At 70.3% G+C, this 57,194-nt stretch carries 50 protein-coding genes and 1 pseudogene (1 of these 51 running past the window's edge); 26 read left to right on the top strand and 25 right to left on the bottom strand.

Annotated features, from left to right (window positions below):
* The 7 genes from ACFXK0_RS20355 to ACFXK0_RS20325 form a co-directional block, all read right to left on the bottom strand.
* A protein-coding gene (locus tag ACFXK0_RS20355) for an amino acid adenylation domain-containing protein (protein WP_379412077.1) crosses the window boundary here: on the bottom strand, positions 1-9,764 show its 5' portion. The gene continues 3,886 nt to the left of window position 1, outside the view; only the first 9,764 of its 13,650 coding nucleotides appear in the window; the start codon lies at positions 9,762-9,764; its stop codon lies off the left edge, out of view.
* A 202-nt stretch (positions 9,765-9,966) separates the two neighbouring features.
* On the bottom strand, positions 9,967-11,535 hold the full coding sequence (lnt, locus tag ACFXK0_RS20350; protein ID WP_379412075.1) for an apolipoprotein N-acyltransferase: 1,569 nt from the start codon (positions 11,533-11,535) through the stop codon (positions 9,967-9,969).
* A gap of 487 nt (positions 11,536-12,022) precedes the next feature.
* Positions 12,023-13,615, bottom strand: a complete 1,593-nt coding sequence (locus ACFXK0_RS20345; RefSeq protein WP_379412073.1) for an amidohydrolase — start codon at positions 13,613-13,615, stop codon at positions 12,023-12,025.
* Positions 13,616-13,645: 30 nt separating this feature from the next.
* A complete protein-coding gene (locus ACFXK0_RS20340) occupies positions 13,646-13,849 on the bottom strand; it encodes a hypothetical protein (RefSeq protein WP_379412072.1) in 204 nt (67 codons plus the stop codon).
* 47 nt (positions 13,850-13,896) lie between these two features.
* Complete coding sequence (locus ACFXK0_RS20335; RefSeq protein ID WP_379412070.1) at positions 13,897-14,391, bottom strand: FxsA family protein; 495 nt, start codon at positions 14,389-14,391, stop codon at positions 13,897-13,899.
* Between the two features lie 63 nt (positions 14,392-14,454).
* Positions 14,455-15,114 (bottom strand): response regulator, encoded by a 660-nt coding sequence (locus tag ACFXK0_RS20330; protein ID WP_379412069.1) that lies wholly within the window; start codon positions 15,112-15,114, stop codon positions 14,455-14,457.
* Between the two features lie 22 nt (positions 15,115-15,136).
* Entirely contained in the window at positions 15,137-16,303 is a 1,167-nt protein-coding gene (locus ACFXK0_RS20325; RefSeq protein ID WP_379412068.1) for a sensor histidine kinase, read from the bottom strand.
* Between the two features lie 56 nt (positions 16,304-16,359).
* On the opposite strand from ACFXK0_RS20325, the gene ACFXK0_RS20320 reads away from it, so the two are divergent.
* Positions 16,360-17,127, top strand: a complete 768-nt coding sequence (locus ACFXK0_RS20320; RefSeq protein ID WP_379412066.1) for a TSUP family transporter — start codon at positions 16,360-16,362, stop codon at positions 17,125-17,127.
* Here the strand turns inward: ACFXK0_RS20320 and ACFXK0_RS20315 are convergent.
* Complete coding sequence (locus tag ACFXK0_RS20315; protein WP_379412065.1) at positions 17,124-17,717, bottom strand: helix-turn-helix domain-containing protein; 594 nt, start codon at positions 17,715-17,717, stop codon at positions 17,124-17,126. The two genes, ACFXK0_RS20320 and ACFXK0_RS20315, sit on opposite strands and share 4 nt — an antisense overlap.
* A 235-nt stretch (positions 17,718-17,952) precedes the next feature.
* On the opposite strand from ACFXK0_RS20315, the gene ACFXK0_RS20310 reads away from it, so the two are divergent.
* The 3 genes from ACFXK0_RS20310 to ACFXK0_RS20300 are packed head-to-tail and all read left to right on the top strand — an operon-like array spanning position 17,953 to position 21,748.
* Complete coding sequence (locus ACFXK0_RS20310; protein WP_379412064.1) at positions 17,953-19,485, top strand: TldD/PmbA family protein; 1,533 nt, start codon at positions 17,953-17,955, stop codon at positions 19,483-19,485.
* A gap of 11 nt (positions 19,486-19,496) precedes the next feature.
* Positions 19,497-20,876 carry a metallopeptidase TldD-related protein gene (locus ACFXK0_RS20305; protein ID WP_379412164.1) on the top strand — a complete coding sequence of 460 codons (1,380 nt, stop codon included), beginning with the start codon at positions 19,497-19,499 and terminating at the stop codon, positions 20,874-20,876.
* Positions 20,877-20,911: 35 nt separating this feature from the next.
* Complete coding sequence (locus tag ACFXK0_RS20300) at positions 20,912-21,748, top strand: HAD family hydrolase (protein WP_379412063.1); 837 nt, start codon at positions 20,912-20,914, stop codon at positions 21,746-21,748.
* A gap of 95 nt (positions 21,749-21,843) precedes the next feature.
* Here the strand turns inward: ACFXK0_RS20300 and ACFXK0_RS20295 are convergent, their stop codons facing one another.
* On the bottom strand, positions 21,844-23,052 hold the full coding sequence (locus tag ACFXK0_RS20295; RefSeq protein WP_379412062.1) for an erythromycin esterase family protein: 1,209 nt from the start codon (positions 23,050-23,052) through the stop codon (positions 21,844-21,846).
* An 81-nt stretch (positions 23,053-23,133) separates the two neighbouring features.
* Between ACFXK0_RS20295 and ACFXK0_RS20290 the strand changes: the two genes are divergently transcribed.
* Positions 23,134-23,859, top strand: a complete 726-nt coding sequence (locus tag ACFXK0_RS20290; protein ID WP_379412061.1) for a TioE family transcriptional regulator — start codon at positions 23,134-23,136, stop codon at positions 23,857-23,859.
* Positions 23,860-23,868: 9 nt separating this feature from the next.
* Here ACFXK0_RS20290 and ACFXK0_RS20285 read toward each other — a convergent pair whose 3' ends face one another.
* Together ACFXK0_RS20285 and ACFXK0_RS20280 are read right to left on the bottom strand one after the other, a co-directional pair.
* Entirely contained in the window at positions 23,869-25,158 is a 1,290-nt protein-coding gene (locus ACFXK0_RS20285; RefSeq protein WP_379412060.1) for an acetyl-CoA C-acyltransferase, read from the bottom strand.
* 78 nt (positions 25,159-25,236) lie between these two features.
* Complete coding sequence (locus ACFXK0_RS20280; protein ID WP_379412059.1) at positions 25,237-25,617, bottom strand: PPOX class F420-dependent oxidoreductase; 381 nt, start codon at positions 25,615-25,617, stop codon at positions 25,237-25,239.
* 133 nt (positions 25,618-25,750) lie between these two features.
* On the opposite strand from ACFXK0_RS20280, the gene ACFXK0_RS20275 reads away from it, so the two are divergent.
* The 3 genes from ACFXK0_RS20275 (at position 25,751) to ACFXK0_RS20265 (ending at position 27,805) form a co-directional block, all read left to right on the top strand.
* Positions 25,751-26,467, top strand: a complete 717-nt coding sequence (locus tag ACFXK0_RS20275) for a glyoxalase (RefSeq protein ID WP_379412058.1) — start codon at positions 25,751-25,753, stop codon at positions 26,465-26,467.
* Complete coding sequence (locus ACFXK0_RS20270; RefSeq protein WP_379412057.1) at positions 26,464-26,970, top strand: GNAT family N-acetyltransferase; 507 nt, start codon at positions 26,464-26,466, stop codon at positions 26,968-26,970. The genes ACFXK0_RS20275 and ACFXK0_RS20270 overlap by 4 nt, the downstream gene beginning before the upstream one ends.
* Positions 26,971-27,046: 76 nt before the next feature.
* The gene (locus ACFXK0_RS20265) at positions 27,047-27,805 is read left to right on the top strand and encodes a 2-phosphosulfolactate phosphatase (RefSeq protein WP_379412056.1); all 759 of its coding nucleotides are present in this window, start codon (positions 27,047-27,049) and stop codon (positions 27,803-27,805) included.
* Positions 27,806-27,903: 98 nt separating this feature from the next.
* Here the strand turns inward: ACFXK0_RS20265 and ACFXK0_RS20260 are convergent, their stop codons facing one another.
* Positions 27,904-28,431, bottom strand: a complete 528-nt coding sequence (locus ACFXK0_RS20260; RefSeq protein ID WP_379412055.1) for a hypothetical protein — start codon at positions 28,429-28,431, stop codon at positions 27,904-27,906.
* Between the two features lie 351 nt (positions 28,432-28,782).
* Between ACFXK0_RS20260 and ACFXK0_RS20255 the strand changes: the two genes are divergently transcribed.
* Positions 28,783-30,405 carry an MFS transporter gene (locus ACFXK0_RS20255; RefSeq protein WP_379412054.1) on the top strand — a complete coding sequence of 541 codons (1,623 nt, stop codon included), beginning with the start codon at positions 28,783-28,785 and terminating at the stop codon, positions 30,403-30,405.
* Between the two features lie 72 nt (positions 30,406-30,477).
* On the top strand, positions 30,478-30,741 hold the full coding sequence (locus tag ACFXK0_RS20250) for a helix-turn-helix domain-containing protein (RefSeq protein ID WP_379412053.1): 264 nt from the start codon (positions 30,478-30,480) through the stop codon (positions 30,739-30,741).
* 13 nt (positions 30,742-30,754) lie between these two features.
* Here the strand turns inward: ACFXK0_RS20250 and map are convergent, their stop codons facing one another.
* From map to ACFXK0_RS20230, 4 genes are all read right to left on the bottom strand, one after another.
* Positions 30,755-31,522, bottom strand: a complete 768-nt coding sequence (gene map / locus ACFXK0_RS20245; protein ID WP_379412052.1) for a type I methionyl aminopeptidase — start codon at positions 31,520-31,522, stop codon at positions 30,755-30,757.
* Positions 31,523-31,588: 66 nt separating this feature from the next.
* Positions 31,589-32,398, bottom strand: a complete 810-nt coding sequence (locus ACFXK0_RS20240) for a mycofactocin-coupled SDR family oxidoreductase (protein ID WP_379412051.1) — start codon at positions 32,396-32,398, stop codon at positions 31,589-31,591.
* A gap of 71 nt (positions 32,399-32,469) precedes the next feature.
* Complete coding sequence (locus ACFXK0_RS20235; protein WP_379412050.1) at positions 32,470-32,961, bottom strand: nuclear transport factor 2 family protein; 492 nt, start codon at positions 32,959-32,961, stop codon at positions 32,470-32,472.
* A 20-nt stretch (positions 32,962-32,981) separates the two neighbouring features.
* Positions 32,982-33,551: a hypothetical protein gene (locus tag ACFXK0_RS20230; RefSeq protein WP_379412049.1), complete on the bottom strand. Its 570-nt coding sequence runs from the start codon at positions 33,549-33,551 to the stop codon at positions 32,982-32,984.
* Between the two features lie 200 nt (positions 33,552-33,751).
* Here ACFXK0_RS20230 and ACFXK0_RS20225 point away from each other — a divergent pair, with 200 nt between their 5' ends.
* The 4 genes from ACFXK0_RS20225 to ACFXK0_RS20210 all read left to right on the top strand — a co-directional run bounded on the left by ACFXK0_RS20225 (position 33,752) and on the right by ACFXK0_RS20210 (position 38,107).
* Positions 33,752-34,927 carry a Rieske 2Fe-2S domain-containing protein gene (locus tag ACFXK0_RS20225; RefSeq protein WP_379412048.1) on the top strand — a complete coding sequence of 392 codons (1,176 nt, stop codon included), beginning with the start codon at positions 33,752-33,754 and terminating at the stop codon, positions 34,925-34,927.
* Between the two features lie 34 nt (positions 34,928-34,961).
* Complete coding sequence (locus tag ACFXK0_RS20220) at positions 34,962-36,140, top strand: acyl-CoA dehydrogenase family protein (protein WP_379412047.1); 1,179 nt, start codon at positions 34,962-34,964, stop codon at positions 36,138-36,140.
* A gap of 26 nt (positions 36,141-36,166) precedes the next feature.
* The gene (gene bphC, locus ACFXK0_RS20215) at positions 36,167-37,072 is read left to right on the top strand and encodes a biphenyl-2,3-diol 1,2-dioxygenase (RefSeq protein ID WP_379412046.1); all 906 of its coding nucleotides are present in this window, start codon (positions 36,167-36,169) and stop codon (positions 37,070-37,072) included.
* Positions 37,073-37,255: 183 nt separating this feature from the next.
* Entirely contained in the window at positions 37,256-38,107 is an 852-nt protein-coding gene (locus ACFXK0_RS20210; protein ID WP_379412045.1) for an IclR family transcriptional regulator, read from the top strand.
* Between the two features lie 47 nt (positions 38,108-38,154).
* Here the strand turns inward: ACFXK0_RS20210 and ACFXK0_RS20205 are convergent, their stop codons facing one another.
* The 3 genes from ACFXK0_RS20205 to ACFXK0_RS20195 form a co-directional block, all read right to left on the bottom strand.
* Positions 38,155-38,793: a Dabb family protein gene (locus ACFXK0_RS20205; protein WP_379412043.1), complete on the bottom strand. Its 639-nt coding sequence runs from the start codon at positions 38,791-38,793 to the stop codon at positions 38,155-38,157.
* Positions 38,786-39,133, bottom strand: a complete 348-nt coding sequence (locus tag ACFXK0_RS20200; RefSeq protein ID WP_379412042.1) for a hypothetical protein — start codon at positions 39,131-39,133, stop codon at positions 38,786-38,788. The genes ACFXK0_RS20205 and ACFXK0_RS20200 overlap by 8 nt, the downstream gene beginning before the upstream one ends.
* Before the next feature lie 66 nt (positions 39,134-39,199).
* Positions 39,200-39,964: a hypothetical protein gene (locus ACFXK0_RS20195; RefSeq protein ID WP_379412041.1), complete on the bottom strand. Its 765-nt coding sequence runs from the start codon at positions 39,962-39,964 to the stop codon at positions 39,200-39,202.
* 293 nt (positions 39,965-40,257) lie between these two features.
* Here ACFXK0_RS20195 and ACFXK0_RS20190 point away from each other — a divergent pair, with 293 nt between their 5' ends.
* Positions 40,258-40,782 (top strand): hypothetical protein, encoded by a 525-nt coding sequence (locus ACFXK0_RS20190; RefSeq protein WP_379412040.1) that lies wholly within the window; start codon positions 40,258-40,260, stop codon positions 40,780-40,782.
* A gap of 153 nt (positions 40,783-40,935) precedes the next feature.
* Here the strand turns inward: ACFXK0_RS20190 and ACFXK0_RS20185 are convergent, their stop codons facing one another.
* A complete protein-coding gene (locus ACFXK0_RS20185) occupies positions 40,936-42,174 on the bottom strand; it encodes a type II toxin-antitoxin system HipA family toxin (protein ID WP_379412039.1) in 1,239 nt (412 codons plus the stop codon).
* On the bottom strand, positions 42,171-42,473 hold the full coding sequence (locus ACFXK0_RS20180) for a helix-turn-helix domain-containing protein (RefSeq protein WP_379412038.1): 303 nt from the start codon (positions 42,471-42,473) through the stop codon (positions 42,171-42,173). Before ACFXK0_RS20180 ends, ACFXK0_RS20185 begins: the two co-directional genes overlap by 4 nt.
* A 162-nt stretch (positions 42,474-42,635) precedes the next feature.
* Between ACFXK0_RS20180 and ACFXK0_RS20175 the strand changes: the two genes are divergently transcribed.
* Positions 42,636-43,598 carry an alpha/beta hydrolase gene (locus ACFXK0_RS20175; protein WP_379412037.1) on the top strand — a complete coding sequence of 321 codons (963 nt, stop codon included), beginning with the start codon at positions 42,636-42,638 and terminating at the stop codon, positions 43,596-43,598.
* 60 nt (positions 43,599-43,658) lie between these two features.
* Here the strand turns inward: ACFXK0_RS20175 and ACFXK0_RS20170 are convergent, their stop codons facing one another.
* Positions 43,659-44,354: a PadR family transcriptional regulator gene (locus tag ACFXK0_RS20170; protein ID WP_379412036.1), complete on the bottom strand. Its 696-nt coding sequence runs from the start codon at positions 44,352-44,354 to the stop codon at positions 43,659-43,661.
* Positions 44,355-44,455: 101 nt separating this feature from the next.
* Here ACFXK0_RS20170 and ACFXK0_RS20165 point away from each other — a divergent pair, with 101 nt between their 5' ends.
* A complete protein-coding gene (locus ACFXK0_RS20165) occupies positions 44,456-44,962 on the top strand; it encodes a flavin reductase family protein (RefSeq protein ID WP_379412035.1) in 507 nt (168 codons plus the stop codon).
* 50 nt (positions 44,963-45,012) lie between these two features.
* Here the strand turns inward: ACFXK0_RS20165 and ACFXK0_RS20160 are convergent, their stop codons facing one another.
* Positions 45,013-46,644: a flavin-containing monooxygenase gene (locus ACFXK0_RS20160; RefSeq protein WP_379412034.1), complete on the bottom strand. Its 1,632-nt coding sequence runs from the start codon at positions 46,642-46,644 to the stop codon at positions 45,013-45,015.
* Between the two features lie 194 nt (positions 46,645-46,838).
* Between ACFXK0_RS20160 and ACFXK0_RS20155 the strand changes: the two genes are divergently transcribed.
* The 6 genes from ACFXK0_RS20155 (at position 46,839) to ACFXK0_RS20130 (ending at position 52,484) form a co-directional block, all read left to right on the top strand.
* Positions 46,839-48,374 (top strand): FAD-binding protein, encoded by a 1,536-nt coding sequence (locus ACFXK0_RS20155; RefSeq protein WP_379412033.1) that lies wholly within the window; start codon positions 46,839-46,841, stop codon positions 48,372-48,374.
* Positions 48,375-48,482: 108 nt separating this feature from the next.
* Positions 48,483-48,854: a nuclear transport factor 2 family protein gene (locus tag ACFXK0_RS20150; protein WP_379412032.1), complete on the top strand. Its 372-nt coding sequence runs from the start codon at positions 48,483-48,485 to the stop codon at positions 48,852-48,854.
* An 11-nt stretch (positions 48,855-48,865) separates the two neighbouring features.
* Positions 48,866-50,527 (top strand): FAD-binding protein, encoded by a 1,662-nt coding sequence (locus tag ACFXK0_RS20145; protein ID WP_379412031.1) that lies wholly within the window; start codon positions 48,866-48,868, stop codon positions 50,525-50,527.
* Between the two features lie 10 nt (positions 50,528-50,537).
* On the top strand, positions 50,538-50,795 hold the full coding sequence (locus ACFXK0_RS20140) for a hypothetical protein (protein ID WP_189022857.1): 258 nt from the start codon (positions 50,538-50,540) through the stop codon (positions 50,793-50,795).
* A gap of 25 nt (positions 50,796-50,820) precedes the next feature.
* Positions 50,821-51,612 carry an SDR family NAD(P)-dependent oxidoreductase gene (locus ACFXK0_RS20135; protein ID WP_379412030.1) on the top strand — a complete coding sequence of 264 codons (792 nt, stop codon included), beginning with the start codon at positions 50,821-50,823 and terminating at the stop codon, positions 51,610-51,612.
* The gene (locus ACFXK0_RS20130; protein ID WP_379412029.1) at positions 51,609-52,484 is read left to right on the top strand and encodes an alpha/beta fold hydrolase; all 876 of its coding nucleotides are present in this window, start codon (positions 51,609-51,611) and stop codon (positions 52,482-52,484) included. Before ACFXK0_RS20135 ends, ACFXK0_RS20130 begins: the two co-directional genes overlap by 4 nt.
* 56 nt (positions 52,485-52,540) lie before the next feature.
* Here the strand turns inward: ACFXK0_RS20130 and ACFXK0_RS20125 are convergent, their stop codons facing one another.
* Both ACFXK0_RS20125 and ACFXK0_RS20120 read right to left on the bottom strand, forming a co-directional pair.
* Positions 52,541-53,368: a mycofactocin-coupled SDR family oxidoreductase gene (locus ACFXK0_RS20125; RefSeq protein ID WP_379412028.1), complete on the bottom strand. Its 828-nt coding sequence runs from the start codon at positions 53,366-53,368 to the stop codon at positions 52,541-52,543.
* A gap of 1 nt (position 53,369) precedes the next feature.
* Positions 53,370-54,167, bottom strand: a complete 798-nt coding sequence (locus ACFXK0_RS20120) for a mycofactocin-coupled SDR family oxidoreductase (protein WP_379412027.1) — start codon at positions 54,165-54,167, stop codon at positions 53,370-53,372.
* A gap of 194 nt (positions 54,168-54,361) precedes the next feature.
* Between ACFXK0_RS20120 and ACFXK0_RS20115 the strand changes: the two genes are divergently transcribed.
* The 3 genes and pseudogenes from ACFXK0_RS20115 to ACFXK0_RS20105 all read left to right on the top strand — a co-directional run.
* Complete coding sequence (locus tag ACFXK0_RS20115; RefSeq protein ID WP_379412026.1) at positions 54,362-55,417, top strand: 2Fe-2S iron-sulfur cluster-binding protein; 1,056 nt, start codon at positions 54,362-54,364, stop codon at positions 55,415-55,417.
* Positions 55,418-55,432: 15 nt separating this feature from the next.
* Complete coding sequence (locus ACFXK0_RS20110; RefSeq protein WP_379412025.1) at positions 55,433-56,935, top strand: MDR family MFS transporter; 1,503 nt, start codon at positions 55,433-55,435, stop codon at positions 56,933-56,935.
* Positions 56,929-57,194 (top strand): annotated as a pseudogene (locus ACFXK0_RS20105) (2-keto-4-pentenoate hydratase); the annotation flags it as partial. The gene ACFXK0_RS20110 and the pseudogene ACFXK0_RS20105, both read left to right, overlap by 7 nt.

The following is a 57,194-nucleotide window of genomic DNA, read 5'->3' as shown; positions in this document are numbered from 1 at the left end:
TGCCTGCGCTGCACCGTGTGCAAAGCGGCGATGAGTGCGTCCAGGTCGATGGTGCCGTGCAGGCGCAGCACGACCGGGATGTTGTAGGCACCCGCGGACCCGGCCTCCCCCGCGTTGAACCGGTTGAGGAACCACAGCCGGTGCTGGGCGGCCGAGAGCGGGATCCGCGCCGGACGTTCCTGCCGCACCAGCTCGGGCCTGCCGTCGTCACCGGACGGTCCGGATTCGATGAGCGCGGCCAGTTCCGCGACGGTCGGCGCGGCGAACACCGTGCGTACTTCCAGGCGCACATTGCTGGCCGCCGCCAGGCGCGCCACCAGCTGGGTGGCCAGCAGCGAGTTGCCGCCGACGTCGAAGAAGCTGTCGGTGGCCGAGACCTCGGCGACGCCGACGAGCTCTTCGATCACCCGGGCCACCAACCGCTCGGACTCGGTGCGCGGCGCCCGGCCCGCGGTGGTGGTGAACTCCGGTTCGGGCAGCGCGCCGCGGTCGAGTTTGCCGACCGGGGTCAGCGGCACCCGGTCGAGCAGGGTGAGCGAGGCAGGCACCATGTGCCCGGCCAGCCGGGCCACGGCGTGATTGCGCACCTCGGCCATGACCTGGGGGTCGGTGCCCTCGGCGAGCTGCACCCAGGCGACGATCCGGTCGTCACCGGCGATCCGCCGGACCTCGGTGTGCGAGAAGCGGACGTCGGGATGACTGCCGAGGACGGCGCTGATCTCACCGAGCTCGATCCGGAAGCCGCGCACCTTGACCTGGTGGTCACTGCGCCCGAGGTAGTCCAGTTCGCCGGCCGGGGTCCACCGGACCACGTCGCCGGTGCGGTACATCCGGCTGCCCGCCGGACCGTACGGGTCGGCGACGAAACGCCCGGCGGTCAGGCCGAAGCGCTCGTGGTAGCCCTGCGCGATGCCCGCCCCGCCGATGTAGAGCTCACCGGGCACCCCGCGCACGACCGGGCGCAGCCGCTCGTCGAGGACCAGCGCGCGGGAACCACGCACCGGCGTTCCGATGGCCACCGGCGTCCCGACCCGCAGTTCCGACATCGCGGCGATGACCGTGAACTCGGTGGGGCCGTAGGCATTGACGAACCGGCGGCCCGGCGCCCAGTTCTCGACCAGGTCCGGCGGCACCGCCTCACCACCGGCCATCAGGCCGCGCAGCTGCGGCAGCGGCCAGCGGGTGGCGTCGATCGAGGCCAGCACGGCCGGGGTGAGGAAGGTGTGGGTGACCTGCTCACGGTCCAGCAGCGCGCCGAGCTCGTCGCCGCCGTAGATGTCGACCGGGCCGATCACCATCTCGGCGCCGGAGTAGACCGCCAGCAGCATGTCGAGCACCGAGACGTCGAAACTGGGGGTGGAGAAGAAGAACGTCTTGGAGAACCGGTCCAGGCCCATCCGTTCGCGCAGGTCGACCGCCAGGCTCACCAGGCCGCCGTGGGTGACCGTCACGCCCTTGGGCAGACCGGTCGAGCCGGAGGTGTAGATCTGGTAGGCCAGATCGGCGGGACGCACCGGGCGGACCCGGTCGGCGTCGGTGATCCGCGCGCCGTCGTACCCGGCCAGCTCGGCGTGCAGGACCTCGTCGTCGACCAGCAGCCACTGGGTCTCCAGTGGCCCGGCCGCCGCGCGCAGTGCCTCGGCGTCGGCGCCACGGGTCAGGACCGCGCGGGCGCCGGAGTCGGTGAGCATGTGCCGCACCCGGTCGGCCGGGTAGCGCGGATCGACGGGCACGAAGGCCGCGCCGCTCGCGGCCACACCGAAGATCGCGAGCGCGCAGTCCAGCGACCGGGTCAGCCCGACCGCGACCCGGTCGCCGGTGCCGATGCCGCGCGCGATCAGGGCCCGGCCCAGCCGGTGGGCCCGTTCGGCGACCTCGGCGTAGTCGAGTTCGCCGATCTCACCGGCGACGCTGCCGCCGGCGAACCAGCGCAGCGCGGGCCGGTGCGGGAACCGCGCCGCGGCCCGCTCGACGATGTCGGACAGCACGACCGGCGCCACCGCGGCCGGGCCCTGCGCGGGCACCAGGGTGCGGTGTTCGGTGACGGTGAGCGGGTCGATATCGCGCACGAGCTGGTGCGGGGCGGCGGTGATCTGGGTGAGGATCTGCACGAACCGCGCGGCCAGTGTCTCGATGGTGACCGCGTCGAACAGCTCGGTGGAGTACACGAACGCATAGCGCTGCCCGTCGGTACCGGGCGTGACCCGCAGTTCCAGGTCGAACTTGGCGCGCGCGATGTCGAGTTCCTCGGCCCGCAGGCGCAGACCGGGCAGTTCCAGCTCCGGGGTCCGGTCGTCCTGCATGCTCAGCGCCACCTGGAACAGCGGGTGCCGGTTGCTCGCCCTGCTGTCGCGGCCCAGCGCGTCGACGACCCGTTCGAACGGCAGGTCGGCGTGGGCCAGCGCGGCCAGTTCGGTGTCGCGGTCGGTGTGCAGCAGCTCGGTGAAGCTGCGGTCGGGGTCGACATCGGAACGCAGCACCAGGGTGTTGACGAACATGCCGACCAGGTTGTCGAGCTGGACGTCGGTGCGGCCGGCCACCGGGGTGCCGATGGGGATGTCGCGGCCGCCGGTGACGCCACGCAGCAGCACCGCCAGCGCCGAGCGCACCACCATGAACAGGCTGACGCCTGCCGCGGAGGCCAGTTCGTCCATCGCGTGCTGCAGCCGGTCGGAGACCGCGCAGGCCACCGTGCCCGCCTCGCCGACGGGTTCGGCCGGGCGTGGCCGGTCGAACGGCAGCGGCAGCTCGTCGGGCAGTTCGGCCAGCGCGTCGCGCCAGAAGCCGACCTGGACGGCGGCGATGCTCTCCGGATCGTCTTCGCTGCCGAGCACGGCCCGCTGCCAGAGGCTGAAGTCCGCGTACTGCACCGGCAGCGGTTCCCGCAGGGGTGCGGTGCCCGCGCTCCTGGCGACATAGGACACCGCCAGGTCCCGGGTGAGCGGGCCGAGCGACCAGCCGTCGGCGGCGATGTGGTGCACGACCACGCCGAGCAGGTGTTCGTCGGCGGCGATGCGCTGCAACGAGATTCGCAGCGGGGTCTGGCGGGTCAGGTCGAATCCGGTCCGGGCCAGGGTGGTCAGCGCCGCGCGCGCGGCCTCGGCGTCGTTGTCGACGGCTTCGACGGCGGGCACCGCCTGGGCCAGCGGCAGCACGATCTGCTGGGCGCCGGAGAGGTCCTCGGGGAAGACGGTGCGCAGCACCTCGTGCCGGGCCACCAGGTCGGTGAGCGCGGCGCGCAGGGCGCCGACATCCAGATCTCCGCCGATTCGCAAGACGAATGCGATGTTGTAGGCGCTGGATTCGGGGGACAATCGGTTGAGGAACCACAGCCGCTGCTGCGGCAGCGACAGTGGTATGCGTCCCGGGCGCGGGGTGTGTACCGCCAGCGCCACCCGCTGCGTCCGGGGCGCTTCCGCGATCAATCCGGCGATGCCGGCCACGGTCGGCGCCTCGAAGATCTGGCGCACCGGCAGGTCGACCTCGAAATCCGCGTGCAGTGCCGCGGCCAGACGGGTGGCCAGCAGCGAGTTGCCGCCGATGTCGAAGAAACTGTCCTCGGCACCGGGGACCGGACGGCCGAGGATGTCGGTGAACACCGCCGCGACCCGCATCTCCAGGTGGGTGCGCGGGGCACGGGAGCCTGCGGTGGCCGCGAATTCCGGTGTGGGCAGCGCCTTTCGGTCGAGCTTGCCCGCCGGGGTCACCGGCATCCGGTCGAGCACGGTCAGCGCGGCGGGCACCATGTAGCCGGGCAGCCTGCCGCGCGCGGTGTCGAGCACGGCCGCCGGGTCGACCGGTCCGTCGACGGTGACATAGGCGGCGAGCCGCTGCTGGCCCTGCTCGTCGACGTGCACCACGGTCAGCGCCGAACGCACCCCCGGGTGCTCGCGCAGCACGTGGTCGATCTCGCGCAGTTCGATCCGGAAGCCACGGATCTTGATCTGGTCGTCGGCGCGGCCGAGGAACCGCAACCGCCCGTTCGCGTCGGCGACCACCAGATCGCCGGTGCGGTACATGCGTTCGCCGACCCGGCCGTGCGGGTTGGCGACGAAACGCTGGGCGGTCAGCGCGAGCTTGCCGAGGTAGCCGCGGGCCAGGCCGGGCCCGGAGACGTAGAGTTCGCCCGGCGTGCCCGGCGGCACGGGATGCAATCGGGCGTCGAGGACGAACAGCCGCATGCCGCGCACCGGCCCGCCCAGCGGGACCGGCTCCCCCGGCCGCATCGCCGTACTGGCGGTGACCGCGACGGTCGCCTCCGACGGGCCGTACATGTTGTGCATCCGGTACTTGCCCGCCCAGGCGGCGACGAGCTCGTCCGAGCACGCCTCACCGCCGACGATGACCGTGCCGAGTTCGGGGAAGTCACCGGCGGGCACGGTGGCCAGCGCGGCCGGGGTGATGAACGCGTGGGTGATCCGCTCCGACCGCAGGAACGAGGCCAGTTCCGCGCCGCCGTAGAGGTCGGCCGGGGCGACGACGATGGTGGCGCCCGCGGCGAAACCGAGCAGCAGCTCCAGAACCGAGGCGTCGAAACTCGGCGACGAGAAATGCATGGTGCGCGAGGCGTCGCTCACCCGGAACAGCTGGGTCTGCTCACTGGCCAGCGAGGCGATGCCGGCGTGGGTGACCACGACCGCCTTCGGGGTGCCGGTGGAGCCCGAGGTGTAGATGAGATAGGCGGGCTGACCGGGCCGCATCGGCAGCCTGCGGTCGGCGTCGGTGACCGGCGTCGCCGAGCGGCCCGCGCAGTCGGCCTCGAAGTCGGCGGTGCCGAACACCAGCCACTCCGGGGCCCTGCGGTGTTTGCCGGTGGTGGTGGGCAGCGCGGCGAGGTGCTCGGGCAGGGTGAGTCCGAGTGCCGCGCCGGAGTCGCCGATCATGTGCGCGATGCGGTCGGCCGGGTAGGCCGGGTCGACGGGCACATAGGCGGCGCCGGTCTTGGCGACCGCCCAGACCGCGACGATCGATTCGAGGCTGCGTGGCAGGGCCACCGCGACCACCGTCTCCGGTCCGGCACCGTGCGCGATCAGGCTGCGCGCCAACCGGTTCGAACGTTCGTCGAGTTCCCGGTAGGTGGTGTCGAAGCCGAGATAGCGCACCGCGACCGCGTCGGCCAGCCGCTGGGCGGTCTCGCCGAAGAGCCGCGCCAGGGTGCCGGACGGTTCGGCGGGGGCGCCGGCGACGGGCACCAGACGCGCGATCTCCCTGCGGTCGAGCAGGTCCAGATCACCGATCGGGGTGGTCGGCTCGGCGATCACCGCGGCCAGCAGCGCGCTGAACCGGCGGGCGATGGACTCGACCGTGCTGCGATCGAAAACATCGGTGGCGAAACCGAATTCGGCGTCGAGGGGGCCGTCGTCGTGGTTGTCGCGAACCTCGAGCTGCAGGTCGAACTTGGCGACCCCGGTGTCGAGGGGCACCAGTTCGGCGGCGACACCGGGCAGTTCGATGCGCAGGTCCGGGGTGCGGTCGTAGGACAGCATCACCTGGAACAGGGGGTGCCGCGCGGTGGACCGCTCCGGGTTCACCAGTTCGACGAGCCGGTCGAACGGTACGTCGGGGTTGGCGAAGGCGTCCAGGTCGGTCTCGCGGACCAGCGCGAGCATCCGGTCGAAGCCGGCGCCGAGGTCCACCTCGGTGCGCAGCACGAGGGTGTTGACGAACATGCCGACCAGCTCGTCGAGCGCCGGATCGGAGCGGCCCGCGATCGGCGTGCCCACGGTGACATCGGAGCTCGCGCACAGCCGCGCCAGCAGCGTCGCCAGTGCCGCGTGCAGCACCATGAACATGCTGACCCCGTGCGCGGTGGCGAGTTCGCCCGCGGCCCGGCGGATGTCGGCCTCGATCCGGAAGGCTACGGTGTCGCCACCGGTGTCGCGCCGCAGCGGGCGCGGGCGGTCCAGCGGCAGATCGAGCTGGTCGGGCAGCCCGGCCAGCGCGTCGCGCCAGTGCCCGAGCTGCTTGCCCAGCGGCGCGTCGGCATCGGTCTCCGCGCCGAGCAGTTCGCGCTGCCACAGCGCGAAATCGGCGTACTGCACCGGCAGCGCGGTCCACTGCGGCGCGGCGCCGCCCGCCCTGGCGCCGACCGCCACCATCAGGTCGCGGGCCAGCGGGGCGACCGACCAGCCGTCACCGCTGATGTGGTGCAGCACCACCAGCAGCAGGTGGTCGTTCGTGCCGACGCGGTACAGCGCCACCCGCAGCGGGGTCTCGACCCGCAGATCGAAGCCGCGGCCGGTGACTTCGGCCGCCAGGGCCGGGATGTCGGCGGCGATCACGTCGATCGGCGCGAGGTCGATGGGCACGGCGGGCTGGATCAGCTGGTAGGGGCCGTCGGGTCCCTCGGGGTAGCTGGTGCGCAGGCTCTCGTGCCGGTTCAGCACATCGCGCAGACCGGCCCGCAGGGCGTCGAGGTCGAGGGTGCCGGTCAGGCGCAGGGCCAGCGGCATGTTGTAGGCGGCGGCGTGTTCGGCGAACCGGTTCAGGATCCACAGGCGCTGCTGGGCCAGCGACAGCGGCACCCGTTCGGGCCGGTGCACCGGAACCAGTTTGGGCGTCGGGGTTTCGGGGCGATGCGTGCTGATGTAGGCGGCCAGTGCCGCGATGGTGGACGCCTCGAACAGATCGCGGATGGTGAGGTCGGCGTCGAGGGTGGTGTTGATCCGGGCGACCGCGCGCGCGGCGATCAGCGAGTTGCCGCCGAGGTCGAAGAAGCTGTCCTCGACGCCGATGGCGGTGCCGTCCAGGGCGAGGACCTCGGTGAAGATCTCGGCGAGCGCGCATTCCAGCTCGGTCTGCGGTGCCGCGGCGCCGGTGGTGAGCCGCACGCCGGCGGCCGGCACGGGCAGGGCTTTGCGGTCGACCTTGCCGTTGGCGCTCAACGGCAGTTCGTCGAGCACGACCAGCGCCGAGGGCACCATGTAGGAGGGCAGACTGCGGCGCAGCCCCGACAGCAGCGCGGTGACCTCGGGTGCCGGCTCGCCCGCCGCGGCGACCACGTAGGCGACGAGTTCGTCGTCGCCGGTGCGCCCGGCCCTGGCCACGCAGACCGCGCGGGTGATGTGGTCCTGGGCCAGCAGCGCCGATTCGATCTCGCCGAGTTCGATACGCAGGCCGCGGATCTTGACCTGGAAGTCGGTGCGCCCCAGGTATTCCAGGACGCCTGCCTCTACCTGCCATCGAGCCAGGTCACCGGTGCGGTACATCCGCTGCCCGCGGGTGAACGGGTTGGCGACGAACCGGTCGCCGGTGAGATCAGGCCTGCCGAGGTAGCCGCGCGCCAGCTGGGCGCCGGCCAGGTACAGCTCGCCGACGACGCCGGGCGGCACCGGACGCAGCTGCGGGTCGAGGACATAGGTCTGGGTGTTCCAGACCGGCGAGCCGATCGGCACCGTGGTCGCCTCGGCCGGGCACGGCCAGTAGGTGACATCGACCGCGGCCTCGGTGGGGCCGTAGAGATTGTGCAGCTCCGGTCCGCCCGCGGGCCCGTGCAGCGCGGCGTGGAAATCGGCGACGGTGGCACCGGGCAGTGCCTCGCCACTGCAGAACACCCGCCGCAGCCCGGCCCCGCCGCGTACCTGTGGATCGGTGACGAACAGCGAGAGCATCGAAGGCACGAAATGTGCTGTGGTGACGGATTTCTCGGTGATGATGCGAGCCAGGTAGGCCGGGTCGCGATGCCCGTCGGGCGCGGCGACGACGAGCCGGGCGCCCACCTGTAGCGGCCAGAAGAACTCCCAGACCGACACGTCGAAGGTGGCCGGGGTCTTCTGCAGCACCGCGTCGGTGTGGTCGAGGGGGTATTCGGCCTGCATCCAGCGCAGCCGGTTCACGATCGCGGCGTGGGTGACGCCGACGCCCTTGGGTTTACCGGTGGAGCCGGAGGTGAAGATGACGTAGGCGAGCTGGTCGGGGCGCAGCGGCGCGCGCCGCTGCGCGTCGGTGATCGGCGCGACCGAGTGCCCGGTGACGTCGAGGGTGTCCAGATCCACCCGCGCCACCCCGGCGGGCAGCCGGACGCCGTCGCGGGCGGCGGTCAGCACGCACACCGGACGCGCCTGGGCCACCACGGCGTCGATGCGGTCGGCCGGATGTTCGGGATCCAGCGGCAGATAGGCCGCGCCGGTCGCCAGCACCGCGTACATGCCGATGACCATCTCGATACTGCGGTGCAGGCAGAGCCCGACCGTGGTCTCGGGCCCGGCACCGCGGGCAATGAGTTCCCTGGCGAGCTGGTTGACCCGGTCCCCGAGTTCGGCGTATCCGATGGCTCGGTCGGCGAATTCGAGCGCGACGGCGTGCGGGCTGCGGCACACCTGGTCCTCGAACAACGACACCAGGGTCGCCGCGGGGACCGGCATCTCGGTGGCGTTCCACTCGCGCAGCACCCTGGCCTCTTCGGCGGCGGTGATGGCGGTGAGGGTGTGCGCGGGGGTGGCCGGATCGGCGGCCAGGAAGCGGGCCAGGAAGTCGAGGTAGCGACCGTGGTGGGCGGCCACCTCGGCCTCCCCGTAAAGCCTGGGGTTGGCTTCGAAGTCGAGCTGGATACGGCCGCCGTCGCCGTTGTAGATGTTGATCGAGAGGTCTTCGACCGGACCGGTGGCGAGCACGTGCAGCTGACCGGCGATCTCGTCGAATTTCAGCTCGTCGTGGAAGAGCATGATGTTGACCATCGGGCCGAAGAAGCCGCGGGCGTCGCGCGAGTAGCCGCAGTCGCGGCGGATGTCGTCGGAGCGGTAGCGCTGATGCCGCAGCGCGCCGGTGATCTGCAGTTCGGTCTGGCGCACCACGTCGGCGACGGTGGTGTGCGCGTCGAAGCGCACGCGCAGCGGCACCACGTTCGACACCACACCTGCCGAGCGGCGCAGCGCGACCGTGGTGCGCGCCGAAACCGGAAGGCTCAGCACGACATCCGGGTCACCGGTGACCGAGCGGACGTAGGCGGCCAGCGCGGCGACGATGAGCGCGGAGTTGGCCGAACCGTGGGTGGTGATCGCGTCGGTGAGCAGCGCGTCGACCTCGGGGTCCAGGACGGCGGTGGCACGGTGGCGGCCCGGGTCGTGGGTGTCGCCGCCGGCCGTGACCGAGGACAGCGTCATCGGCTCGCCGACGCCGGCGAGCTGCTGCATCCAGTATTCCCGGTCGGCGCGGAAGCGGCTCGACTCGCGGTAGCGGGACTCGTCGGCGTAGAGGTCGACCAGGGCGGCCGCGCGCGAGACCGACGGTTCGCGCTGCTCGCCGACGGCGGTGTAGATCTCGGCGGTGCGCGAGAGCGCGTTCATCGCACCGTAACCGTCGATCACGATGTGGTGTCCGCGTTCGTACCAGAACCAGTCGCGGTCACCGATTCGCAATACGACATTGATGGTGAGCGGTTCGTGCTCCATGTCGATGGGGGTGCTGGCGTGGTTGTTCATCCAGCGCAGCGCGGCGGCCCGGGGGTCGGGTTCGCCGCGGAGGTCGAGCCGAGCCCAGCCGGGCCGCCAGGCGAGGTCGACCCGCTGATGGGGCACCCCGTCGACCTCGAGTAGGCGCACGTGTCCCACCTGGGATTCCGCGCCGTAGCGCTCCACCGCGTACAGCAACCTGCCGACGTCGAGATCACCGTGCAGTTCGACGTAGTGGGCGATGGTGAGCGGAATGTCGGGCCTGATCCGTTGCGCGTACCACAGTGCCGTCTGACCGGGCGAGAGAGCGAACGGTTGGCCGATACCCCCGTCGGTGACGCATGAGCTGACGCGGTCGGTGGCCACTGAACTCATCAAGCACTCCGTTCTACCTTGTGTCACGACTCCCCGAGCAGCGCCCGGGCACACGAGGGCCCAGGGCGTGGCTTTTCCACGCCCATGATTCGGAGTACTCCGGCAGCCGGATGGCTACCGATGTGGATTTATTTCGAGCTCAACGGATTACACCCCTGCAGCAGCAACTTTCGGCCGCTTCCCCCGGGTTGAAACAAACCGCTTATTCAGAATTGTCCGAACTCCGCACATGCCGCGTCGGATTCACTCGGCGACGTCGGTAGAACACCAACCCGACGCCGATCGCGCACAGGATAACGGAAGCCAGTTCGGGGGCTGGGCCGATTCGCGTAGCGATTGTCGCCGTGTCGCGCAACGGTAGACTGGCCACCAGCGCGGCCGGCACCACCTGCGCGCTCTGTTGAGCGAGCGCGCCGTCGGCGGTGATGATCGCGCTGACCCCGGTGGTGGCCGAGACCACCAGTGCCCGGCCGTGTTCCACGGCCCGCACCCGCGACATCGCCAATTGCTGATACGTCATCTCGCTCTCGCCGAAGGTGGCGTTGTTGGTCGGCACCGTCAGCAATTGCGCGCCCGCAGCGAGAGATTCCCGAAATGCCCGATCGAAGGCGACTTCGTAACAGGTGGCCACGCCGATCGGGATGCCGGCGGCCGTGACCGTTCCGTCACCTGTTCCCGGAACGAAATATCCGGCACGGTCGGCATAGGAAGAGAACAATCGGAAGAAACTACGCATCGGCAGGTATTCGCCGAAGGGCTGGATGATCTTCTTGTCGTGCCGTTCCCCCGGGCCCGCCGCGCCGTTCCAGACGATCACCGAGTTGGTGGTGGTGCGGTCGCCGTTCACGAGCACGGCGCCGACCAGGATCGGGGCGCCGATGCGGGTCGAGGCGCGGGTGATCTCGGCGGCGGCGTCGGCATTGCGCAGGGGATCGATGTCGGAGGAGTTCTCCGGCCAGATCACCACGTCGGGGCGCGGGGACTCGCCGCGCTCGACCGCGTCGGCGAGTTCCACGGTGCGCCGGACGTGGTTGTCCAGGACGGCGCGGCGCTGGGCGTTGAAGTCCAGGCCCAGGCGCGGCACGCTGCCCTGGACGGCCGCCACCGTGACCGACCGGTGGCCGGCGTCCGGGGCGGGCAGCGTCGACCGGAGGATCAACCCGGCGACCGGCAGGACGGCTACGGTCACCACCGCCACGACGAATCCCGTGCGGACGGCCCGGCCGGCGGGGCGCGGCGCCGGGGTGCGCCACCACGCCAGCGCCCGCAGCGCCAGCGCGGCCAGGGCGGTGCCCGTCAGCGCGACGGCGAAGCCGACCAGCGGTGCGCCACCGTAGGCGGCCAGCGACAGGTACCAGCCGTCGGCCTGGCCGAAAGCGATTCGGCCCCAGGGGAATCCACCGAAGGGCACGCTGGACCTGGCCCATTCGGTGGTGGTCCAGGCCAGCGCGAGCCACACCGGCCAGCCCGGCAGCGCCGAGAGCCACCGCGCCAGCACACCCCACAGCCCGAAGAACACCGCGCACGCGGTCGAGAGCGCCAGCCACGGCACCGGCCCGACATAGATCCCGGTCCACGGCAGCAACGGCAGGAAGAACGCCAGCCCACCCAGGAACCCGTACCCGAAACCGGCCCGCAGCTTCCCCGGCCCCCGCACCGCGAGGGTCAGCAGGGCGATCGCGACCGGCGCGAGGAACCACCACGGACGCGGGGGGAAACTGGCGAACAACAGCAACCCACCGACCACCGCCGCGAGTATCCGCCACAGCATGGCGCCTTGCGTCCGGCCGATACCGGCGCCCGACCCGTCGCTGCACTCCGTCGACCCTGCGGACTGCCCACTCACCACAGACGATGCCGCCCTGTCTCCGGCCGCCCCGGCGCGCGGCTCTCCGGTCGATGGGTCGCTGCACTCCGCCGACCCGGCACGCTGCCCCCTCACCGCAGACGGCCCTGCCGGCTCTCCGCCCGACGCGTCCCCGTCCTCTGCCGACCCGGCGCGCTGCCCGCTGACCGCACACGATCCCACCGCACTTGCGGCCGGCCCGGTGCGACGGTCACTCGCCGGTACTGCCTCCGGCCCCGCCGACCCGGTATCGGGGTCGGGCGTGGCGCCGGTGGACAAGGCCGCCACCCGGACTGCGTCGGCCGTCGCTGCCGGGCCCGGCTCGTCCGGCGTGCGGGCCTCGGCGTCGGGGCGCTGGCCGGTGGCGGGGTCGATCATGGTGGGAGACTCCGTGATTCGTCTGCGGCGGTGGTCAGGCGGAATAGATCGTCGTGCCGTTGTGCACCGTGCGCAGGCAGGTGGGCAGGTCGGCGCCGGGGGCGAGGACCGGCAGACCGGGTACGCGCGAGCGCGGGTCGGTGGACCAGCGCTGGACCGTGTCGGCGGCCGCGGCGACGACGAGGTCGCCGGCGTCCCAGACCGCGTAGGAGGCGGGGGCGCCGGGGACCAGGGTGCCCCCGATTCCGTCGCGAACCCCGCCGGCGCGCCAGGCGCCCCGGGTCGCGGCGGCGAAGGCGGCGCGCGGGGACACACCGTGGCCGGTGGTGCGGTGGTGGACGGCGGCGCGGATCTGTTCCCACGGATTCATCACCGTGACGGGAGCGTCGGAGCCGATGGCGAGGGTGATGCCCGCGGCGGCCATGGCGGCGAACGGGTTCAGGCCGACGGCGCGCTCGGCGCCCAGGCGGGTGGCGTACATGCCGTCGGGGCCACCCCAGGCTGCGTCGAAGCCCGGCTGCACCGAGGCGATGGCGCCCACGGCGGCGAGCTGCTCGATCGCGGCGGCATCGATCATTTCCGCGTGTTCGACCCGGTGCCCGCGCGCGGCGACCGCCGGACCGCCCAGTTCGGCGGCGACCCGGGCGAATCCGGCGACCACGGTGTCCATGGCCGCGTCGCCGATGGCGTGGAAACCGGCCTGGATGCCCGCCTCGGTACAGGCGCGCAGGTGGGCGGTGACAGTGTCGGCGTCGAGGAAGCTCTTGCCGCAGCCCGCGGCATCGGCGTAGGACTCGCGCAGCAGGGCGGTGTGCGAGCCGAGCGAGCCGTCGACGAACAGGTCGCCGCCGAGGGCGTGTACGCCGAGTTCGGCCACCAGTGCGCGGGCTTCGTCGGCGCTGGACACGGCCTCGCCCCAGTAGGCGCGCACCTGGACGCCGTGCTCGAAGGTGAGCAGTTCGCGGACGTCGTCGCGACCGGAGATATCGGGTCCCGCGCATTCGTGCACGGCCACGATGCCGTGGGCGGCGGCGTCGTCGAGGGCGGCGGCGCGGGCCCGATCACGCTGTGCGCGACCGAGTTCGGCGAAGGCGACGGTTCGTACGCGGTGGTGGGCGTCGGCGCGCAGCGGGGCGCCGCGCTCGAAACCGTCACCGAGCGGCCCGGCCGCGTCGAGCAGCGCCGAGGACGCGACGGCCGAGTGCGCGTCGACGCGCGCCAGGTAGACCAGCCGGCCGGGGCCCGCGGCGTCATCGAGTTCGGCGGCGGTCGGCGGCCTGCCGTCGGCCCAGGTGGTGTCGTCCCAGCCTTCGCCGATGATCACCCCGTCGGGCTGACGCTGTGCCTGCGCGCGCACCGCGGCGAGCAGCTCGGCCCGCGACGCGGCGCCGCTGAGGTCGAGTCCGGTCAGTTGCAGGCCGAGGGCGGTCACGTGCACGTGCGGGTCGACGAACGCGGGCGCGACGAAGGCGCCGTCGAGGTCGACGATCTCCGCGCCGGGGTGCATGGCCCGGCCGGGCGCCTCGGCGCCGAGCCACACCACGGTGCCGTCGGTGACCGCCATGGCGGTCGCGTCCGGGGAGCTGGAACTGTAGAAACGACCGCCGATCAGCAACTGGGTACTCACGGTCCCCCAGTCTGCCGTATCGGCGATTCGTCAGGTCGGCAGGGACAGCACCGCGTGCACGTCGCCGACGCGCAAGCCGGCGGGAGTGTGCCCGCCCGCCTCGGCGGCGATGAGTTCGAGTCGCCAGGCGGCGACGGTGAAATCCGACATGGACTGTCCGGCAGCGGTGGACGCTTTGCGCACCGCGTCGGCCAGTTCCTCGCTCACCGTGACGGTGATCTGCTCGGTGGCCATCCGGACACTGTAGACCTTCGGCCGCCGGAAGACGGCATCGCCGGGAATCAGGCGGGCCCGAGAGCCCTTGGGCCACTGGCGTGCCCGTCGTCGTACCACTGGCCGACGACGACGCCGTCGACCACGTCGCCACTGTCGGCGTCGACCACCATGCCGCGATACGGCGCCGGTGCGAACGACGGCAGTGGCCCGAAGCGGCGGGTACCGAGCTTCTCGAGCACCGGGCGCAGCAGCGCGCGCGTCGGCGGGAACAGGGCGAGCAGGCCGACCACACCGGTGACCAGGCCGGGCACGAACAGCAGCACCGAGCCGGTGGCGACCAGCAACCCGTCGGCGACCGCGCTCTCGGCGGTGACCTCACCGCGCGCGGCCCGGCGGAACCGGTCGAAGACCCGCCTGCCCTGCGCGCCGAGCAGCAGCAACCCCACACCGGACACCGCGACCAGCACGAGCAGGGCCCAGCCGACGCCGATCAGCTGGGCGAGACCGATCAGGGCGGCGATCTCGACGACGAGGTAGAGCACGAACAGCAGGGCGGTCATGGCGATCCTTTCGGACGATCTCCCCGTACAACGTACGAGCGGCCGATTTTTCTCCCGGCCGTCTCAACCGCCCGGTCGCACCAGCCCGGTCTCGTAGGCCAGCACCACCGCCTGCACCCGGTCACGCAGCCCGAGTTTGGCCAGCACCCGGCCGACGTGGGTCTTCACCGTCGCCTCCGACAGGAACAGCGCGGCGGCGATCTCGGCATTGGAGCGGCCTGCGGCGATCTGTTCGAGCACCTCGCGTTCGCGGGCGGTGAGCACATCGAGCACACCCGGGTCGCGCAGCCCGCCGGGGTCGTCGGCGACGAGCCGGTCGAGCAGGCGTTTGGTGACCTTCGGCGAGACCACCGCGTCCCCGGCGGCGACGCTGCGGATCGCCGAGACGAGATCCTCGGGCGGGGTGTCCTTGAGCAGGAAACCGCTGGCACCGGCGCGCAGCGCGCCGAGGGCGTGTTCGTCGAGGTCGAAGGTGGTCATGACCAGCACCCGGACCCCGTCGCCCGCCGCCACGATCCGCCCGGTGGCGGTGACGCCGTCCACGACCGGCATCCGCACATCCATGAGCACCACATCGGGCCGCAACTCCCCCGCCCGGCGCACCGCTTCGTCGCCGTTGCTCGCCTCACCGACCACGTCGATGTCCGGATGCGCCCCGAGCACCATCTTCAGACCCATTCGCATGAGTTCCTGATCGTCCACCACAAGCACGCTGATCGGCACCGACCCACCCTAACGCCGCGATTCAGTCGTGGTCGGTGCGCAGCGGCAGACCGGCGCGTACCTGCCAGCGCCCGTCGTCGAGGCGGCCCGCCGTCAGCGTGCCGCCCAGTACCGCGACCCGTTCGCGCATGCCGACCAGTCCCATGCCACCGCCGGCCGGCGCGCTGGGCTGCGCGGGCAGCCCGCCGCTGTCGAGGACCTCGACGATCACCTCGTCGTCGCGGCGGTGCACCCGCACCTCGGCCTTGGGGCTCGCCCCGGCGTGGCGCAGGGTGTTGGTGAGCGATTCCTGCACGATCCGGTGCACGCCCAGGCTCACCTCGGGCGCGATGTCGTCGAGTTCGCCGGACAGTTCCAGGTCGACGGCCAGGCCCGCCTCGCGCATCATCTCGACCACCTTCGCGATGCCGGCACTGCCGTGTTGCGGGAGCAGTTCCGGTGCGTGTTCGGTACGCAGCAGGGCGACGGTGCGGCGCAGTTCGCGCAGGGCGTCGCGCCCGGTGCCCGCGATGGTGGCCAGGGCCCGCTCGGCGGTGTCGGGGTCCTGGCGCAGGGCGTACTTCGCGCCGTCGGCCTGCACGATGATCACGCTCACCGCGTGCGCGACCACATCGTGCAGTTCGCGCGCGATGCGGGTGCGTTCGGCGGCGACGGCCTCGTGGGCGCGGCGTTCCTTGTCGTAGTCGGCCACCGCCAGCCGGGCGGCGACCTCGGCGTCGTAGGCGTGCCGGGCGCCGTTGAACTCGGCCAGCGTCCAGCACAGCGCGTAGATCACCCAGACCAGCGCGATGTCGCCGCCCTCCGGCTCGCGCAGCAGCCACAGCGACAGCCCGAGGTCGATGCCGAGGCAGGCGAGGTAGATCAGCCCGTCGCGGCGGCCGACGTAGGCCACCAGGGTGTAGAGCATCACCCCGAGCCCGATCAGCGCGACATGGCCGGTGGTGTTGCCACCGACCGCGGCGGTCACCAGCGTGCACACCACCGACAGCCCGAACATCGTCGCCGCCACGGCCCGCGGGTGGACCCGGCGCAGGATCAGCGGCAGCGGCAGGATCGCCGAGAACACCAGGTAGACGACCTTGTGTGGCTCGCCGGCGACGCCGAACGCATCGAGCACCCCGAGGAAGATCGCGAGGAGCAGGTCCGCGACGACGGGTCGGTCGCGGAGCCACAAACTGAACCGGCGCACCGGTCAAGACTAGGCCGGGGTTCGCTTTTCCCGCGTGATCTTGATTGCCTGGTCGGGTGCAACTCGGAGACTGGACGGTTCTGCTGGTGGCCGCCGCGGCGGCCGGCTGGGTCGACGCCGTGGTCGGCGGCGGCGGGCTGATCATCCTGCCGACGCTGTTGCTGGTCGTGCCCGGTATCACCCCGCAGACCGCGCTGGGCACCAACAAGCTGGCCGCGCTCGCCGGCACCGCTACCGCGGTGGCGACCTTCGCGCGCCGGGTGCCGATGCAGTGGCAGGTCCTGCTGCCCGGTGCGGTGATCGCCGCGATCACCGCGGCCTGCGGTGCGGCGGCGGTGTCGCTGATCGACCGTGATCTGTTCATCCCGCTGGTCATGGTGGTGCTGGTCGGTGTCGCGCTGTTCGTGACGGTGCGGCCCTCGGTCGGCATGACGATGGCGACGCATCCGCCGACGCGGCGCAAGGTGATCCTGGTCGTCGCCCTGGCGGCCGGGCTGATCGGTCTCTACGACGGCCTGCTCGGGCCGGGCACCGGCACCTTCCTCATCATCACCTTCGCGACCCTGCTCGGCACCGAGTTCGTGCGGGCCGCGGCGATGGCGAAGGTGATCAACTGCGGGTCGAACGTGGGCGCGCTGCTGTTCCTCGGCGCGACCGGGCACATCCTGTGGGGACTCGGGGCAGGCATGGCGGTGGCGAATGTGGCCGGTGCGCTGGTGGGTTCGCGGATGGCGCTGGCCAAGGGGGCGGGGTTCGTGCGGATCGTGCTGCTGGTGGTCGTGGTGGTGATGGTGCTGCGGCTGGGCTGGCAGCAGTTCGGCTAGCGGGCCGGTTCGACCGGCGCCGAGGCTGCGAGCCAGGGTTGCAGCACCCGTGAGGTGGTCTCGTGGATCTTGCGATGCAGGTGCTCGCCGTCCTCGATGCTGTGCTGGGGCTGCTGGAACAGCACCGTCAGCGCGCCCGAGACCGCGCCGACCACGGCGCCGACCAGTGCGGCGGCGCCGATCTCGTCGAGTTCGTGCGGGAACGCCGCGTGCAGCTGCCGGGCGATCTCGCGCTGGGCGACCAGCTGGGCGTGCGCGGCGCGGCCGCTCACCGCGGGCACCGTGCGCGAGACCTGGGCCCGCAGCGCGGCGATGCGCGAACTCAGGTCGCCCGCGCGATGCTCGCCGGGGTTGTCGCCTGCCGCGCGCAGGGCCCGCAGCAGCACCTCCACCGGACGCTCGCCGGGGCGGCGGGTGGCGATGGCGGCCACGGCCGCGCGCACCCGGTCGTCGGGCTCGGGGAAGAGCAGCTCTTCCTTGCTGGCGAAGTAGTTGAAGAAGGTGCGGGTGCCGACCTCGGCCTCGGCCGCGATGTCGGCGACGGTCGTCTCCTCATAGCCTCTGGCCTCGAACAATCCGACGGCGGCCACGAGGATCGCACGGCGGGTTCGTTCCCTTTTTCGATCGCGGAGGGCGGATGGCGGCACGGCGGGCACCCTACGGCATTCGCGCTGTTCCCGGCGGGATGACCGCGGTCCGCGCGTCCGGCGTCGAGGCTTGTCCGGACCGCTGTTTCGTGCGCCGCGACGCGAAATGCGCACTGGCAGCGGACACGTTCGGCGGCGCGAGCCCCGCGTGTCGGTGGCACCGGCTAGCGTAGGCCCGGTGACAGCTACCCCGACTTCCAGGGCTGTGGACGAGGAATTCCGTGCGCTCGGGCTCGCCGCACTGGCCGAGGCCGCGTTGTCGGCCGCCCGCGCGGCCGGCGCCGAACACGCCGATCTGCGGGTGCACCGGCTGGTGACGCAATCGATCCGGCTGCGCGACGGCCGGGTCGAGGCGGTCACCGACGCGACCCAGCTGGGTCTGGCGGTGCGCGTGATCGTCGACGGCACCTGGGGTTTCGCCTCCCATGCCGCACTCACCGCCGAGACCGCCGCCGAGGTGGCACGCCGCGCGGTGACCGTCGCTCGCGCGCTGCGCGCGCTGAACCGGGAGCGGGTGGAACTGGCCGGCGAGCCGCGCTACGACAACGTGTCCTGGGTGTCGGCCTATGAGGTGGATCCGTTCGCGGTGCCGACGGCGGAGAAAGTGGCGCTGCTGCAGGACTATTCGGAGCGGTTGTCCGCGGCCGACGGTGTCGACCACGTGACCGCCTCGGTGCTGCAGGTCAAGGAGCAGACCTTCTACGCCGACACCGCGGGCTCGGCGATCACCCAGCAGCGGGTGCGCCTGCACCCCCAGCTCGAAGCGGTGACCGTCGATTCCGCGTCGGGCGTGTTCGAGACCATGCGCACGCTGGCCGCGCCGGCAGGCCGCGGCTGGGAATATGTCACCGGCGCCGACGGAACCTGGGACTGGACCGGCGAACTCGCGCGGATCCCCGGCTGGCTGGCCGAGAAGGTGAAGGCGCCCAGCGTCGTCGCCGGTCCCACCGACCTGGTGATCGACCCGACCAACCTGTGGCTGACCATCCACGAATCCATCGGCCACGCCACCGAATACGACCGCGCCATCGGCTACGAATCCGCCTACGCGGGCACCTCGTTCGCCACCCCCGACCAGCTGGGCACGCTGCAATACGGCACGCCGATCATGCATGTCACCGGCGACCGGACCCAGGTCAACGGGCTGGCCACTGTCGGCTACGACGACGAGGGCGTGGCCGGGCAGCACTGGGATCTGGTGCGCGACGGTGTCCTGGTCGGCTATCAGCTGGACCGGGTGTTCGCGCCACGGCTGGGACTGGAGCGGTCCAACGGGTGCTCCTACGCCGACTCGCCGCATCACGTGCCGATCCAGCGGATGGCCAATGTGTCGCTGCAGCCGGATCCGGACCGCGACACCAGCACCGCCGAGCTCATCGCGCGCGTCGAGGACGGTATCTACATCGTCGGCGACAAGTCGTGGTCGATCGATATGCAGCGCTACAACTTCCAGTTCACCGGGCAGCGGTTCTTCCGGATCCGCAACGGGGAGTTGGCCGGTCAGCTCCGCGATGTCGCCTATCAGGCTACGACCACCGATTTCTGGGGGTCGATGGAAGCGGTCGGCGGGCCGAGTACCTGGCAGCTCGGTGGCGCGTTCAACTGCGGTAAGGCACAGCCCGGGCAGGTCGCTGCGGTCAGTCACGGCTGCCCGTCGGTGCTGGTGCGCGGGGTCAATGTTCTCAACACCCGGACGGAGGGCGGACAGTGACCGAGACAGGCGTGTTCCCGGCGGGCGCGGTGGTCGAGCGGGCGCTGGCGGCTTCCAAGGCCGACGAGGCGATCGTGATCGTCACCGACGCGCACGACGCCTCGCTGCGCTGGGCGGGCAATTCGATGACCACCAACGGATCGTCGGTCTCGCGCGACTGGGCGGTCATCTCGGTGCTGCGCGACGGCCCGAACGCGGCCAAGGTGGGCAGCATCAGCTCCACCAGCGTCGACCCGGCCGAGATCGAGGCGGTGGTGCGCGCGAGCGAGGAGGCCGCCCGGGTGGCGACTCCGGCGCGCGACGCGATGCCGCTGCTCGAACCCAGCGACGACGACACCGCGACCTGGGACCACGCACCCGGCGCCACCGGGATCGACGTGTTCGCCGGTCTGGCGCGCGATCTGTCGACCGGTTTCGACGGCGCCGACCGCCTCTACGGTTTCGCCCACCACCAGGTGCACACCACCTGGCTGGGCACCTCCACCGGGATCCGCCGCCGATACAGCCAGCCGACCGGTTCGGTGGAGATCAACGGCAAACGCGGCGAAGGCACGGAGCTGGCGAGCGCGTGGGTGGGTGTCGGCACCGCCGATTTCACCGATGTGGACACGCCCGGTCTGCTGGCCGAGCTGTCGCGACGGCTGGGCTGGGCACAGCGCCGGGTCGAGCTGCCCGCCGGCCGCTACGAAACGCTGCTGCCGCCGTCGGCGGTGGCGGATCTGATGATCTATCTCGCCTGGTCGATGGAGGGCCGGGGCGCGCACGAGGGGCACACCGCGTTCTCGCGCGCCGGTGGGACCCGCATCGGTGAGCGGCTCGGCGACATCCCGTTGACGCTGTACTCGGATCCGGCCGCGAGCGGGCTCGAGTACCGGCCGTTCGTGGCGACGCCGTCGTCGTCGGAATCGCTGTCGGTGTTCGACAACGGCCTGCCCGCGCAGCGGGTCGACTGGATCGGGTCGGGGGTGATCGAGTCGCTGGTCTACCCGCGCGCGACCGCCGCCGAGTTCGCCGCGCCCGCCACCGTGCCGGGCGAGAATCTGCTGCTCACCGGCGGCAGCGAGGCCACCCTCGACGACATGATCGCGCGCACCGAACGCGGTCTGCTGCTCACCTGCCTCTGGTACATCCGCGAGGTGGACCCGGCCACCCTGCTGCTGACCGGATTGACCCGCGACGGGGTGTATCTGGTCGAGAACGGCGAGGTGACCGGCGCGGTGAACAACTTCCGCTTCAACGAGAGCCCCCTCGACCTGTTACGCCGGATCTCGGAGGCGGGCGCCTCGCAGATCACCCTGCCGCGCGAATGGAAGGACTGGTTCACCCGCACCGCCATGCCCCCGCTGCGGATTCCCGATTTCCACATGTCCTCGGTGAGCCAGGCCACCTGAGCACCGGCTCGAACGGGTCGTGACAGCATGGTCCGGTGACTGACATCCGGATGTTCGCCACCGACCTGGACGGCACCCTGCTGCGCTCGGACCGCACCGTCTCCGCGCGCACCGCGGCGGCCATGGCGAGTGCGCAGCGCGCCGGGATCGAGGTGGTCTGGGCGACGGCGCGGGCCCGGCATTCGGTGCGCGAGCTCGCGCGGTCATGTGGTTTCCGGGGGAAGGCGGTGTGCGCCAACGGTGCCGTGCTGCTGGATCTTGCCACCGGCGAGCCGGAGATCGTCGACACCGTGTCGATCGACGCCGAGTCGGCGGGCGCGGCCATGACGCGGCTGCGCGCACTGGTCCCCGGTGTCGTGTTCGCCACGGTGGGCGCCACCCAGTTCGTCGCCGAGCCCGCCTATGCCGCGCTGTGCGAGTTCGCCGACCATCACCGCGATCCGCGCGCAATGGTGGTGTCGGACACGCTGCCGACACAGTCCGAACCGATGGTCAAGATCGTCGCCCGTCATCCCGAGATACCGGGTGCCGACCTGTTCCGGACGACGGCGGCGCTCGGCATCGCCGGTGTGGAACTCACCCACTCCGGTGCGCCGTACATGGAGATGGCTGCCGCGGGCGTGTCCAAGGCCAGTGCGCTGGCGCGGTTGTGCGCGATCGACGGCATCGAGCGGTCGTCGGTGGTGGCGGCGGGTGACGCACCCAACGATATCGCCATGCTGACCTGGGCGGGTACCGCGCTGGTACCCGCCGGTGCCCCGGCGGAGGTCATCGCGCTGGCCGACCGCGTGCTGGCGGGCAACGATGCCGACGGAGTGGCCGAGTACCTGGAGGAACTGGTGGCGTCACAGTCGCGGGCGCCACGCGGGTGATCCGCTGACGGTGGGGTCGACGTGTCGCCGGACCCCCGTTCGCGGGCCGGCGCCACCAACCGGCGCCACTGGAGCAACCTGCGCAACCGGCGCTGTCACCGGTCCGTTGTCAGCTGACCTGCCTCGCCGCGTGCCCGTGCGAGATAGCGCTCATAGCCGTTGCCGGGCAGCAGCTGACCCGCGCTCAGGTGCAGGATGGCTTCGGCCCCGGCGACGGTGTCGGGGTCTAGCGGAAAGTAGCCCTGGTAGGGGGTGGTGTCGGTGCGGGTGTCCGCGGTGCCGATCGCCGAGGCGCGGGTGATGCCCCAGGTCGGGGTGCGGTCCTGGAGCGCGCGCTCGTAGGTGCCGGGTGCGGGGTCGCCGAGGTCGAGGGTGGCGCTGCGGCCGAGACTGCCGAGCACCACCGTGTATTGCTCGCCCAGGAGCGCGCCGAGGATTTCTCCCGCGCCGGCCCAGGTGAGGTCCATCGGCCCCATGCGCATGGTGCTCGCCGTGCGGCGCAGGTGCAGGTTGTGCGCGTAGACCAGGGTCGGGCCGCGGCGGGCTTCATCGGTCCTGATGTCGAGCAGGTTCTGTGCCATGAGGGCGTCGCGGGTGGCCGAGAGCCGGGACCAGCGGGCCGCATCGTCCAGCGGCTGCGCGGCCTGCCGGTGATAGCGGAGCAGGCCCAGTCCGGCGGTGAGATGGATTGCCGCCCTGCGCCATTCGGTGTACGAGGTGGCCTCGATGCGTTCCGGTGCCCGGGAGTAGAGGGTGACGAGCAGATCGTCGGCGAGCACCCGCAGCTGATCGGCCGCCGCGGTGGCGCCCGGGGAAACCGCCGCGTCCATGACCGCCTCGGTGCGGCTCCACCGGTCGTCCGCGCCGGCCAAATCGGCGATCTCGAGGTCGAGATCCAGGTAGTCGCGGGCGAATTCGAGGTAGCGACGGGGGCTGGGCGCGCTCATGGTCTCCATCGTGGCGTCGAAGCCGTGGCAGGTGACCTGCTCGGCGGCGGGCCGGCCGGCGTTGTATGCGCGCAGCCAGGTGAGGAGTTCGCGATTGGCCGGCTGCTCGCCGAAGCCGTGGGTGAAACCCGAGCGCAGCACCTCGTCGAGGGTGCCTGGCCCACCGCGCACGTAGTCGTTCACGGCGAGGGCGGCGACCCGGTCGGTTTCCAGGGCGATCGATCGGAACCCGTGGTCGACCAGCCGGGCGAGCAGTTCGTTGCGCAGCAGGGCGAAGCCGGGTTCGCGATGGGTGGGTTCTCCCAGCGCCAGCACGGTACACGAGGTCGGGACGAAGCTCTCAATTTCCTGGCTCATGTGTCTCCATCGTATCGTTGAAAGAACGGTGGAGACTTCGGCGCGGTCACCATCGGAATTGTGCCGTAAAGTCTCCAACCGGTGAGAAACCTACGACCGGCGGACCTGGCGCGTGAACACGGCATCTCGACCCAGGCGGTCCGCAACTACGAAGAGGCCGGGTACCTCCCGCCCGCCGAACGGACCCCCACCGGCTACCGGATCTACACCGGCACGCACGCGGCCGCGCTGCGCGCCTACCTCGCGCTGATCCCCGCCTACGGGCACGCGACGGCGGGCGCGATCATGCTCGCACTCCACGACGGCGACCTGGACCAGGCGCTCACGGTCATCGATCGCGGCCACCACCGGCTGCTCCGCGACCGCGAGACACTCGCCGCGGTCCGCCGGGCCGTCGACCACCTCACCTCCGAATCCACCGAATCCACCGAATCCGCGGACCTGCCCGATCTCCCCGCCGGCACCAGGACCATCGGCGAACTCGCGCACCGGCTCCAGGTCACCCCGGCGACCCTGCGCGCCTGGGAGGACGCCGGAATCCTCACCCCCACACGCGATCCCGCCACCGGCTACCGGCGCTACGGCCCCACCGATCTCCGTGACGCCGAACTCGCCCACCTGCTGCGCCGCGGCGGCTACCTCCTCGACCGGATCGCCACGGTCGTGCGGCAGGTCCGCGCGGCGGGCAGCACCGAGGAACTCGCCGCCACACTCGACCAGTGGCAGCGAAGACTCACCACCCAGGGCGCCGACATGCTCGACGCCGCCGCCGAACTGAGCCGCTACCGCGCCGCGCTACCCCCATAGCGCCACCGCTCACACGCGCTCGAGCACCGCCGAGGCGCCGATGCCACCGGCCGCGCAGATCCCCAGCAGCGCGGTCTCTTTGCCGGTCCGCGCGAGCTCGTTGGCCATGGTGGTCACCATGCGCGCGCCGGTGGCGCCGAACGGATGACCCAGCGAGATCGACCCGCCGTGCACATTGAGCCGATCGATGTCGACCGCGCCGACCGGTTCGTCGCGGCCCAGCCGCGCCTTGGCCCATTCGGTGCTCTCCAGCATGCGCAGCACCGAGAGGGTCTGTGCGGCGAAGGCCTCGTGGATGTCGACGAGATCGATGTCGGCCAGCGACATTCCGGCCTTGTCGAGTGCGCGCGGCATCGAGATCGCCGGGCCGATGAGTACCTGGTCGGCCGGGTCGACACTGACGAAGCTCCACGACCGGAACGCGGCCAGCGGCGTGTAGCCGAGTGCGCGCGCCTTCGCCTCGCTCATGAGCAGCACTGCCGAGGCTCCGTCGGTGAGCGGGCTGGCATTGCCCGCGGTGACAGTGCCGCCCTCGGCGAAGACCGGTCGCAGCGTGGACAGTTTCTCGATACTGGTGCCGGCGCGGACCAGGCCGTCGGTCTCGATCCGGGTGCCCGCAGGCGTGGTCAGCGGAACCACCTCGTCGTCGAAGCGGCCCGAGGCGATCGCGGCGGCGGCGCGCTGGTGTGAGCGGGCGGCGAAGGCGTCCTGGTCGGCGCGGCTGATGCCGTTGATCCTGGCCATCTTCTCGGCCGACTCCCCCATCACCTCGCCGGTGGTGCGTTCGGCGATCTTGGGCTGACGCGGCAGCACATCGGTGAACGGCGCGAGCTGGCGCACCACATCGAGGTAGTCCTTGGCCTTCGGCTTCCCCAGGGCGACCGGCGCGACCGCGTGCACCACCTTCTGGGGCAGCTTGATCTCGGCATTGCTGGTGGAATCGCTGCCACCGGCGATCATGATGTCGTATTCGCCGCGCTCGATCGCGGCCGCCGCCGAGGTGACCGCCTGCAGGCCGGAGGCGCAGGCCCGGGTCACGGTGTAGCCCTCGCACCCGAAATCGAGGTTCAGGTCGAGGGCCACCTCGCGGGCGATATTGGGCGCGTGACTGGGCAGCACCACCCCGCCCCACACGATGGACTGGATCTCGGCCGGCGCGATGCCGCTGCGGTCGAGCAGGCCACGCACCGCCGCTCCCGCCAGGGCGATGCTGTCGAGGCGGGTGAAATCGGTGAACGCGCGCACGAACGGGGTCCGTGCGCCCGCGACGATGACTGCCCGATTGCGTGTGTCGGCCATGTGGGATCCCTTCGACAAGTGTCCGCCGGGTCCCCACAGTATCCGATACCGTCAGTACCGGATATAGGTTCGGGGTTTTCAGGCGGGGGTGATCTCGATGCCGATGGTGCCTGCCTTGCCGCGCCGCAGATTGCTGCCCAGAATGACCAGCGGCCCGGTCAGCCAGTACTTGCGGCGCAGCCAGGAACGCACCCGCTCGGTCTCGCCGGCGTCGAGCAGCCGGGCGGTGCCGGTCACGATCTCGCCGCGAGCGTCACCCTTGGCGTTGCAGGGTTGCAGGGTGACCTCGGGATTGCGCCGGATCCGCTTGACCTTCCAGCTGTCGGTGACGGTCCAGACATAGAGCTTGTCCTCGCGCGCGACGGCCCACAGGGGCGTTCCCACCGGCGTCCCGTCCTTGCGAAAAGTGGTGAGCAGTACGAAGTTCGCGGTCCCGGCCTCGCCCAAGCGGTTGGTCATATCCGAAGCCTAGCGCCGTCGCCACCGGACCGCCGCCGAGCAGCCGGCCGGACCGCCGCAAATGGTACGGGCGGTTTCGCGAAAGTCTTCTTAACCTCGGAGCCGACCGACTCGTTCTCCGGAAGGGCTACCGATGACCGACACCGCAGTGCCGATGCTGTGGGGTGGCGAACTGCCGAGCACCCTCGACTTCTACCGCGCACTCGGCTTCACCGTCACCCATGAACAGACCAGGCCCTATGTCTACGGCGTGGTCGAAGCCAACGGGTGCGCCCTGCACTTCACCTCGGCGCCACCCGGGGTCGAGCTGCCCATCGAGCACGTCGGCGCGCTGCTGATGGTCGACGATGTGGCCGAACGGCACGCCGCGTACACCACCGCGCTGCGTGCGCACTACGGGAAGATCCCGGCCAAAGGCTGCCCGCGGATCACCCGCTTCCGCCCCGGCCAGTCCCGCTTCTCACTGATCGACCCGGTCGGCAACACACTGCTGGTGATCCAGCGCGACGAACCGGCGGAACTCGAGTACGGCGGTTCCCGGCAGCTGACCGGCCTGGCGCGGGTCCTCGACAATGCCCGCATCCTGCGCGATTTCAAGAACGACGACCGCGCCGCGACCCGGGCACTGGAAGTGGGCCTGCGCCGCTTCGGCGCCGCCGCGTCCGCCGCCGACCGGGCCCGCGCCTACGCGGCACTGGCCGAATTCGCCGCCGCCGCGGACGAGACCGACCGGCTCGCCCACTGGCACCGCGAATTCGCCGCGGTCGAGCTCACCGCCGCGGATCACGCGGCCCTGTCCGCCGACCTGGCCGCGCCCGCGCTGCTGACCGAGTGGCTCGCGCAACGGTGACCGGTCACCAGACGGCGCGGCTCATCGCCCCGACATCGCGGCTGCACCGCGCGTGGCTCGACGCGCACGCCGAGTGGGGACCCGGCCGCCACGAGGACGGCTTCGGCCTGACCGCGGCCGACGAGATCGACTCGGCGACCGGGTTCGCGGGCTGGATACGGCGGATGGCCGGCGAATCGGCACAGACCACCTACCGGTGGATCGTCGACGATTCCCAGGTCCTCGGCGGGATCGCGCTGCACCATCAGCTCGACGACCACGTGCGGTGGGCCGGGCACATCGGCTTCGGCATCCGGCCGAGCGCGCGCGGGCACGGGCTGGCCGGCTGGGCGCTGGGGTGCATGCTGGAACGGGCCCGGCGACTCGGCATGGACCGGGTCCTGCTGGTCTGCGCGGCCGGCAATAACGCCTCGGCGCGGACGATCCGCCGGGGCGGCGGCGTCCTCGAAGGTGTTGTCGATACCGAACTCGGTCCCGCGCAACGCTATTGGATCACCCTCTGATCATCGGGCCGAGGTGCCCGCGCCGGTCCCGTTTCGTGATGAACTGGTGGATTGTCCGAGCGACGGGGAGGTTTCGGTGCCACAGTGGGCGCGGCAGGCGGGGTTCGGGATCCGGGTGGAGTGGGGGCGCGGCGGGGCCGCGGTGATCGGGGCGGGCGCTGCCTGTGTGGTGGTCGTCGACGTGTTGTCGTTCACCACCTCGGTCTCGGTGGCGGTCGCGCAGGGAACAGTGGTGTATCCGCACCGGTGGCGCGATGATTCCGCGCGGGCCTTCGCCGACGGACACGACGCCGCGCTGGCAGTCGGGCGGCGGGAGGTGAGTGCCGCGCAGCCATGGTCGTTGTCGCCCGCGGCGATCCGACGGGCCCCGTTCACCGCGCGGCTGGTGCTGCCCTCCCCCAACGGTTCCGCCATCGCGACGGGACTCCGCGGGGCGACGGTGGTCGCGGCGTGCCTGCGCAATCACGGCGCGGTCGCGCGGGAGCTGACCGCGCGGGGCTGGGGCACACCCGCGCACCCGATCGCGATCGTGGCGGCGGGGGAACAGTGGCCCGGCAGCGAGGTCCTGCGCCCCGCACTGGAGGACTGGCTCGGCGCGGGAGCACTCACCGCCTCCCTCCTCGACCACGGCGCCACCGACCCCTCACCCGAAGCATCCTCGGCGGCAAGCACTTTCACGAACCTGGCCGATGTGCCCGCGACGATCACGGACTCCGCGTCCGGGCGCGAACTGGCCGCGATCGGCTTCGCCGACGATGTCGCGCTCGCGACCGAACTCGACGCGGACCAGGTCGCGCCCGTCCTCGTGAACGGCGCATTCACCGCATCACCTTGACCGACACCGACATTCGCGAGGCGGCAGGCAGCGCCGCACCCACCCCCTGCGCGCATCCCCACTACTGCCGGCACACGCCCTACCGCTGACGCACGTCCCTACCGCTGGTTCGCCCCGATGATCCCGCCGATCACCGCGCCGATCACACAGCCCGGAATGGCGCTGACCACCAGGAAGATCAGGCCGATCAGCGCGCCGACGACACAGCCCACCGCGACGCCTGCGACGATATTGCCGGTCTGGTCGATGTGCTGCAACGCCACCGGATTCAGCGCGGGCGCGCCCACCGGAGTGAGGGTGAGTGTCGTGGCCGCGGCGTCGACCTCGGGAATCACCCGCACCGCAGGGCCTGCCACCGTCTGCACGGTGGTCGGGATGAAGCCGACCCGGCTCCCGTCCGGCGCCAGCACGGCGACACCCGCCTCGGGCGTGAGCTCGAAGGTGCCCGCGGTCAGCGCCACCGTCGACGCCGATCCGTCCGGGACGATCGTGGCGGTGTAGGCGACGGCGCCGTCGACGCCGGACACCGCCGCTCCCGGGACCGGGGCGCCGTGCGCGGTGGCCGCGGCGATGCCCGTCGCCGCCACGGTGAGCACTCCGGCGGCCAGCAACTGCCTGAACTTCATGAGTCTTCCCTCCGACTTGCCGACCCGACCTACCCCGGGATCAGCGCCATACCCACCCATGATGCGCCATAGCCATAGCCATAACGCATAACATCCGATCGGAAGAATTCGGGTTACGCGGCGGCACAGCCGCATCCATGCCGGGGCGAACCGGCCGGTGCGCCGTCATTCCACCGGTGAATCACCTGCCAGGACAGGATGACCCGCTCAGCGGGACAAACCGCGAATAACACCAACCCAGCGCTCGCTCGGTCACATACTCCGTGCAGATCTTGTGCGATCCAGATCACATCGCCTCGCGCACGGTCGTTTCCACTCTCGAACGCAGTTCCCGAACATCGGAGCGTGGCCATGTCCACCATTCCTCAAGATCCACCCACCCCGGACCGCACCGACCCGGACAACGACACCGGACGGCTCGACGGCGCCTCGCGTGCCCGCATCTTCGCCGTCCTCGCGGTCATCGTGCTGTTCACCGAGATCGCGCCCATGCAGTACACGATCGTCTCGGCGGCACTACAGAAGATCGCGCCCACCTTCCCCGGCGTCGGCGCCGACATCAACTGGGCCATCATCGTTTTCGGCCTGATCGGCGCGGCCGCGTCCCCGCTGATCGGCAAGATGAGCGATGTCTGGGGCAAGAAGCGGATGTTCCTCATCTGCGGTGTGCTGTTCGTGATCGGCTGCGTCCTGGACGCGACCACCTCGAACTGGGGCATCTTCCTGCTCGGCCGCTGTCTGCAGGCCACCGCCATCGCGACCGCGGTCATCGCCTACGGCCTGATCCGCGACCTGATGCCGCGCAAGTACGTGCCGCTCGGCCTCGGCATCACCGCCACCGGCCTCGGCGTCTCCGCCATCGCCGGTCCGCTGCTCGGCGGCTTCCTGGTCGACAACTACAGCTGGCGGGCGATCTTCTGGTCGCTGGCGATCTTCACCGTGGTGATGCTGCCGCTGGTCTATTTCGTGGTGCCGGAGTCGAAGCTGCGGGTGAAGCAGCGCATCGATGTGGTCGGGGCCGCGCTGCTCGCCGGTGGCGCCGCGCTCATCCTGATCTACCTGGACAAGGGCCACGACTGGGGCTGGAGCAAGCCGACCACCCTGGCGTGGGTGATCACCGGCGTGGTGCTGCTGATCCTGTTCGTGCTGGTGGAGACCCGGGTCGCGCAGCCGATCATGGACATGGGGCTGCTGTTCCATCCGCGGGTCGCGATGGTGCTGGCCGGCGCGCTGTTCGCCTCGCTGCAGATCGGCATCGTGTCCTACGCCATCGCCTACATGTCCCAGACGCCCGACGAGGCGACGGTGACCGCGGGCGTGCAGCAGGGCACCCTCGCCGGGGTGCAGGCCCAGACCGGTCAGCAGCTGCCGCTCGAGGCGGTACTGGTGCACCTGGATCCCGGATACAGCTACGGCAGTGGCTACAGCCTCCTCGAATTCGCGGTGCGCATCGCGCTGCTGGGGGCCGTGGTCACCATGATCTGCGGTGCGCTCGCCGGTGTCATCGCCCGCCGCGTCGGGGCGCGGATCCCGCTGGTGGTCGCGCTGACGATCTTCGTCGGCTCGGCGGTGGCCTTCGCGGTGCTCCCGCATTCCAGCACGGTGTTCCTGCTGGTCAACGCGGTGTTCAGTATCGGCTTCGGCTTCTACTACGCGGCCATGCCGATTCTCATGGTGGAGGCGGTACCGCAGGAACAGCAGGGCATCAGCCTCGGCATGCTCGGTGTCATGCAGTCGATGGGTGTGGCCATCGGCCTGGCCGTGGTCACCGCGTTCCTGCACCAGGCCGCGATGAGCGCGCAGATCAGTGTCGGCGGGCAGCCGGTACCCGACACCCCGATTCCGGACATCTTCGGCGATCAGGGCTATGAGCTGGGCTTCTGGGTCTGCGCGGCGACCTCGCTGGTGGCGCTGGTCCTGGCCGTGACCATGCGGCACGGCCGCACGCCGGCCACCGGTGGCACGGCGTACTGACGCGGGTTCCCCGTCCGGGCCGGTGATCGATGATCATCGGCCCGTCGGCCGTGCCGGGGTACCCTCGATGCCATGGTGCGTCTCCCCCTCAGTCCGGCCCAGGTCGAAGCAGGCCGTCGCCTCGGTCGCCGGCTGCGCACCGCGCGCGGCGAGCGCGAGCTCGGTGAGGTGGCCCAGGCGGCGGGGATCTCGCCGGAGACGCTGCGCAAGATCGAGTCCGGGCGCCTGCCCTCCCCCGCTTTCGGTACCGTCGTCGGCCTGGCCGAGGCGCTGTCGCTGCCGCTGGCCGAGCTCGCCGAGGTCTACCGCGTCGAGCGGGTCGCCGAATCCGCCTGACCCGCGCGGACGCTCAGCCCGCGAGGGTGAGGATGCTCGGCCCGTCGGCGGTGATCGCGATGGTGTGTTCACTGTGCGCGCACCGGGAGCCGTCCGCGGACCGGATCGTCCAGCCGTCGGCGTCGGTGACGACCTGCGCGGTGCCTGCCGCGAACCAGGGCTCGATCGCCACGGTGAGCCCTGGGCGCAGGCGGAAGCCGCGACCGGGACGGCCCGTGTTGGCCACGTGCGGGTCCTCGTGCATGGTGCGGCCGATGCCGTGCCCGCCGAATTCGGTGTTGACCGGATAGCCGTAGTCGCGCGCGACGCCGGCGACGGCGGCGGAGATGTCGCCGAGGTGACCGCCGGGCTGCGCGGCCGCGATGCCGGCGACCAGGGCGTCCTCGGTGGCGCGCACGAGCCGCTGATCGGCCGGATCGGGGGTGCCGACGATGGTGGTCACCGCGGAGTCGGCGGCCCAGCCGTCGATGGTGACGGCCAGATCGGCGGTGAGCACGTCGCCGTCGCGCAGCACATAATCGTGCGGAAGTCCGTGCAGCACCGCGTCGTTGACGGCCAGGCACACGGTGTTGCGGAACGGTCCGCGACCGAACGAGGGCGCGTAGTCCCAGTAGCAGGAGACCGCGCCGCGCTCGCGGATCCGTTCCCGCACATACGCTTCCAGCTCGAGCAGGTTCACCCCGACGGCGGCCTTCGCATGGACGCCGGCCAGCACGTCGGCGACGAACCGGCCGGTCACCCGCATCCGCTCGATCTCCGCGGGCGACTTCAACTCCACCATCACGCCTCCAGTTGGTATTTTCATACCACCCTAGGGTGAGTGGTATAAAAATACCAATCCGGCGGGTCAGCGGTTCAGGTTGCCCATGTCCACCGGGATCTGCGCGCCGGTGACCTGCCCGGCCTCGTCCGAGCACAGCCACGCCACGGCGGCGGCGATGTCACCGGGATCGGTGAGATAGGTGGGCAGCGCGTTCATGAAGATCGGCGCCAGGGTGGCCGCGTGCTTCTCGAACAGCGGGCCCAGCTCCACCATGTTCATCCCGGTGGCCACCCCGGCCGGATGCACGGTGTTGACCCGGATGCTGTACTCGCCCAGCTCATTGGCCATCGTCTTGGCCAGGCCGGTGATGGCGTGCTTGGTGGCGACATAGTGCCCGGTGAACGGCATGCCCTTGAGCCCGGCCACCGAGCTGGTGAACACGATCGCCCCGCCCTCGCCCTGCTCGATCAGGTACGGGATCGCCGCCTTGGCGGTGTGGAAGACACCGGTCAGGTTGACATCGATGGTCTCCTGCCACTGCTCGGCGGTGATCTCCCACGACATCGCACCCGAGCAGATGCCGGCATTGGCCACGACCACATCGAGGCGGCCGAACTGGGCGATACCCGCGTGCAGCGCGGCGCTGAGCGCGTCGAAATCCCGGACGTCGGCCTTGCTCGCGACGATCTTGCCGCCGGCGGCCTCGACCAGGCGCACCGTCTCGGCCAGGTCCTCCTCGGTGGCGCCCGCGTAGGTGGTGCTGGCGAAGTCCGCGCACACATCGATCGCGATGATCGAGGCCCCTTCCTCCGCGAGCCGGACCGCCTCGGAGCGGCCCTGGCCACGGGCCGCACCGGTGATGAAGGCGACCTTGCCTTCGTAGCGTCGCGACATGTCGTACTACCTCCGAACCTCGATGTGCATTATGAACACCTCACCATCGCGCGGCGCCCGGCGTGGCGGAATCACCCGTTTTTCACCCGGCAGTCGGCACCGATCGGGCGGGTGATCGACCAGAGCTGGGTGAAGGTGCAGTGCGCGATCTTCCAGTGACCGTCTTCTACCCGGTATTCGTCGGCGTATTCACCGGTGGTCACCGACTCGGTGCGGTCGAGCATGTTCACCTGCCGGAAACGCAGCGTCCACCGGCCGCTCGCGGACTCCGCGTCGTGCACGGTGATGTCGGGGTGCACACCGTGATGCATGTCGAAGATCACCGGTGCGCCGTCGACCTGCCGCAGCGCGATCGAGGCGAACACCGCGGCCATGCCGTCGGCATCGTGTCTGCCCAGCGTGCCGTAGTCGAGTTCGGCGCCCGCGCGCAGGAAGCAGTCGCGGAAACCGATCGGGTCCTTGGCGTCGCACGCGCGGAAGTAGCGGTGCTTGAGGGCGGTGATCGCCTCGATGGCCTCCAGCCGGGCGATCCGGGCGGCGAGGTCGGTGGTGGTCTCTGGCATGGCGCTCCTGCTCGGCGGGGTCAGTCGCGGGCGAAGCTCGCCCACGCGCGGACGACGACCGCGCCCGTGGCGTCGGTCCCGGCCAGGGTGACATCCACGCGCGCTTCGCCGTCCTGCACGTAACTCTGCGTGATGTGACCGGTGCAGGTCAGCGATTCGCCCGACGGCAGGGCCCGCAGCACCCTGGTGCGGAACCGGCGGATGTTCTCCGCGCCGAGCCAGTCGGTGGCGTAGGTGGCCAGCAGCGCGGTGGCCTGCGGCGAGACCGGTTCGCCCGCACCGGCTTCGGCGGCCGCCCAGGATTCGGCCACCAGGCCGCCGGTGCGGTCGAAGTAGCGGGTCAGCGATTCGGCCGCCGGGCGGGCCGGGGCGCCGGTGCGGATGACGGTCAGCTGGTCACCCGCGCGCGGCGGCGGGCCGAAGAACCGGTGATCGGTTTCGGCGCGCTCGCCCGCGCCGAGGCCGGCGGGCAGGAAAGTCGGCGGCACCACGGGCCGCTCGGCGAGCCGATAGGCCGGATCGTGCGAGCGCGCGGCCTCGGCGAACATCCGGATGGCGTCGGTCTCCAGGACCATCGCGACGGTAGCCATGAGCATTCCTCTCCTGCTGGGGATGGACGCCACGCTAGAACCGCGGTCCGGTTGTGATCGGTTCCTCTCCCGCTGATCGGGACAGCCGCGAGTCCCACCGAAAACATGTCCGCTGACCGGGAGGACGGCGGCGCGGGTGGGCCCTGGGAGCGCGACCATCGGCGCAGCTCATCCCACTCCGTCCGAACATGGAGGTTTCGATGCCGGAGAACCCGCCGAACGGCAGCACACTCGACGCGACCGCCGACTACCGGCAGATCGAGGCCGCCGACGCGCCGACGCGTTTCGCCCGCGGCTGGCACTGCCTCGGCCTGCTCTCGTCGTTCCGCGACGGCAAGCCGCACGAAGTCAAGGCCTTCGGTACCACGCTGGTGGTGTTCCAGTCCGAGTCCGACGGCGCGCTGCACGTGCTCGACGGCTTCTGCCGCCACATGGGCGGCAACCTCGCCCACGGCACGGTCAAGGGCGACTCGATCGCCTGCCCGTTCCACGACTGGCGCTGGGGCGGCAACGGCAAGTGCACCGCGATCCCCTACGCGCGCCGGGTGCCCCCGCTGGCCAAGACCCGCTCCTGGCCGACCCTCGAGCGCAACGGCCAGCTCTACATCTGGCACGACCCGCAGGGCAGCAAGCCCACCGACGAGGTGACCATCCCCGAGATCGAGGGCTATGGCACCGACGAGTGGACCGACTGGACCTGGAACTCGATGCTCATCGAAGGCTCGCACTGTCGCGAGATCGTCGACAACGTCGTCGACATGGCGCATTTCTTCTACGTGCACTACGCGTTCCCGCGCTACTTCAAGAATGTTTTCGAGGGGCACACCGCCACCCAGTACATGCGCTCGACCCCGCGCCAGGATATCGAGGTCGGCACCAACTATGACGACCCGAACTCCACCTTACGTTCGGACGCTTCGTATTTCGGCCCGTCGTACATGATCGACTGGCTCTGGAGCGAGGCCCAGGGCATGACGATCGAGACGGTGCTGATCAACTGCCACTACCCCGTCAGCGACAACTCTTTCGTGCTCCAGTACGGCGCGATGGTGAAGAAGCCGCAGGGCATGTCCGACGACGACGCGACCGCCATGGCCGCCCAGTTCGCCGCGGGCGTCGAGGTCGGCTTCGAACAGGACATCGAGATCTGGAAGAACAAGGCCCCGATCGACAACCCGCTGCTGTCGGAGGAGGACGGGCCGGTCTACCAGCTGCGCCGCTGGTACAAGCAGTTCTATGTCGACGTCGAGGACGTCACCGAGGACATGACCAAGCGCTTCGAATTCGAGATCGACACCGAACGCGCGGTGACCAGCTGGGAGGCCGAGGTGGCCGACAACATCGCCCGCGGCGCCGTGCTGAACACCATGTCCTGACACTGATCACTCCGAACAGAAAGCACCACCTGCGATGACCAAGGTTCTCGACAACATCGCCGCGATCGCCGACCAGCTGCGCGATCAGGCCCCGGAGGCGGAGCGTCTCGGGCAGCTGCCCGACGCCACCGCCCAGCTGCTCAAGACGGCGGGCCCGATCCGCCTGCTGCAGCCCAAGAAGTACAGCGGCTACGAGGCGCATCCGCGTGAGTTCGCCGAGACGGTGATGGCCACGGCCGCACTGGATCCGGCCAGCGGCTGGATCGCCGGCATCGTCGGCGTGCACCCGTGGCAGCTGGCCTTCGCGAGTCCGAAGGTGCAGGACGAGGTGTGGGCCGACGACCACGACACCTGGATGGCCTCGCCGTACGCGCCGACCGGTATCGCCCGCCCGGTCGACGGCGGCTACATCTTCAACGGCCGCTGGCAGTTCAGCTCCGGCACCGACCACTGCGACTGGATCTTCCTGGGCGCCATGCTCGGCAACCCCGACGGCTCGATGGCGCTGCCGCCGACCATGCTGCACATGATCCTGCCGCGCCAGGACTACACCATCGTCGAGGACTCCTGGAATGTGGTCGGCCTCAAGGGCACCGGCTCCAAGGACATCATCGTCAAGGACGCCTTCGTGCCCGACTACCGGGTGATGAACGGCGACCACGTCATCGACGGCACCGCGCAGAAGGAATACGGCGTCACCGAGACGCTGTACAAGATGCCGTGGTCGACGATGTTCCCCCTCGGTATCAGCTCCGCGGTGGTCGGCATCGCCGAAGGCGCGCTGGCCGCGCACCTGGACTACCAGCGCGACCGGGTCGGCGCGCAGGGCACCGCCGTCAAGGACGATCCGTACGTGCTCTTCGCCATCGGCGAGGCCGCCGCCGACATCAATGCCGCGCGCCAGGAACTCCTGTCGAACGCGGACAAGATCTTCGACGCCGTCGACGCGGGCAAGGAGATCACCTTCGCCGAACGGGCCGCGGTGCGGCGCACCCAGGTCCGCGCGGCCTGGCGCGCGGTCACCGCCGTCGACCAGATCTTCGCCCGCTCCGGCGGCAACGCCATGCGCACCGACAAGCCGCTGCAGCGCTACTGGCGCGATGCGCACGTCGGCCTCGCCCACGCCATCCACGTGCCGAGCACGGTGTACCACGCCTCGGCCGTCAGCTCCCTCGGTCTCGAGCCCGCGGACAACCTGCGCTCGATGATCTGACCCGGACACCACGAAGGACAACGGAAATGACTGATATCAAGGGCCTCGGCTACGTCAAGATCCAGACCGCCGACATGGACCGCTGGCACACCTTCGCCTTCGACGTGCTCGGCTTCGCCCAGGGCAGCGGACCCGACGAGAACGCGCTGTACCTGCGGATGGACGAGCGCGCCGCGCGCATCACCGTCGTGCCGGGCGACAGCGACGCCATCGTGACCATCGGCTGGGAGGTGCGCGACCACGCGGCGCTGGTCCGCGTGCAGGAGGCGGTGACCGCGGCAGGCATCGCGGTCAAGCCGCTCTCGCTCGAGGAAGCCGACGCGCGCCGGGTCGAGGAGGTCATCACCTTCGAGGACCCGACCGGCGCGACGCTGGAGATCTTCCACGGCGCGGTGCTCGATCACAGCCCGGTGGTGACCCCGTTCGGCGCGAAGTTCGTCACCGGCGCCCAAGGCCTCGGCCACGTCGTGCTGCCGACCATGGACCCCAACGGCAGCTTCGACTTCTACACCGATGTGCTCGGGTTCCTGCCGCGTGGCGCGTTCCGTATTCCGGCGCCGCCGGAGTTCGGGCCGATGCGGGTGCGGTTCCTCGGGATCAACGAGCGCCATCACAGCCTCGCGCTGTGCCCCGCGCCGCACGGTGGCGCGCCCGGTCTGGTGCACATCATGGTGGAGGTCGACACCCTCGACGCCGTCGGCCAGGCCCTCGATCGCGTCGTCAAGGACGGTTTCTCGGTGTCCTCGACGCTGGGCCGCCACACCAACGACAAGATGGTGTCGTTCTACGTGCGCGCACCCGGCGGCTGGGACATCGAGTTCGGCACCGAGGGCATGCGCGTCGACGAGCGCTACTACAGCGCCGAGGAGATCACCGCCGACAGCTACTGGGGCCACGACTGGTCCGGCAGCGAGCCGCTGGCCGCCATGTAATCCCCGCGTACCGCCCTCCGACGGCCCCCGGCCCGAGCACTCCGCTCGGGCCGGGGGTCGTCGTCGTTTCCATACACATCGGCGATTCATGTGACAACGCACACACGGGATGGTATGAATAGGTATATGCCTAATCGAAATATGCGATTCGGCATCAGCTCGTAGATCCGAATGGAGAGCTCCATGGTCATCCAGGCCGAAGCCACCACCCCCAGCGCGATCCTGGACCGCGCGTCCCTGCTGCTCGACGCGTTCGACGGACCGGGCAGGCTCACCCTCGCCCAGATCGTGCGCCGGACCGGGCTACCCCGGTCCTCGGCGCATCGCATGCTGGAGCGGCTCGTGCAGTTGCGCTGGCTACGGCGTGAAGGCCGCGACTACGAGCTCGGCATCCGGTTGATGGAGCTCGGGTCGCTGGCCGTGCATCAGGACCGGCTGCATCGCGCGGCCATGCCGTTCCTGCACGAGCTGCACCGGGTGACCGGGTTCGTGGTGCACCTGGCCGTGCTCGACGGCCCGGATGTGGTGTACCTGGACAAGATCGGCGGTGACCTGTCGGTGCCCACCCGGGTGGGCGGCCGGCGTCCGGCGGCGGGTACCGCCGTCGGCAAGGCGATCCTGGCCTACGCCGACGAGCGCCGCGTCGCCGATGTCCTCGCCGGGCAGGCCACCGCGCGGACCAGGTACTCCATCACCACCAAGGCACAGCTCGACGCCGAACTGACCAAGGTGCGCGCGCACGGTGTCGCGGTCGAACGCGAGGAATCACTGGTCGGGTTCGGGTGTATCGCCGCCCCGATCGGTGACCCGGGCGCGCCCGCGGCGGCGGCGGTCTCGGTGTGCGGGCCGGTGGACCGGATGGCGTTCGACCACCGCTTGGCCGCCGCGGTCCGCACGACCGCGCTCAACATCTGGCGCCATGTCGACGACGGCCGGGTCCGCGTGCATCCGACGCTGCAACAGCACGCGCGCCCGCTCGGCGTCGGCCCGGCCGCGCGTCCGCTCGCCGACCTGCGGGGTTCACGCTCCGCCTGATCATGCCCCGGTCCGGCCCGGCCGTCCCCCGGCCGGGCACCGACGGGTCAGTGCCGCGTCGTCGGCTCGTTGACACAGAAGCTGTGGCAGACCCGATCCCGCACGATCATGTCCGGGCATTCCGGATCGAACCAGCGGTCGACGTGCGCCCAGTGGATCGGATGCATCAGATACGGTCCGTTCAGGCCGTCGAGATCGGTGAATTCCTGTTCCCAGACATGGGTCCACGGCACGGACCCGATACCGCGGATCACCCGGCTCAACTGCCAGGACCGGATGGTCGGGATATAGCCGGGCATGCGCAGCAGGTCGGCCTCGAAGCGGTCGATCGTCGCGTGCGTGGTCCCCGGCGCGACCCGCAGCAGCAGGACCCGGTACACCGATCCCGGTGAGCGCGGCTCGGCGACCCCACCGACACCGCCGTCGTATTCGGCACCGTCGACGTGGGTCACGAGCGGGTCGGCCAGCACCGCGTCCACCCGCGGCGCACAGCCGGACCAGTCGGCCGCCTCGTCGAATCGCAGGTGCACCAACACGTCCCCGCCGTTGCGCACCCCCGGCAGCGTGGGCTGCACCAGCACCCGCCGCGCCGCCCCGGCCGCCGCCGCGCGCAGTTCGGTCATCAGCCGTTCGGCGTCCGAGCCGTCCGCAGCGGAAAGATGTACCAGCCGAACGACATCAAACATTGCCGAGCCTCGCGATGTCGGCGGCCTCGGCCCCGGTCGACCGCGTGCGATGAACTATCAGCTCGTCCACGCCACCCCACCATCCCCGCACCGCCGGATCCGACCGCCCCCGCCAGGTCATCTCCCACCACCCTTCGGCCCCGTCGAGCAGCCACGTCGCGATCACCGTGTTCGACTCGTCGGGGAACCACACCGGCGGACTGACCACGATCCGTTCCAGCGTCATCCCCCGCTCGCGCGCCCCCGGCGCGTACTCCCGCAGATAGGCGTCGACGAACTCCCTGGCCCGACCAGGTTTCGTCACCACGGTGTCGATCACAAAGACCTTGGCAGTGTTCATGTACCGACGGTAGGCACCCACCGCCAGGTCGTGACCTGGCGTTTCCGCCCAGCGGGAGACCCGTACTCACCCGCGCTCGGGTGAATCGCCCAGCACTCGGGATTCGAATCCATGGATCAACAGGTCGGTCAGCAGCTCGGCAGAGAGCTTGTCGCGTAGGGCCGGGTCTTCCCGCAGGCACGTCAGCGCTTCGAACAGTCCCACCGATCCGACGCCCCAGAAGTCGACCGGAACCAACCACGGCCCGTTCGGTTCTCGTCGCGACGGTCGCCAGACGGCACTGGCGAAACCATCCCGGCGGTGCCGGCGTATGCCTGCCCGGTCAGCGGTGATGGTGATGACGTCGCCGTGCGGTGTTTCCGCGGCGCCGATCTCGATGATGCCGTCCCAGGCGAATTCCCGGTCGAGACCGGGCAATCGCACGCGCAGCGAGTCCGCGGAGAGGATGAGCCGTGCCGAGCGCCGAACTCCGGCCATGCTCGCGGCGACGAGCAGCGCGACCACGCAGAGGCCGATGGCGTAGCCGGCTTCCTCGCCCAGCCCCTGCCGCCAGCCGAGAACTGCCGCGATACCGCAGGCGGTCCCGAACCCCATCAGGAGTGCCAGCGCCCTCAGCGGGCGATAGCGCAGCACCACGACACCGGGGTGTTGCGCCTGCTGAACGACCGGGGAATGCTCGGCCTGGTCGGCGTAGTGGCCGGCCAGGCCGATCGAGCCGAGCGGGACCAGCAGCAGACTGATCTTCGCGAACGTCAGATCACCGGTGACGAGCCCGACCACAACGAAGGCCAGCCCGACGATGACCGCCGCCCACGATGCTCCGGTGACCACGGAGCGATAGACACCTCGGCCGTTCCCTGTTCGCCGACGTGGCCCGTGCACCATGAATGAACCTCGGCTCTCGTGCTTCACGCAGGTCTGAAGGACAGTATCGGTCCGATCGAAGATTTGCGGAGAGGTCCGAACCGGATTTGTGCCTTGGCGAACCTGAACGGGCCGGGTTCGGGCCGAACCGCGGAGTGCGATCGATCAGGCCGCGTCCTCGGACCTGGCCGACAACTGCCGGGGAGGAGCGTGCGATAACGGGAGCGACATGGCTTCGACGAGTCAGTAGGCTGCCGGCCATGAGTCCTCTCTGGCGCGGGGCAACCCGGATATTTCTGCGCAGCGGCCCGATTTTCGGCATTGTCATGGCGCTTTACCTGGGATTGATCTCCGGCTCGGTGTGGGGTGGGGTGATCGCCGGATTGATCGGTGGACTGCTGTTCGGTGCGATCATCAGCGGGTTTTCCGTGATACGGGCACGGCGCGATGGCACCGGCCACGAGCTCGGAGCCGATGTGCGCCAGCAGGTTTCGATCGAGATGGAGCGGCCCGCCGGGGAGTCTTTCGCGATGGCCGAACGGGTGCTGGCCGAGGTGCCGGCGACCATCACGCAACGCGATCCCGCCGCGGGTGTACTCACCGCGCGCACGAAGGTGTCGTGGATGAGCTGGGGCGAGAACCTGCAGGTGGTGGTTTCGGAACGGCCCGACGGCAGCACCGTGGAGATCTCCAGTCGTCCGCGCCTTCCGATCACTACCGTCGACTACGGCCGCAATCTCCAGAATGTGCGGTCGATCGTGCGAGCACTGACCATACCGGCATAGCGGCCGGCCCTTCCCATCTGTCGCGGGACCGATGTCCTCCCGGGCCTGAAGGACTTGGTGGCTGAGTGGTGGGCCATTCCCTCGCACGGCCGGTGTGCGGTTGATGCGTGGCGCGTTGCGGTGGTGGGGGTGTTTGACGTGGAAGACTGACATTTAGATCTGGGCTGCGTTGGCAACCGCATCCAGGCGCGCATCGATCGACCCGGTCATCGTCGTCACCTCACGCTCGCTGATCCCGTTCCTGCGTGCGGCGTCACGCCAGTTTGTCAGCGCTCCTGCGATGCGGAGCATTCGTTCACGCCCCTGTGTGACGGTCATGCTGCAATCTTCGGCAAAGGCGAGTAGTCCGTCCGTTTCCTCCGGGAGCGTGTCCGCTCCCATGATCGAGGTCGAGCGGGGCCGCCATGGATCCGGGTTCGGGTTCACATCGAAGACGGGGCTCAGCGCCCACGATCCTCGATCAGTGAGAAAGCCGTGGTTACGCAAGTGATCGTCGGTATTGCCAAGCGCGACGCTCGCGACGACACGATCGAAGAGTTCATGGTGATCCCCCTTCGGTGAGCGCGAAAGATCGCGCATCGCCTCTGCGATGTCGGCGTAGTCGCGGTGTTCGCCATCGGTCGAGCCCGTGGCCGTCATCGCACTGATGTAGCCGAGACGACGGCCAGTATCGGTTCGATCGAATCGGCGCAGGACAAGCACGCTGCGGCCGCCGACGCGGGTGAGTCGCCGTTCGGGCGTTCGGATCCCTGCCGCCTCCATGAGGTCGAGCATTGTCGCCTCCCACGCCATGACGTCCCACTGGTCACTGCCATGCGGAAACTTCGCAATCGCGAGGCTGCCGTCCTCCAGCCGCACCGAAGCCTTCGGCCGCGCCCCGCCGAGCCCAGTGGTTCCCGTGTCCAGCAGTTGCTTGATCGCTGCGGCAGGATCGTCGTCTGAGCTGATCTCGTCGGAGGCGTTCAGCAACTCTGGCAATGAAACAAGCTTCGGGACAGTTGATGGCCTTCCGAGATACTCGTCGTTTCCGGAAAGTCGGAACCGGAGCGCCCCCTGGCGCGTGTCATCGCTGACCCCGAGAAGAAAATCGAGATCATCCAGCCTGCGTGGGGTCTTCCCCTCCACACGAGCGCGTACACGCTCGGCCTTCTCGATGAGGTTGCGGCCCCAGCGATCTGGGGCGCTGTCGGCGAAAGCGCGAACCAACCCATTCTGATGCTGAGAGCCCGACAGTAGTGGAAGCGCCGGGTCGATGGCCATACCACCATCCGCGAGGTATCCGTTGTCATAGAGAAACGTCGTGGAGATCTGGCCACGGGAACGGGTGAAGTGCGCCTGGCCGACCGACTTCGTGCGACCAGCCTCGTCGACGAGGACCTCGACCGTGGTCATCGCGCGCGCCGCTTCGTCAGATTGCCGGCCCGAAGTCTGCCGATGTCGCTGTTCAGTGGATCGATCGACTCGATCGCCGTGTCGAGCACGCCGAGCGCCCGAAGTACCTGCGCGACGTTGCCGAAGCTGACGGTCAGATCACCGGTCTCGACCTTGCGCAGAGTGTCTCGCGTGATGCCCGCGCGCTCGGCAACCTGCTGGGCAGTGAGGCCAAGGACCATACGCCAGCCCCGCACGTGCTCGCCGAACTCGATAGCCTGCCGATCGATCCGATAGCCCGCCATGACCTTCCCTTTCATCTATGACGAGCATACCAGTCACAAAGGCACGTTGTGGCGATCAACGTCGCCACAACGTGTTTACTCCCGATTAGGCGGGAAGCACCTTGACTACAGCCTGGAGTTTCCGCCCAGCGGGAGAACGCGGTCCCGGCCGGGGCGTCCGAACCTACCGTGACCTGCATGACTGGACGAGTTTTCCCGACTACGGGGCCGGGCGCGGTACGCGATCCGGAAGTTGCGGCGATGCTGGCCGCGCTCGACGCCGGATTCCCCGATGTCGCCGCGATGGAGGCTGCCGAGGTGCGGGCTGCGATCCGCGCCAGGCGTGCGCCGCTGCGACGGCTTCCCGATATGCGGGAGGCGCGCGACGTCACCGTGGACGGGCCTGGCGGGCCCTTGCCGTTGCGGGTGTACCGGCCGCATCACGACGGTGCGGCGCTGCCGGTGATCGTGTTCGCGCACGGTGGTGGGTTCGTGTTCTGTGATCTGGACAGTCATGACGAGTTCTGCCGGTCGATGGCGGCGGGGGTCGGCGCGGTGGTGGTTTCGGTCGACTACCGGCTCGCCCCCGAGCATCCGGCTCCTGCCGCGCACGATGACATGCTCGCCGCGTTGCGCTGGGCCGCCGAGAACGCGACCAGCTACGGCGGCGATCCGGCCAGGATCGCGCTGGCCGGTGACAGTGCGGGCGGCAATCTCGCGGCCACCGTGGCCATCGCGGTCAGGGACGGTGGCGGTCCCGAGCTCGCGGCGCAGATCCTGATCTATCCGGTGATCGACGACGATTTCGACACCGAGTCCTACCGGCGGTTCGGCACGGGGCACTACAACACGACCAGCGCCATGCGGTGGTATTGGCGCAATTACGCACCGCACGGCACCGACGACGTGCGTCTGGTGCCGACCAGGGCGGCCACGCTGGCCGGGCTGCCGCCCGCGGTGGTCGTCACCGCGGAACTGGACCCGCCCTGCTCGGCGGGGGATGCCTACGCACAGCGTCTGGCCGGTGACGGGGTGGCGGTGCGGCATCGCCGCTACAACGGGCTGTTCCACGGCTTCCTCACGATTCCGTCGCTGTCGGCGACGACCGCGGCGCGCACGGAGGTCTGGGCGATGGCGCGCGACCTGCTCGGTCCGGCCTAGCGGCAGGCGGTTCAGGTCATACGGTGATGGCCTGATCGCGCACGCGACCCGGTGGGCTGACTAGTCGGCCGGGTCGTGCTGCAGCGCTTCTTCTTCCAGGACGCGCTGCTCGATCTCGCGCCAGCGGCCCGGGGTCGGATGTGGGTATTCGGCGCGCTCGTCGTGTTCGGCGCCCTCGAGCACGATGCTCGCGGCGTCGATGTCGTCGATCAGCTGCTGGGCCAGTTCGCGTTCGGCCGCGTAGTGGCGCTGGGCCCATAGCAGCACGATCTGCGAATAAGCCCAGCCCGGTTCGGATCTCGCGGCCTCGGCGTCGATGCCGGCGCGATGCTCGAGCTTGTCGACATCGGCGATGTGGTCGCGCAGGATCTGCTTGAGGCGGTCCGGGGAACCGAGGTGACCGAACATCACCCGCAGCAGCACGTGGTGTTTGAGCACCGACGGGTCGACCGGCGCCTTGTTCCACCAGGTGGTGACCGCGGCCCGGCCGGAGTCGGTGATCCGGTAGAGCCGCCGTCCGCGCATGGCGTTGTCCTGGTCGAGGCGCGAGCTGGCGAAGCCGTGCTGTTCGAGCTTCTTCAGCTCGGCGTAGATCTGGCTGTAGGACGGCGTCCAGTACACATAGCTCAGGCTCCAGTCGGCCCACTTCTTCAGGTCGTAGCCGGAGACCTCCTCCTCGTAGGAGAGCATGGCGAGGACCGCCCAGCTGGTCGCCGGCAGATTGGGCACACCGGTATCGGGGTCGGGGGTCGCCATCGCTGCATGTTATCAATCGCCCCCGGCGTTGTTGGCCCGGCGACAACCACTCACCGGGAGGACGTCTTGAGCAGGTCCGCGCCCACCCGGATGGTGGAGGGATGAATGCAGACAACATCGTCGTCGCCGCAGGCGCCCCGGCAGCCGCCGAGCTGCGCCGCGTCCTCGGGCACTTCGCCACCGGCGTCGCCGTGATCGCCGCGCACGACGGGACGCGCCCGCTCGGCTTCACCTGCCAGTCGGTGGTGTCGGTGTCGCTCGACCCGCCCTTCGTCTCGTTCTGCCCCGCCAAGACCTCGTCGAGCTGGCCGCTGCTGCGCGAGCAGGGCTCGCTGTGCATCAATATCCTGGCCGAGGAGCAGAGCGCGCTGTGCCGCCAGTTCGCGGTGAGCGGTGCCGACAAGTTCGCCGGGGTCGCGTGGGAGCGGGCCGGTAACGGCGCGCCCGCACTGGCCGGGGCGCTGGCCCATATCGAGGTGAGCGTGGAGCTCGAGCACGATGCGGGCGATCACACCGTGGTACTGGCCCGCGTCGGTGACCTGCGCGCGACCGAGGGCGGCAAGCCGCTGCTGTTCTATCGCGGCGGTTTCGGCGGTTTCACGGCCTGAACGACCACGACGGGGTGCTCCGATCGCTCGGAGCACCCCGTCGCTGTGTCTCAGGCCTCGAGGACGTCGAAGCCCTTGTACCCGGCGGCCGCGACCTCGGCGATGATCTCGCCGTAGACACCGAACCCGCCGACGAAGGGCATGAACACCCGCGGCCTGCCCTCGATATTGGCGCCCAGGTACCACGAATTCGCCTGGGTCATCAGGGTTCCCTCGGCCCGGGCCGCGCACTCGCGAACCCAGTCGGCCACCGCGTCGGGTCGCGCCTCCAGTGCCGCCGCGCCCTGGCCGTCGAGGAAACCGATGGCCTCGGCCACCCAGTCGACGTGCAGTTCCGAGTGCAGCACCATGTTCGCCAGCACCGAGGGACTGCCCGGCCCGGTCAGGACGAACAGGTTCGGGAAGCCCGTCATGCCCAGGCCCAGATAGGTTTTCGGTCCTTCCCGCCACGCCTCGTTGAGTGTCTCGCCACCGCGGCCGACGATGTTCATCCGCGATACCGAGCCGGTCATCGCGTCGAATCCGGTGGCCAGCACCAGGGTGTCGAGCGGGTAGTGCGCGGCCTCGGTGTGCACGCCCGCGGCGTCGATGCGGGTGATCGGGGTGGCGCGCAGGTCGACGAGCTCGACATTGGCGCGGTTGTAGGTCTGGTAGTAGTTCGTGTCGGTGCAGATGCGCTTGGTGCCGATCGGATGATCGCGCGGCACCAGCAGCTCGGCCACCGCCGGATCCTCGATCACCGCCCGCACCTTCTCCTCCCAGAATTCCCGGGCGGTGTCGTTGGCGGGCAGCGTGGTGAGCTGGTCGGGGAAGGTCTTGCTGAACAGCACCCCGCCCAGGGCCCAGCGCTTCTCGTAGGCGGCGCGGCGTTCGGCCTCGTCGACGTCGAGCGCGGAGGACGGGTGCGCCTGGTGCGGGGACCCGCCGCCGCTGGCCATCGACAGGCGCCTGCGTTCGGGATAGTTGCCCTTGTGCGCCTGCCGGTCTTCCTCGGTCAGCGGCGTATTGCCCGCGGGCACACTGTAATTGGCGGTCCGCTGGAACACGTGCAGCCGCTCGGCCTGTTCGGCCAGGCACGGAATGGTCTGGATACCGGAGGATCCGGTACCGATGACCCCGACCCGCTGCCCGGTGAGGTCGACGCCCTCGTGCGGCCAGTGCGAGGTGTGCAGCACCTGCCCGGCGAAGGTGTCGAGACCGGCGATGGCGGGGGTGTTGGCGTTGGACAGCGGTCCGGTGGCCAGCACGACGAACCGGGCCGAGACCGTGCGCCCGGTGTCGGTGGCGACCTGCCAGCGCAGGGTCGCCTCGTCGAGCACGACATCGGTGACGCGGGTACCGAATTCGATGTCGCGGCGCAGGTCGTAGCGATCGGCGACGTGCTCGAGATAGGACAGGATCTCGGGCTGGGTGGCGTACTTCTCGCTCCAGTTCCACTCCTGCTGCAGCGTGTCGTCGAAGGAGTACGAGTAGTCGACGCTCTCCACGTCGCAGCGCGCGCCCGGGTAGCGGTTCCAGTACCAGACGCCGCCCACGCCCTCGCCCGCCTCGAACACCCGCACGCGCAGGCCGCTGCCGCGGAATCGGTGCAGGGCGTACAGGCCGGCGATGCCCGCGCCGACGACGACCACGTCGACCTCGGCGGGGTCCTTCGCTGGTGCCGATGGGGTCTCGGGGTTCACAGTGCCTACCTTTCGATGAAGACCGTTCTCCGCGCCGACGGTAGGGACGCCGACGCCGCTCGAGCAGGTGTCCCTCCCGCTGACCGGCACATTCGCGCATCGATCGCCTCCCGGTGATCGGGACGGCCGGGCCGGGACCGTCCGCGCCGGGCCTACCGTCGTCGGCAATTCGAGGCAGGACCAGGAGGAGAACAGTGGTGCACTGGAACGACGAGGTGGATGTGCTGGTCGCGGGGTCGGGCGGCGGCCTGGCCGGCGCCTACACCGCCGCCCGCGAGGGACTCAGCGTCGCGGTGGTCGAGGCGACCGACAAGTTCGGCGGCACGACGGCCTATTCGGGCGGCGGCGGGGTCTGGTTCCCCTGCAATCCGGTCCTGGAGCGCGCGGGCACCGACGACACCATCGAGGACGCGCTCACCTACTACCGCGCCGTCGTCGGCGACCGCACCCCCGAGGACCTGCAGCAGACCTATGTGCGCCGCGGCCGGGACCTGATCGAGTACCTCGAGGCCGACGACCATTTCGCCTTCGAGATGCTGCCGTGGCCGGACTACTTCGGCAAGGCGCCCAAGGCCCGCCTCGACGGACAGCGCCACATCATGCCGACCCCGCTGCCCGCCGCGGCGCTGGGCGAGTTGCGCGTATCGCTGCGCGGACCGCTGGACACCGACCGGCTCGGCGCGCCGCTGCCGGAGCTGCTGATCGGCGGGCAGGCGCTGATCGGGCGCCTGCTGCGTGCGATCTCGGCCTACCCGCACGCGCGGCTGCACCTGAACTCGCCGCTGGTCGAGCTGGTGGTCGAGGACGGTGCGGTGGCGGGCGCGATCGTCGAACGCGACGGTGCCCGGGTAGCGATCCGCGCCCGCCGCGGCGTGGTGCTCGCGGCGGGCGGCTTCGAGCAGAACGACGAACTGCGCAAGCACTACGGCGTGCCGGGTGCGGCACGCGACACCATGGGGCCCTGGGGAAATCAGGGGCGGGCACACCAGGCAGGCATCGCGGCCGGCGCCGACACCGACCTGATGGATCAGGCGTGGTGGTCGCCGGGCCTGACCCACCCGGACGGGCGGTCGGCCTTCGCGCTGTGGTTCACCGGCGGCATCTTCGTCGACCAGGACGGCCACCGGTTCGTCAACGAGTCCGCCCCCTATGACCGGCTCGGGCGTGATGTCATCCGGCAGATGGACGAGCGTGGGCTGCGCCTGCCGTTCTGGATGATCTACGACGACACCGAGGGCGAGGTGCCGCCGATCAAGGCCACCAACGTGTCGATGGTGGAGACCGAGAAGTATGTCGAGGCCGGGCTGTGGCACACCGCCGACACTCTCGCCGAGCTGGCCGCGAAGATCGGCGTGCCCGCGGCGAACCTCGAAGCCACCGTCGCGCGGTTCAACGGGTTCGTCGCCGACGGGGTCGACCCCGACTTCGGCCGTGGCGACGAGGCCTACGACCGCGCCTTCTCCAATGGTGAACCGCCACTGGCGCGCATCGAGAAGGGCCCGTTCCACGCGGCCGCGTTCGGCATCTCCGATCTGGGCACCAAGGGCGGCCTGCGCACCGACAGCGCGGCCCGGGTGCTGGGGCGCGACGGCGAGCCGATCCCCGGCCTCTACGCGGCGGGCAACACCATGGCCGCCGCCAGCGGCGAGGTGTATCCCGGCGGCGGCAATCCGATCGGCGCGTCCATGCTGTTCAGCCACCTCGCGGTGCGCCACATTCTCGGCGGGTGACCCCGGCGCCGGTCCTCTCCCGCTGGCCGGGACGGACCGGCCCGCACGGGCCCGCGAATGTGGTTCCGTTCACAGAGCAAACCTTCGACATTGATCAGGAGCAACACGATGGCCTCAGCCGACGACATTCGCGCGACGGTGCGCAAGTACATCGAGACCGTCGGCGGCGGGACGGCTGCCGACATCGCCGCCCTCTACGCCGAGGACGCGACGGTGGAGGACCCGGTCGGCAGCGCGCCGCATGTCGGCCTGGCGGCGATCACGAAGTTCTACTCGGCCATCGAGCCGATGGAGCGCTCGACCGAACTGTTCACCGTGCGCGTGGCCGGTGACAGCGCCGCGTTCAGCTTCCGGGTGACCACCAAGTTCGGCGAGCAGGCCGTCACCATCGAACCGATCGATGTCATGACCTTCGACGAGGACGCGCGGATCACCAGCATGCGCGCGTTCTGGTCGCAGGACGACATGGTCATCGGCTGAGCGGGCCCGCGATGACTGCGAACGACACCCACTGGGATCACGAAGTCGGCTTCCTGGTCGTCGGCAGCGGCGCGGGTGGGCTCACGGCCGCGCTCGCCGCCGCCGACGCGGGCCTGGACACCCTGGTCATCGAGAAGGCCGGGGTCTACGGCGGCAGCACCGCGCTCTCCGGCGGCGGCATCTGGGTGCCCAACAACCCCGAGCTGCTGCGTGAGGGCCTCGGTGACTCGCGCGCCGATGTGCGCGCCTACCTCGACGCCGTCGTCGGTGACCGGGTCCCCTCGGCGAACCTGGACACCTTCATCGACGAGGGCCCGCGCATGCTGGCCTTCCTGGAGACCAGCCCGCGCCTGCGTTTCCAGTGGTGCACCGGCTATTCCGACTACCACCCCGAGGCACCGGGCGGACGGCCCGCGGGCCGGTCCATCGAGCCGCTGCCGGTGGACCTCGAGCAGCTCGGCGCCGACGAGGAGCTGCTGCGCCCGGCCGCGCTGGCGACCCCGCCCGGCCTGTTCATCACCTCCAAGGACTTCGTCCAGCTGAACATGGTGACCCGCACCTGGAAGGCGCGCTGGACCGCGCTGCTGACCGGCCTGCGCGCGGTCAAGGCGATCCTGCTGCGCCGCCACATGGACACCCTGGGCCGGGCCCTGATCGCCCGGTTGCGGCTCGCGCTCACCGACGCCGACGTGCCGCTGTGGCTGAACACGCCGCTGCGCTCGCTGATCACCGACGATGCCGGCGCGGTACTCGGTGTGCTCGCCGAACGCGACGGCCGCGAGATCCGGATCAGGGCGCGCGCCGGGGTGCTGTTGGCCACCGGCGGTTTCGAGCACAATCAAGCTATGCGCAAGCGCTATCTGCCCGAGGGCGGGCGCGACAACTTCAGCGCGGCCTCGGCGGACAACACCGGTGACGGCATCGTCGCCGGTGAGCGGATCGGCGCCGCGGTCGACCTGATGGACGACGCGTGGTGGATGCCCTCGTTCCAGCGGCCCGAGGGCATCAATCAGGTGCTGGTGTCGGAGCGCTCGATCCCGCGCTCGATCATCGTCGACAGCACCGGCCACCGGTTCACCAACGAGGCCTCACCGTATGTGACCTTCGTGCACGCCCAGCTGGCCGGCGGCAACGATCCGGCCTGGCTGATCTTCGACGCGAAGGCCAAGAGCCGCTACCCGATCGGTGGCATCCTGCCGGGCCAGAAGTTCCCGGCCTCGTGGACCGACACCGGGCTGGTGCGAAGCGCGCCCGATGTCGACGGCCTCGCCGCCGCGATCGGCGTGCCTGCCACGGACCTGCGCGCGACCGTCGAGCGTTTCAACGGTTTCGCCCGGGCCGGTCACGACGCGGACTTCGGTCGCGGCGTCAGCGCCTACGACAACTACTACGGCGATCCGACCCTGGACTCCCCCGCGCTCGACGTCATGGACAAGGGCCCGTACTACGCGCTGCGGATCCGGGTCGGCGACCTGGGCACCAAGGGCGGGCTGGTCTACAACGAGCACGCCCAGGTGCTGCGCGCCGACGGCTCGGCCGTTCCCGGGCTCTACGCCGTCGGCAACACCTCGGCCGCGGTCATGGGCAACGACTACGCCGGCGCGGGCGCCACCATCGGCCCGGCCATGGTGTTCGGTTACGTCGGCGCGCGGCACGCCGCGGGCGAGCGCTGAGGAGGTAATCATGCAACCCGTCGAATGCGGTACGTGCGGCAACAAGGTGCTGGCCGAGAAGTTCAGTCCCAGCCACACCAGCATCCAGTGGCTCGACGACGCCGAGTCCGCGTGCCCGGAATTCGCCCGCCGTGCCGCGCTCGGCGAGCACAGCAGCTGGATCCCCACCTGCCCCGCCCTGCGCGACTCGATCGAGAACGCGGTCCGCGCAGGCGCGTTGGCGACCGATCAGTTGCGCCACGAGCCGGTCCCCGGCCGGCTGGGCTGACCCCACAGACAAAGGAGAGAAAGCCATGAACAGACTCGACGACCACCGCACGCTGGTGACCGGCGCCGCGTCCGGCATCGGCCAGGCCACCGCGCTGCGACTGCTCGACGAGGGCGCCACCATGGTCGCCGCCGACGTCTCGGCCGACGGCCTGGCCGCCACCAAGGCCCAGGCCGCCGAACGCGGCACCGCGGACCGGCTCACCACGCTGACCATCGATATCGGCGACGAACAGTCGGTGACCGACGGTGTCCGCTCGGCGGTCGAGACCCTCGGCGGCCTGGACTCGCTGGTGAACGCGGCGGGCATCCTGCGCGCCTCGCACACCGAACAGACCTCCCTCGATCTGTGGGATCTGATCATCCGGGTCAACCTCACCGGCACCTTCCTGATGGTCCGCGAGGCACTGCCCGCGCTGCTGGCGAATCCGCGCGCGACCGTCGTGAACTTCAGTTCCACCTCGGCGGCCTTCGCCCACCCGTACATGGCGGCCTACGCGGCGAGCAAGGGCGGCATCCAGTCCTTCACCCACGCACTCGCCCTCGAATTCGGCGGCAAGGGCCTGCGCGCGGTGTGCGTGGCGCCCGGCAGCATCAAGTCCGGCATCACCGACGCCACACCGGGTTACGTGCCCGCCGACGCCGACTGGGCGCTGTTCTCGAAGCTGTCCCCCGTCCTGCCGACCGACCGGGAATCCGGCGGCGCGGGCATGGGTGATCCGACCGCGGTGGCCGGGGTGATCGCCATGCTCGTCTCCGAGGACGGCGCCTTCATCACCGGCACCGAGATCCGGATCGACGGCGGTACGCACGCATGACCGAGTTGAGCTACGAGGCGACGCTGCGCGAAGTGCGCACCGACGCGGGCGTGCTGCGCTATCACGAGGCCGGTGAGGGTCCGCCGCTGTTGCTGCTGCACGGCTCGGGCCCCGGCGTCACCGGGTGGCGGAATTTCCGCGGCAATCTCGCGACCTTCGCCGAGCGGTTCCGGTGCCTGGTGCTGGAGTTCCCCGGTTTCGGGGTGAGTGACGACTTCGGCGGTCATCCGATGGTGACCGCGCTGGACTCGGTGGTCCGTTTCGTCGACGCGCTCGGCCTGGACAGTGTCGACATCGTCGGCAACTCGATGGGCGGCGGCGTCGCGCTCAACTACGCGATCGCGCACCCGCAGCGGGTCGGCAAACTGGTGACCATCGGCGGCATCGGCAAGAACATCTTCAGCCCCGGCCCCGGTGAGGGCATCAAGCTGCTGCAGGAGTTCACCGAGGAACCCACTCGGGAACGGCTGATCCAGTGGCTGCACTCGATGGTCTACGACCCGGCCATGGTCAACGAGGAACTGATCGAGGAACGCTGGGCCCAGGCCACCGACCCGGCCACCCTCGACAGCGCCCGCCGGATGTACAGCAAGGCCGCGTTCACCATGATGGTGCGGGCCATGGAGGCCTCCGACGCGCCGCCGCCGTGGGCGATGCTGCACAAGGTGCAGGCGCCGACGCTGCTCACCTGGGGCCGTGACGATCGGGTCAGCCCCCTGGATATGGCGCTGATCCCGATGCGGACCATTCCGCGCGCCGAACTGCACGTGTTCCCGAACTGCGGGCACTGGGCGATGATCGAGCGCAAGAACGAGTTCGAGTCGGCGGTGCTGGCCTTCCTCACCCGCAAGGAGACCGACCGCTCCACATGAGCCGGCAACGCGCAACGGGGGCCTCCGATGGAGGCCCCCGTTGTCGTCGTCGTGGGTCAGCGCTGGGTGGAACCCGCGTCGACCGGCAGGGTCACCGCCGTGATGTAACGGGCCTCGTCGGAACCCAGGAACAGCGTGGCATTGGCGATGTCGACCGGCTCGACCCACGGGATCGGGAGCATGTTCATCGTCACCGCCGCCGCGGCGAACTCCTCGCGAGTGGGATGTTCGAGATCGGGCCGGAACGCCCGGCGCACCATGTCGTTCTGGATCATCGGGGTGTCGACATTGGTGGGATGCACCGAATTCACCCGGACATGGTGCGGGGCCAGCTCTTTGGCCAGCGACCGCATCAATCCGACCACACCGTGCTTGGCCGCGGTGTAATGCGCCACCCCGACCAGGCCACGCAGCCCGGCGATGGAACTGGTCAGGATCATCGCGCCGCCACCGCGGGCGAGCAGGTGCGGGGTGGCGGCCTTGCAGGTCTGCCACACCCCGGTCAGGTTGACATCGATCATCGTCTGCCATTGCAGTTCGGTCAGCTCGAGCGCCGGACCGCTGGAACTGATTCCGGCGGTGGCGCAGACGATGTCGAGCCCGCCGAGCTCCGCCACGGCGGCATCGACCGCGGCACGCAGAGCGGCTCCGTCGCGCACGTCGACCGTCGCGGCGACGACCCGCGCGCCGGTGGCGGTGACGGCGGCGGCGGTCTCGGCCAGGTCGGCCGCGCTCGCCGGCGGGGTCACCACCGAGTCGACCGGACCGCAGAGGTCGACGGCGACGATGTCGGCGCCCTCCTCGGCCAGCCGGATCGCCTGGGCCCGGCCGATACCCCGCGCCGCGCCGGTGACCAGCGCGATCTTTCCCGAAACTCGTCCCATGTCACACCTTCTGAGTCAGTCCGGCATCCACCACGAGCTGGATTCCCGTCACATAACGGGACTCGTCGGATGCGAGGAAGAGCACGGCATTGCTGATGTCGACCGGGTCGACCCACGGCACCGGCAGCAGCGTGCGGCTCGCCAGCACGGCCGCGGCGTCCTCCCGGGTCGGATTGGGCAGGTCGGGGCAGAGCTTGGCGTAGACCGCGTCGTTGAGGATCATCGGCGTGGCCACCGACCCGGGATGCACCGTGTTGACCCGGATATTGCGCGGGCCGAGCTCGTTGGCCAGGGTGCGGGCCAGCCCGACCACGGCGTGCTTGCTGGCCGAATAGTGCGCGGCGGCCGCGGCGCCGGTGATGCCGTTGGTGGAGCTGACGATGACGATCGAGCCGCCGTCGGTCAGCGCCGGGACCGCCGCGCGCACGGTGTGCCACATACCGGTGAGATTGATGTCGATGGTGCGCTGCCAGGCCTGATCGGTCAGTTCCCAGGACAGGCCGAGGTCGGCGTAGATGCCCGCGTTGGCGACGATAACGTCGAGGCGGCCCAGCGCGGCGACGCCGTCGGCGACGGCCACATCCAGGGACACCTGGTCCCGGACATCGGCCGCGGCGGTGACGCAGACCCGGCCTGCGGCTTCGACCTCCGCGGCCGTCCGTGCCAGTTCCGCGGCAGCGGTGTCGAGGTCGACAGCGATGATGTCGGCGCCTTCTTCGGCGAGACGACGGCAATGGGCGCGGCCCATTCCGCCGGCCGCGCCGGTCACCAGCGCGACGGTGTTGTGCATGCGGTTCATCGGGCGCCCCCGGGAGATCGAGTGTCCACGACCGACGACGCTAGGGTCGCCCGATACCGCGTCGACCCTGGTCTTCCCGGTCAGCGGGCACTCGTGCGGCGACCTCCCGGCCACCGGGAACACGGTGGCATCGGCTCCGTGACAGCTGTCACGGTGGGTTCCGCACGCCGGTTCTGTGATCGAGGAGGACACCAGTGACGAGGGCGACTGTCGAGACTCCGCGTGGCTCGCGGGTGGTGACGCTGCGGGTGGCCGCGGTGATCGAGGAGACCGCGGACGCGCGCTCGCTCGTCTTCGACGTGCCCCCGGAGGCGGCCGACCGGTTCGCCTACCGGCCCGGCCAGTTCCTCACCCTGCGGATCCCGAGCGAGCGTCCCGAGCCGGTGGCGCGCTGCTATTCGCTGGCCAGCTCCCCGTTCACCGGTGACCCGCCGCAGGTCACGGTCAAGCGCACCGCCGACGGCTACGGCTCGAACTGGTTGTGCGACAACGTCTCCGTCGGCGACACCCTCGATGTGCTGCCGCCCCAGGGCACCTTCACCCCGGCCTCGCTGGACACCGACCTGCTGCTGTGGGCGGCGGGCAGCGGCATCACCCCGGTGTTGTCGATCCTGCGTTCGGCGCTGGCCGGCGGCACCGGCTCGGTGGTGCTGTTCTACGCCAATCGCGGTCCCGAGTCGGTGATCTTCGCCGAGGCGCTGCGCGAGCTGGTGGCGCGGTATCCGGACCGGGTGAGCGTGGTGCACTGGCTCGAATCGCTGCAGGGCCTGCCCACCGCCGCCCAGCTGGCGCGGTTCGCGCGGCCGTACGCGAGCTACGAGTCGTTCGTGTGCGGGCCCGGCCCGTTCATGACGGCGGTGACCGAGGCACTCGCCGGCGCGGGCTGGCCGCGTGAGCGGATCACCACCGAGGTGTTCGTCTCGCTCTCGGGTGACCCGTTCGCCGAGCCGGAACCGCTCGATCCCGCCGAGGACGCCGACGCCGCGCAGGTGGAGGTGGAACTCGACGGCGCCGTGCACGCGCTGCGCTGGCCGCGTTCGCGCACCCTGGTCGACGTGATGCTCGCCGACGGCCTGGACGTGCCGTATTCCTGCCGGGAGGGCGAATGCGGTTCCTGTGCCTGCACCGTCGTCGACGGCGGCGTGGACATGCCCGCCTCCGGGATCCTGGATCAGGACGACATCGACGCCGGCTATACCCTGGCCTGCCAGGCCCGGCCCCGCACCGACCGGGTCCGCATCCGTTTCTGAGCCGAGAGGCGCTCTGTGGCAATCGATACCGCGCGATCCGAGGTCGGTTTCGGCTCGGATCGTGGGCCCGTCCTCGTCTCGCTGATGCTGGCCACCGGTCTGGTCGCCCTGGATTCGACCATCCTGGCGACCGCGGTGCTGTCGATCACCGACAGCCTCGGCGACTTCGGGCTGTTCCCGTGGCTGTTCACCAGCTATCTGCTGGCCCAGGCGGTGACCGTGCCGATCTACGGTGCGCTCGCCGACACCTTCGGCCGCAAGCCGGTGATCCTGTTCGGGGTGGTGGTGTTCGCGCTCGGCTCGCTGCTGTGCGGGCTGGCGAGCAGCATGCTCGCGCTGATCGTGTTCCGCGCGGTGCAGGGTATCGGCGCGGGCGCGATCCAGCCGACCACCATGGTGATCGCGAGCGACCTCTACACCCTCGCCGAACGTGCCACCGTGCAGGGCTATCTGGCCGGGGTGTGGGCGGTGGCCTCGGTGACCGGGCCGCTGCTGGGCGGGATCTGCGCCGACTACCTCGGGTGGCGCTGGATCTTCCTGCTCAATCTGCCGGTCGCCGCGCTGGCCGCGTGGATGCTGATCCGCAATTTCCAGGAGCGCACACCGCGACAGCACCGCAGTATCGACTACGCCGGGGCGGTGTTGCTGACCCTCGGCGCGGGCGGGCTGGTGCTCGGGCTGCTGGAGAGCGGCCGGGCCTGGGCGTGGGGTTCGCCGGTCGGGCTGGCCGTCTTCGGTGGCGCCGGGCTGGCGCTGATCCTGTTCGTGGCCGTGGAAGCGCGCGCGGCGCGACCGATTCTGCCGCTGTGGGTGTTCACCCGGCGGGTGGTGGTGGCCAGCAGTGTGGCCGCCGTGCTGGGCAGTGCACTGCTGTTCGGGTTCACGACCTATGTTCCGATGTTCAACCAGGGTGTGCTCGGCTCGAGCGCCCTGGTCGCGGGACTGGTCGCCGGCGGGCTCACTCTGGGTTGGCCGCTGGCAGCCGCCCGGGCCGGAAAGGTGTACCTGCGCTTCGGTTTCCGCTTCTGCGCTGTACTGGGCGCGACGATCGCGGTGCTCGGCGCCGGTACCACGCTGATGCTGGGTGAGCACTCGCCGCTGTGGCAGGTGGCCGTCTCCTGTTTCATCGTCGGCGCCGGTATGGGCCTGGTCGCCACGCCCACCCTCATCGCGGCGCAGACCAGCGCGCGCTGGTCCGAACGCGGCGTGGTGACCTCGGCCATCATGTTCGCGCGTTCGCTGGGCAGCGCGGTGGGGGTGGCGGTGTTCGGCGCGCTCGTCAATGTGCGCCTGGGCGAGACGGGCGCGGCCTCGCCGCAGACCCTCGCGGCCGCGGTGCATCTGGTGTTCACCGCTATCGCCGTGATGACGGTGGTGCTGGTGGCGGCGTGCGCGTTGATGCCGGGCAGGATCACACAGTTTCCCGCCCATCCAGCGGGAACACCCACGCCGGACGGCGCGTGCGGCCCCGAGCATGGGAGGGCATCACCAGAGGAGAAGAGGGAGCCAGGATGCTGACAACCAGCGTGCGTACCGAGCTCGCGGCCGAATTGGCGCGGGCGGAGCTGGATCGGGTGGCCGTGTCCCCCATCGCCGACCGGTATCCGGCCATCGACGTGGTCGATGCCTACGAGATCCAGCTGCTCAATATCCGGCGCAGGCTCGATGACGGCGCCCGGATCGTCGGCCACAAGGTGGGGCTGTCGTCGAAGGCGATGCAGCAGATGATGGGTGTCGACGAACCCGACTACGGTCACCTGCTCGCCGAGATGGAGGT

Origin of the sequence: Nocardia sp. NPDC059177 (genome assembly GCF_042755165.1) — a bacterium.
In the GTDB taxonomy this organism is placed as follows: domain Bacteria; phylum Actinomycetota; class Actinomycetes; order Mycobacteriales; family Mycobacteriaceae; genus Nocardia.
Note: the sequence above shows the minus strand (reverse complement) of the source record. Positions and strands in the feature narration are given on the sequence as shown.

What these genes read in the sequence shown, in the direction of transcription:
- ACFXK0_RS20190 (WP_379412040.1), top strand. Translation starts at nt 40,258, where the DNA reads ATGAGTCCTCTCTGGCGCGGGGCAACCCGGATATTTCTGCGCAGCGGC.
- ACFXK0_RS20225 (WP_379412048.1), top strand. Translation starts at nt 33,752, where the DNA reads ATGCCGGAGAACCCGCCGAACGGCAGCACACTCGACGCGACCGCCGAC.
- ACFXK0_RS20275 (WP_379412058.1), top strand. Translation starts at nt 25,751, where the DNA reads ATGACCGACACCGCAGTGCCGATGCTGTGGGGTGGCGAACTGCCGAGC.
- ACFXK0_RS20255 (WP_379412054.1), top strand. Translation starts at nt 28,783, where the DNA reads ATGTCCACCATTCCTCAAGATCCACCCACCCCGGACCGCACCGACCCG.
- ACFXK0_RS20170 (WP_379412036.1), bottom strand. Translation starts at nt 44,354, where the DNA reads ATGGCGACCCCCGACCCCGATACCGGTGTGCCCAATCTGCCGGCGACC.
- ACFXK0_RS20145 (WP_379412031.1), top strand. Translation starts at nt 48,866, where the DNA reads ATGACTGCGAACGACACCCACTGGGATCACGAAGTCGGCTTCCTGGTC.
- ACFXK0_RS20175 (WP_379412037.1), top strand. Translation starts at nt 42,636, where the DNA reads ATGACTGGACGAGTTTTCCCGACTACGGGGCCGGGCGCGGTACGCGAT.
- ACFXK0_RS20235 (WP_379412050.1), bottom strand. Translation starts at nt 32,961, where the DNA reads ATGCCAGAGACCACCACCGACCTCGCCGCCCGGATCGCCCGGCTGGAG.
- ACFXK0_RS20260 (WP_379412055.1), bottom strand. Translation starts at nt 28,431, where the DNA reads ATGAAGTTCAGGCAGTTGCTGGCCGCCGGAGTGCTCACCGTGGCGGCG.
- ACFXK0_RS20250 (WP_379412053.1), top strand. Translation starts at nt 30,478, where the DNA reads ATGGTGCGTCTCCCCCTCAGTCCGGCCCAGGTCGAAGCAGGCCGTCGC.
- ACFXK0_RS20165 (WP_379412035.1), top strand. Translation starts at nt 44,456, where the DNA reads ATGAATGCAGACAACATCGTCGTCGCCGCAGGCGCCCCGGCAGCCGCC.
- ACFXK0_RS20200 (WP_379412042.1), bottom strand. Translation starts at nt 39,133, where the DNA reads ATGAACACTGCCAAGGTCTTTGTGATCGACACCGTGGTGACGAAACCT.
- bphC (WP_379412046.1), top strand. Translation starts at nt 36,167, where the DNA reads ATGACTGATATCAAGGGCCTCGGCTACGTCAAGATCCAGACCGCCGAC.
- ACFXK0_RS20220 (WP_379412047.1), top strand. Translation starts at nt 34,962, where the DNA reads ATGACCAAGGTTCTCGACAACATCGCCGCGATCGCCGACCAGCTGCGC.
- map (WP_379412052.1), bottom strand. Translation starts at nt 31,522, where the DNA reads ATGGTGGAGTTGAAGTCGCCCGCGGAGATCGAGCGGATGCGGGTGACC.
- ACFXK0_RS20280 (WP_379412059.1), bottom strand. Translation starts at nt 25,617, where the DNA reads ATGACCAACCGCTTGGGCGAGGCCGGGACCGCGAACTTCGTACTGCTC.
- ACFXK0_RS20210 (WP_379412045.1), top strand. Translation starts at nt 37,256, where the DNA reads ATGGTCATCCAGGCCGAAGCCACCACCCCCAGCGCGATCCTGGACCGC.
- ACFXK0_RS20180 (WP_379412038.1), bottom strand. Translation starts at nt 42,473, where the DNA reads ATGAAAGGGAAGGTCATGGCGGGCTATCGGATCGATCGGCAGGCTATC.
- ACFXK0_RS20340 (WP_379412072.1), bottom strand. Translation starts at nt 13,849, where the DNA reads ATGGCCACCGAGCAGATCACCGTCACGGTGAGCGAGGAACTGGCCGAC.
- ACFXK0_RS20125 (WP_379412028.1), bottom strand. Translation starts at nt 53,368, where the DNA reads ATGGGACGAGTTTCGGGAAAGATCGCGCTGGTCACCGGCGCGGCGCGG.
- lnt (WP_379412075.1), bottom strand. Translation starts at nt 11,535, where the DNA reads ATGCTGTGGCGGATACTCGCGGCGGTGGTCGGTGGGTTGCTGTTGTTC.
- ACFXK0_RS20230 (WP_379412049.1), bottom strand. Translation starts at nt 33,551, where the DNA reads ATGGCTACCGTCGCGATGGTCCTGGAGACCGACGCCATCCGGATGTTC.
- ACFXK0_RS20130 (WP_379412029.1), top strand. Translation starts at nt 51,609, where the DNA reads ATGACCGAGTTGAGCTACGAGGCGACGCTGCGCGAAGTGCGCACCGAC.
- ACFXK0_RS20135 (WP_379412030.1), top strand. Translation starts at nt 50,821, where the DNA reads ATGAACAGACTCGACGACCACCGCACGCTGGTGACCGGCGCCGCGTCC.
- ACFXK0_RS20205 (WP_379412043.1), bottom strand. Translation starts at nt 38,793, where the DNA reads ATGTTTGATGTCGTTCGGCTGGTACATCTTTCCGCTGCGGACGGCTCG.
- ACFXK0_RS20120 (WP_379412027.1), bottom strand. Translation starts at nt 54,167, where the DNA reads ATGAACCGCATGCACAACACCGTCGCGCTGGTGACCGGCGCGGCCGGC.
- ACFXK0_RS20295 (WP_379412062.1), bottom strand. Translation starts at nt 23,052, where the DNA reads ATGAGCCAGGAAATTGAGAGCTTCGTCCCGACCTCGTGTACCGTGCTG.
- ACFXK0_RS20335 (WP_379412070.1), bottom strand. Translation starts at nt 14,391, where the DNA reads ATGACCGCCCTGCTGTTCGTGCTCTACCTCGTCGTCGAGATCGCCGCC.
- ACFXK0_RS20140 (WP_189022857.1), top strand. Translation starts at nt 50,538, where the DNA reads ATGCAACCCGTCGAATGCGGTACGTGCGGCAACAAGGTGCTGGCCGAG.
- ACFXK0_RS20185 (WP_379412039.1), bottom strand. Translation starts at nt 42,174, where the DNA reads ATGACCACGGTCGAGGTCCTCGTCGACGAGGCTGGTCGCACGAAGTCG.
- ACFXK0_RS20240 (WP_379412051.1), bottom strand. Translation starts at nt 32,398, where the DNA reads ATGTCGCGACGCTACGAAGGCAAGGTCGCCTTCATCACCGGTGCGGCC.
- ACFXK0_RS20285 (WP_379412060.1), bottom strand. Translation starts at nt 25,158, where the DNA reads ATGGCCGACACACGCAATCGGGCAGTCATCGTCGCGGGCGCACGGACC.
- ACFXK0_RS20150 (WP_379412032.1), top strand. Translation starts at nt 48,483, where the DNA reads ATGGCCTCAGCCGACGACATTCGCGCGACGGTGCGCAAGTACATCGAG.